A 57,381-nucleotide genomic window follows, 5' to 3' on the forward strand; every position below is an offset into this window, starting at 1 on the left:
AAAGTCAAGCGATTGTTTTCGCTTTTCTTTCGGCGCCGGCTTCACTAGGAAGCTTGCTCATCAGGTTGGCGTGTTCTGCCGTGCTGGTAGGGGCGCATTATAGGGGGCAGCGCTGGGATGACAAGAGGAAAACTGCAAAAAATGGCACTTTTTACAGTTTTTCGGTTCAACCGTTGTTTTATTAAACAAAAGCCCCGCGTCGGCGGGGCTGTTTCGGGCAAGAAACCCTGAATTTACATCACGCTGCTACCTTTTTGACCAAAATTCGCGGGCAAAGCTGCGCACCTTTTCCCAATCGGTAAATTCAATGTCCTTACTGGTGTCGGTACTACCACCGGTAATCTTCATGATCAGCTGGATGATGCGAGTCTGCCACCAGTTATAGCGGGAGTACTGCAGCGCGCCGGCAAACACCCCCAGAGTTTTCGGCTTCCAGGGGGAGAGGCGCAGGAACTTCTTCATATAGGCATTGGTTTGCGGCGTCTGCTTCTCTGGCTTGCGGGCCGTCAGGTTGACACAGAAGAAGGCCGCATTGGCCACCTCCAGCTGCTCCTGATGAGCATGAATAAAGCTGAACAGGCTGGGGTGGAAGTTGCCATAACGAATGGAGGCGCCGATCAAGACCTTGGCATACTTGCTGAGGTTGCACATCGGCAAGGTGTGCAGGTCGTGCATCACCACTTCGCATCCCGGCATCTGCTCCAGCATGACATCGACTATTTTGCGGGTTTGGCCATCCCGAGAGGAATAAAGCACCAGAATCTTGTCCATAACAACCTCAACTACGCCAGAATGCAGGAGTAAACAGTACCAGAAGCGTGAAAATTTCCAATCGGCCAAACAACATAGCCAACACCAGTACCCACTGGGCCGCTGGCGAGATATTGCCGAAGTTGGCTGATACCTCTCCCAGCCCCGGGCCTACGTTGGTGAAAGCCGCAGCCACAGCGGTGAATGCGGTCACTTCGTTCAGCCCCGTCATCAGCAACAGCAGCATGAACATAAAGAAGAGAATAATATAGGTGGCGAAGTAGCCCCACACCGCCTCGACGATGCGCTCGGGCACCGCCCTATTCCCCAGCTTCAAGGTATAGATGGCTCTGGGGTGAACCAACCGCTTCAACTCGCGCATCCCCTGCATGAACAGGATCATGAAACGCATCACCTTGATGCCGCCGCCAGTACTGCCCGCGCAACAGCCAATAAAGGCGGAGAACATCAGCAGCATGGGCAGGAACGAGGGCCAATCTGCATAGGTCGTGGTGCTATAGCCGGTGGTGGTACCCAGAGAGACCGCCTGGAAAAGACCGTGGTTGAACGCCTCTTGCCAGGTGGCGTAGTGTCCGTGGGTCAGCAAGGCGATAAAGCAGATCATCACCAGGGTCGCCTGAATGGCCAGGAACACCTTGAGTTCAGAATCGTAAAGGTAGCGCCCGAGCCGCACCGGGCGGTGAGAGAAAACGGTAAAGTGGAGCGCAAAGTTCACGCTGGCCAGCAGCAGGAACACCACGGTAATCAGGTTGATGACCGGACTGTTGAAGAATCCGATGCTGGCATCGTGAGTGGAGAAGCCACCGACCGACAGAGTCGAGAACGAATGGCACACCGCATCGAACAGCGTCATTCCGGCGAGCCAGTAGGCCAGCGCACAGAGTGCGGTGAGCAGCAGATAGATGAACCAGAGCGCCTTGGCCGTTTCGGCGATGCGCGGCGTCACCTTGGTATCCTTCACCGGCCCTGGGATCTCGGCGCGATAGAGCTGCATGCCCCCGATACCCAGCAGTGGCAGAATGGCCACCGCCAGTACGATGATCCCCATCCCCCCCAGCCACTGCAGCAACTGGCGATAGAACAGAAACGCCTTGGGCAGATTATCGAGCCCGGTCAGTACCGTTGCGCCTGTGGTGGTCAGGCCGGAAAAAGATTCGAAGAAGGCCTCCGAGACCGACATATCCGGCACGTCGCTCATGATGAAGGGCACAGCCCCCACACTGCCCAGCACGGTCCAGAACAGCACCACAATCAGAAAGCCCTCTTTCGAGCGCATCTCCTTCTTGTGGTAGCGATTGGGAAACCAGAGCACCACGCCGAGCAGCAGGGCGATCAGAAAAGAGCTGACGAACTCGGCACCACCACCATCCCGATAGCCAAAGGCCACCAGTGCAGGCAACAGCATGGTCGAGCTGAACAGCGCAACCAGCAGGCCAACAATGCGAATAATGCTCAGAATGTGCATTACAGCTCCCTTTCCCCAATTAAAGAGCGATGGATTCTAGCCATCTAAGGGACTGAGGGATACCCGCCCATGAGTCCGGTCGGTCAATTCACGGTCCACCTGAGCCCAAACCGAGGACTCCCACGCCACCTGCAAGGTGACCTGCTGACCGTAATCCGCCGCCAGCAATTCGCCATTATGGATACTGATCAGCGACTCGACCGTCCCCATGTCACCGTAATCGCAGTGAATGAGAGAGGGAGTGCGCGGCACCTTGAGCAGGGTGGGCAATTGCTTGAGAGCGGCACCAACACCGCCCCCATAGGCTTTGACCAGTCCACCGGTGCCAAGCTGGATGCCGCCGTAGTAACGCACTACCACGGCGCAGATTTCACCAAGCCCCGAGCCCATCAACTGGGCCAGGATCGGCTTGCCCGCAGTACCGGAAGGTTCGCCGTCATCGCTGAAGCCATAAACCTGGCTATCTTGCGGCGCGCCCGCCACAAAGGCCCAGCAGTGGTGGCGAGCGGCCGGATGTTGGCGCTTGATCTCGTTGACCCACCCCTTGGCCGCCTCGACGGTCGGGGTGTGGGCGATCAGGGTAATGAAGCGGCTCTTCTTTATCTCTTCGGTCAACTCCAGCGGGGCAGCCGGAATGGAGTACGCTGCCGCCATCAGAGCCCTGCTTGTCTGGTCATGTTCTCCACCCCGTTGGCGTGCAGCACCACGTTGTCTTCGATGCGGATGCCGCCGAACGGACGCAGCGCCTCCACCTTGTTCCAGTTGACCCGCTTGCCCTGTTCGCCCTGACGAAGCGGCTCCAGCAAACTGTCGATGAAGTAGAGACCCGGCTCGATGGTGAACACCTGATCCACCTCCATCACCCGGGTGCAGCGCAGATAGGGAAACAGCTCGGGCGCCGCCAGATGGGTGCCGCGCTCATCCTGCATGAAACCGCCCGCATCGTGTACCTGCAAACCGAGGAAGTGGCCGAGGCCGTGAGGGAAGAAGACGTTGGTCACCCCAGTGTTGATCATCTCGTCCACCGACATGTCCACCAGCTCGGTGGTCTGTAGCAGGCGCGCCAGCTTGTGATGCATCTGCAGGTGCAGCTCGCTGTAGCGGCGACCCGGTTTGATCTCCTTGATGATTTCCTGCTGCTGCTCGTCGAGGGCAGCAATCAGATCGGCAAACTCGCCGCGCCGCCACGCCCAGGTACGGGTGATGTCGGAGGCATAACCGTGAAAATCGACACCGGCATCGATCAGGAAAGAATGGCGCTCCGCATCGGGCACCCGCAAGGCGGACAAATGGGTGTAGTGAAGGATGGCCGCATTGCGGTTGATGGCGACGATATTGCCGTAGGGTGCCTCATTGGCCCCCTGCCCGACCGCTTTCATATAGGCCAGATTGATCTCGAACTCGCTCGCCCCCGCCATAAAGGAGTCCTTGGCGGCGATATGGCCGCGCACCCCGATCCGGTTCGCCTCGCGCAGACACTCCAGCTCGTAGGGTGTCTTGTAGGCACGGTGATAGTGCAGGTAGTTGAGCACCGCCTCCGGATTGGGCTGGGTCAGCCCCAGCAGTTCAGCCACTTCCAGATGACCGCCCAGATAGGCCCACTCCTGCTTGTTGGCAGGTAGATGGTCGGCCACCTGTTCCGGCCGGGTCAGGAAACGGATATCGAAGAACTCGACCCAGAAGGCATTGGGCAGATCCGCTACTTTGTGCCAGAAATCCACCGGGCGGTAGAACAGCAGGATTGGTTTGTTCACCCCATCCACCAGCAGCCAGCAGTGGGGATTGTCCAGCACTGGCAACCAAGCCTTGAAGTGGGGGTTTACCTTGAACGGGTAATCCTGATCATCGAGGAAGATGCGGTGAGTCTGGCCGGAGTGGATGGCCAGTCCGCTGAGCCCCTGTTGTTGCAGAATGTCGCGGGTACGCTGCTGCAAGGTATCGAGGTGCTGGGCAAAAAGTTGGCTGTAGCTGCTCATGGCGTCCTGCTCCGAGGTGAATGTGATTGCAGCATAACATCAAGCGCTTGGCGGCTCGACCCGTCAAGCTGCCGCTTCGTGAGGTAACGCATACGTTACAAACGTGTTTGTTATCAACAGAAAACCAATCATTAACAAATCAAAAACAATTCAATACACTGCCGGTAGATACATGAAGTCAGGGATTACTCATGGACAACCTCTGCCTGTGGCAACCGGATCCGCTCGGGATGCAGCAATCCAACCTCTACCGTTTTATGGCGGAGGTGAACCGTTTCCACGGCTTGCAGTTGCAGAACTACCCGCAGCTTTACCAATGGTCGGTGGAGAAGACCACCCGTTTCTGGCCGCTGGTATGGCAGCACTGTGGCGTCAAGGGAGAGCTCGGCAACATAGTGGCGGAAAACCGTCAGGATATGCAGCGCACCCGCTGGTTCCCCGACAGCCGCCTCAACTTCGCCGAAAACCTGCTGCGCCGCCAGGACGAGAGCCCGGCCATCATCTCCCGCATCGAAGGGAGCCCTAGCCGTACCCTGAGCTGGGGTGAACTGGGGGAACAGGTTGCCCGGCTGGCGCAGTGGCTGCGTCATCAGGGGATTGGTCGTGGCGATGTGGTCGCCGCCTATCTGCCCAATATTCCGGAAACCGTGGTTGCCATGCTGGCAACCACCAGCCTCGGGGCGATCTGGACCTCCACCAGCCCCGACTTCGGTGAAGCCAGCGTGGTGGAGCGCTTCGGCCAGACCCGACCACGAGTGCTGTTTGCGGTGGATGGCTATCGCTACAACGGCAAAGCTATCGACATTCAACAGAAGGTCGCCAGCGTGGTGAGCCAGATCGGCAGCATAGAGCAGACGGTGATGATCCCCCTGCTCGGCAACCCGCTGCAGCTTGGCCACGACTGGCAGCAACTGCTGGCAAGCCAGCCGGACGCCAGCCTCCAGTTCGAGTCCATGGCTTTCAACGACCCGCTCTATATCCTCTACTCCTCCGGCACCACCGGCAAACCCAAGTGCATAGTGCACGGTATCGGCGGTACCCTGCTGCAACACCTGAAAGAACACCAGCTGCACTGCGACATCAAGCCGGGGGAGCGGATCTTCTACTTCACCACCTGTGGCTGGATGATGTGGAACTGGCTGGTGAGCGCCCTCGCCTCCGGCGCCACTCTGGTGCTCTACGATGGCTCGCCGTTTTACCCAGATGGCAACGTGCTGTGGGATCTGGCCCGCGACGAGCAGGTCAGCTTGTTCGGTACCTCGGCCAAGTATCTCGACGCACTGCACAAGCAGGGTTACGCCCCCATCAAGAGCCACGATTTGCCGCACTTGCGGCTGATCTGCAGCACCGGATCCGTGCTGTCGCCGGAGGGATTTGACTACGTCTACCAGCAGATAAAGCAGGATGTGCAACTCAGCTCCATCTCAGGCGGCACCGATATCTGCTCCTGCTTCGTCATCGGCAACCCGCTCAGCCCTGTCTATCGCGGCGAGAGCCAGGGGCGTGGCCTCGGTCTCGCGGTGCAGGTATTCAACGAGGCGGGCCAGCCGGTGCAGGGGGAGAAGGGCGAGCTGGTCTGTACCAAGCCGTTCCCGGCCCAGCCCATTTACTTCTGGAGTGACGAAAATGGCGACAAGTACCACGCCGCCTACTTCGAGCGGTTCGACAACATCTGGTGCCACGGCGACTGGATTGAGCTGACCCCGACCGGTGGCATTCTGTTCTACGGCCGCTCCGACGCCACCCTCAACCCGGGCGGCGTGCGTATCGGCACCAGCGAGATCTACCGCTATGTCGAGCAGCTCGACGAGGTGGAGGAGAGCATCGTCATCGGCCAGCAGTGGCAGCAAGACGAGCGGGTGGTGCTGTTCGTCAAGCTCAAGGCGGGTTGCAAGCTGGATGAGCCGCTGCGCGAGCGGATCCGCCAGCAAATAAAGCAGCACTGCACCGCCCGCCACGTGCCCGCTCGGATCCTGCAGGTGGATGCCATCCCCCGCACCAAGTCCGGCAAGATCGTCGAACTGGCGGTGCGGGAAGTGGTACACAACAGACCCGTCAACAATACCCATGCCCTCGCCGATCCCGAGGTGCTGAACCAGTATCGCAACCGGCCGGAACTGGCCAGTTGATAACAAACTCACATCTATCCGAGGCGCCGCAAGGCGCCTCTCTTTTGCCCGTTTTGTGATGAAGAGCTTTTACTCGAGATCTGTTAAACAAATGTTTTAAATAGGTGTTGAAAATGTCTCCTTTTGGATCAATAGTGAGCCTCGCCCCCTGCTGGGGATTAAGGAGCACCACTCCCCACTGAGTGGGAACAAGGAGACACTCTCATGATCTACCAAGGCGAAACCCTGTCGGTCAGCTACCTCGAAAACGGCATCGCCGAGCTGAGGTTTGATGCCCCGGGTTCAGTCAACAAGCTGGATCGCGCTACCCTGCTCTCCCTGAGCGAAGCGATCGCCGCATTACAACAAGAACGTGAACTAAAAGGTCTGATCCTCACCTCCGGCAAAGACGCCTTTATCGTCGGTGCCGACATTACCGAATTCCTGGAACTGTTCGATCTGCCGCAAGAAGATCTGCTCGGCTGGCTGAAAAAGGCCAACGACATCTTCAATGCCATCGAAGATCTGCCGGTTCCGACCCTCTCCGCCATCAAGGGCCACGCTCTGGGCGGCGGCTGCGAGACCATTCTCTCCACCGACTTCCGTCTAGCTGACACCACAGCCAAAATCGGCCTGCCCGAGACCAAACTCGGCATCATGCCGGGCTTTGGCGGCACAGTCCGTCTGCCGCGAGTGATCGGCGCTGACAACGCACTGGAGTGGATCACCACCGGCAAGGATTACCGTGCCGATGACGCCCTCAAGGTGGGTGCCATCGATGCCGTGGTCGCCCCCGACGCGCTGCAGAGCGCTGCGCTGCAGATGATCAAAGACGCCATCGCGGGCAAGCTGGACTGGCAGAGCCGTCGCGCCGCCAAAAAAGCCCCGCTGCGCCTCTCCAAACTGGAAGCCATGATGAGCTTCACCACCGCCGCCGGCATGGTTGCCGCCGTGGCGGGCAAACACTATCCGGCGCCGATGACCGCGGTGAAAACCGTCGAAACCGCCGCTGGTATGGGCCGTGACGAGGCTCTGGTGGCCGAGGCACAGGGCTTTATCAAGCTGGCCAAGACCGATGTCGCCAAGGCGCTGGTCGGGATTTTCCTGAACGATCAGCACATCAAGGCGCTGGCCAAGAAGGCGGCCAAGCAGGCAAGCAAGGCCACTTGCCACGCCGCCGTACTGGGTGCCGGCATCATGGGTGGCGGCATCGCCTACCAGTCTGCCAGCAAGGGCATTCCGGCGGTGATGAAGGATATCAACGAGAAGGCGCTGGCACTTGGCATGGGCGAAGCCACCAAGCTGCTCAATGGCCAGCTCGAGAAGGGCCGCATCGATGGCATCAAGATGGGCCAGGTGCTCTCCGCCATCACTCCGACTCTCAGCTATGACAACGTCAAAGGCGTGGACGTCGTCGTCGAAGCTGTGGTTGAAAACCCGAAAGTGAAGGCCGCCGTACTGAGCGAAGTAGAAGGGATCATTGGCGAAGACGCCGTGCTCGCCAGCAACACATCCACCATCCCCATCTCCCTGCTGGCCAAGGGGCTGAAGCGCCCGCAGAACTTCTGCGGCATGCACTTCTTCAACCCGGTGCACCGCATGCCACTGGTGGAGATCATCCGCGGCGAGCAGACATCCGATGAAACCATCAACCGCGTGGTGGCCTACGCCGCCGCGATGGGCAAGTCCCCGGTGGTAGTCAACGACTGCCCGGGCTTCTTCGTCAACCGCGTGCTGTTCCCCTACTTCTTCGGCTTCAACAAGCTGGTCGCCGATGGCGCCGACTTTGCCGCCGTCGACAAGGTGATGGAGAAGGAGTTTGGCTGGCCGATGGGCCCCGCCTACCTGCTGGACGTGGTCGGTATCGACACCGGTCACCATGCCGGTGACGTGATGGCGCAGGGCTTCCCGGCGCGTATGAGCAAGGAAGGCCGTACCGCCATCGACGTGATGTACGAGGTAAGCCGCTTCGGTCAGAAGAACGGCAAGGGCTTCTACGCCTACGAGGCCGACAAGAAGGGTAAGCCGAAGAAGGTAGCCGACGCAGCAGCTTACGAGCTGCTGGCCCCCATTGCCAAGCCGAAACAGGATTTCGACAAGGACGCCATCATCGCTCGCATGATGATCCCGATGATCAACGAGGTGGTGCTCTGTCTGGAAGAGGGCATTGTCGCCACGCCAGCCGAAGCCGACATCGCACTGGTCTACGGTCTGGGCTTCCCTCCCTTCCGCGGCGGCGTGTTCCGCTATCTGGACACTATCGGTCTGGATCGCTACGTGGCCATGGCCGACCAGTATGCCGATTTGGGCCCGCTCTACCGCGTCAGCGACAAGCTGCGCGAGATGGCTGCCCAGGGCAAAACCTTCTACTGATTGCGGAAAGGAGATCCATTCATGAAAGACGTAGTCATTGTCGACTGTATCCGGACCCCGATGGGCCGGTCCAAGGGCGGCGCCTTCCGCAACGTGCGTGCAGAAGATCTGTCCGCGCACCTGATGAAATCCATCCTGCTGCGCAACCCCAACCTCGACCCGAACGAGATCGAGGATATCTACTGGGGCTGCGTGCAGCAGACCCTGGAGCAGGGCTTCAACATCGCCCGCAACGCTGCCTTGCTGGCCGGCATTCCGAAGCAGGTGGGGGCGGTTACCGTCAACCGCCTGTGTGGCTCCTCCATGCAGGCGCTGCATGACGCCTCTCGCGCCATTCAGGTAGGTGATGGGGATATCTTCATCATCGGCGGCGTAGAGCATATGGGTCACGTGCCGATGAGCCACGGCGTCGACTTCCACCCCGGCATGGCCAAGTCGGTGGCGAAAGCCTCCGGCATGATGGGGTTGACCGCCGAGATGCTCGGCAAGCTGCACGGCATCAGCCGCCAGCAGCAGGACGAGTTTGCCGCCCGCTCCCACCGCCGTGCTCACGCGGCCACCGTGGAAGGGCGTTTTGCCAAGGAGATCGTCGGGCTGGAAGGCCATGACGCCAGCGGCGCCCGCTTCTTCTACGACTACGACGAGGTGATCCGCCCGGAGACCACGGTCGAAACCCTGAGCCAACTGCGCCCGGTGTTTGATCCGGTCAACGGCACCGTCACCGCCGGCAGCTCCTCGGCCCTGTCCGATGGCGCCGCCGCCATGCTGGTGATGAGCGCGGATCGCGCCAAGGCCCTCGGCCTCACGCCGCGCGCCAAGGTACGTGCCATGGCCATCGCCGGCTGTGACGCCGCCATCATGGGTTACGGCCCGGTGCCGGCGACCCAGAAGGCGCTCAAGCGTGCCGGTCTGACCATAGGTGACATCGACCTGTTCGAACTGAACGAGGCCTTCGCCGCCCAGTCACTGCCCTGCGTGAAGGATTTGGGTCTGCAGGATCAGGTGGACGAGAAGGTGAACCTGAACGGCGGCGCCATTGCGCTGGGCCACCCGCTCGGCTGCTCCGGTGCGCGCATCTCCACCACCCTCATCAATCTGATGGAGGAGAAGGATGCCACTCTGGGGGTTGCCACCATGTGTATCGGTCTGGGCCAGGGCATCGCCACCGTGTTTGAACGGGTGTGATAACCAGCCGGATCGACGGGATGCACTACTGAGAGTTGTCCCTTTTCGGGGCCAGTCTGACTGGCCCCTTTTCAAGTCTGTGACGATCGCCACACGGGGTGCTCGTCAGTGGTCAGAAGCTGTCTGTTGGCCGTCCCGTTTGGGTCGGCCTTTTTTCGTTTTAATCTTATCAATAGGCTGTTATTGCCTTAAACCTCACATTAGATAGGGGGCTTGCTTGCTTTTTACTCCCCCGACAGGTTCAATCTGCACAAAAAAATGGGTGGATGCACATACATATGTCAATGAGCAAACAACTGCTGATCGTCGATGACGACCAAGAGATCCGCGAGCTGCTCAATGAGTACCTGACCCGGGCGGGCTTTCAGGTATTGACGGCGGCGGAGGGCAACGAGATGCGTCAGCAACTCGCCCAGCACAGCCCGGACCTGATTATTCTGGACATCATGATGCCCGGCGAGGACGGTTTTACCCTCTGCCAGCAGATCCGTCGTGACTCCCAGGTGCCCATCATCATGCTGACCGCCGCCTCCGACGAAGCGGATCGGGTGATCGGCCTCGAACTCGGTGCCGACGACTATATCGCCAAGCCGTTCAGCCCCCGTGAACTGCAGGCCCGCATCAAGGCGCTGCTGCGCCGCGCCGAATTCCGCCAGCCGGAAAAAGAGAAAGAGCCGAGCCGCCGCCTGCGTTTTGCCGAGTGGACCCTCGACACCCTGAGCCACCAGCTGACCCATGATGATGGCAGCCTGCTGGATCTCTCCGGCAGCGACGCCATGCTGCTCGGCATGTTCCTGCAACAGCCCGGCGTGGTGCTGGATCGGGACACCATCTCGGATGCCACCCGCGGCCGCGAAAGCCTGCCGATGGAGCGCGGCATCGACGTACAGATCAGCCGTCTGCGCCAGAAGCTGGGCGACAACGGCAAGAGCCCGCGCATCATCAAGACCATTCGCGGCAGTGGCTACATGCTGATTGCCGAGGTGCACGAGCTGCCATGAGCAACAAGTGGTCCTGGGGGGCGCTGGTGCCCCGCTCCCTGTTGTCACGGATGATCCTGCTGCTGTTGCTGGCCATCCTGCTCTCCCAGACCATTTTGACCGGCATCTGGATGCAGCAGATCCAGAAGCGGGAGCTGGAGGGGATGCTCAGCACCACCCGCAACCTCGCCATGTCTGCCGCCTCCACCGTCAACTTCTTCAAATCCCTGCCGCTGCAATATCGCCATATCGCGCTGGACCAGCTGCGCAACATGGGGGGCAGCCGCTTCTTCGTCTCGCTCAACGAGGAAGAGATCCACATCAACGCCATCCCCGACAGCGAACGCAAGACGCAGGTGCTGGAGGAGGTACAGGGCGTGCTGACCCGCAAGCTCTCCGATGCCATGGCGATCAAGGTGGACTTCTCCCGACCCGATGACCTCCACGTCTTCAACAACGACACCTTGCTGGCGGATCTCCCCTCCTCCTGGGCCCGCTACACCCTGTCGCTGGAGCCGCTCAATCCACCGGTACTGGTGACCCAGATCGAGATCGAAAAGGGGGAGTGGCTCTATCTGGCGGCCCTGCTGCCCGCCCCCTACATGACCCTCGACGATACCGTGATGCCGAGCAATCAGGTGCGCTTCATCGCCCTGATGACAGTGTTCCTCTGCTTCTTCACCTTTATGCTGGTGCGCTGGCAGACCCGTCCGCTGCGCCGTCTCGCCAAGGCGGCGGTGAATCTCGGCAAGGATATCGATCAGCCTTCGCTCAAAGAGGAAGGAGCATCGGAAATCGTGGCGGCGACCCGCGCCTTCAACATCATGCAGCACCGCATCCGCCGTTATATCGACGATAGAGAGCGGCTGTTCAGCTCAATTTCCCACGACCTCAAGACCCCCATCACCCGGCTGCGGCTGCGGGTCGAACTGCTCGATGACGAGGTACAGATCGCCAAGTTCAACAAGGATCTCGACGAGCTGGAGCTGATGGTGAAAGGGGCGTTGCAGACGGTCAAAGAGACCGACATTCACGAGAATATCGAGGAGATCGACATCAACGCCCTGCTTGAGCAGATGGCGGAGTCGATGAACCTGCACGACGAGCGGCTGACCATCGAAGGGCACTGCAAGTGGCCCTATCGCGGCAAGCTGCTGGCGCTCAAACGCTGTATCGGCAATCTGGTGGACAACGGCATCAAGTACGGCCAGAAGGTGCGCATCATCATCATGGATGACGAGGAGATGCTGATCCTCTTCATTATGGATGAGGGCCCCGGCCTGCCGGACGATCAGTTCGAGCGCATTTTCGAACCCTATTACCGGCTCAGCACGGATCAGGCTGGCACCGGCCTCGGCCTTGGCATCGCCCGCAACATTGCCCACGCCCACGGTGGCGATCTGGTGCTGGAAAATCGTCCGCAAGGTGGCCTGCAGGCCACGCTCTCCCTACCAAGGCAGTAACCTTATGAAGTGGTTGTCTTTTTCTGTCATCGCCCTGCTCTCTACTCCCGTTGCCGCCTCCCAGGTGGAGGTACTGCACTGGTGGACGTCAGGCGGCGAAGCGAAAGCGGTCGAAGTGCTCAAATCCGAGTGGACCAGACAGGGCAACCAGTGGAACGACTTTGCAGTGCAGGGCGGCGGCGGCAAGAGTGCCATGACGGTATTGAAGAGTCGGGCACTGGCCGCCAACCCGCCAGAAGCGGCCCACCTCAAGGGCTACGAGCTCAAGGAGTGGGCCGGGCTCGGCTTCCTGCGCGACCTCACCCCCATGGCCGAACACCTCGGCTGGTACGGTCAGATGCCGCCCATGGTACGTGCCACCCTCAGCCAGAATGGCGCCCTGATGGCGGTGCCCACCGGCATCCACCGGGTCAACTGGCTGTGGCTCAACCGCAAGATCTTCGAGCGCAACAAGCTGACTCAGCCCACCAGCTGGGCCCAGTTTGTCACCGTCGCCGACCAGCTTAAAACACGGGGCATCACCCCGCTCGCCATTGGCAACGAGCCCTGGCAGCTGGCGGTACTGTTTGAAACGGTGGCACTCGGTGAGGGCGGAAAAGAATTCTATCGCAAGGCGTTCCTCGAGCAGGACAGCGCCACCCTGACCGGCCCCGATATGGTGCGAGTGTTGACCCGCTTCCAGCAGCTGCGTGCCTACGTCCCGCAAAAATACGCCGGTCTGAAGTGGCATCAGGCCACCAACCTGCTGGAGAGCGGTGGCGCCGCCATGCAGGTGATGGGGGACTGGGTTAAAGGGGAGCTGAGCGCGGGCAACTACCGGCCGGGTGAGGATATCGCCTGTCTGCCGAGCCCGGGCAGCGCCGGACTGTTCAGCTACAACCTCGACTCCATCGCCATGTTCAAACAGCGGGATCCGGCCCAGTTGCAGGCGCAGGGGGATCTGGCCCAACTGCTGATGACGCCGAAATTCCAGGAAGAGTTCAATCGGGTGAAGGGGTCGATCCCGGCTCTGACCAATCCCGACATGAGCAAGTTCGACCGCTGCGCCGTCCGCTCCTATCAGGATTTCCTGCTGGCGGAAAAGCAGGACAACCTGCTGCCCAGCATGGCGGAAGGGATGGCGACACCGACCAATATGCGGCAGGCGATCCTCGATGTGCTGAGCAACTTCTTCAACGATCCCAAGGCCAACCCGGAGCAGACGGCGCTGCATCTGGAGCGGGCGATGCGCTCGACCCGCTGATCCGGGCACATTGCCAAACGGCAGAAATGACAAAGGCGGAATTGCTCCGCCTTTGTTGCTGAATCTTCATCCGATTCAGGATTGATCGTTCTCGTCCTCATCCTCGTCATAGTAATCGCTGAGCTCGATCCAGAGCCCCAACCCGACCATCACCATGGAGCCGAACCAGGTACCGGTATTCCCGATCGGGCTGCCCATCACTATCATGGCGAAGGACAAGAACCCCATGCCTGCATAGGCTTGTAATCTGCCGTAGGAGACCTGCATATTCACCTCCTTGTTGAATATGGTTCAATTTTTATATTACTCGTCCGGCGCAAGCTGGATAGGGCTGAATAACATTTCGGTTACATATGCTGGTTAATGGGTCGTTTGTTTGATTATTTTTTAGCCCTGAGTATCATTGGCAGCCGAATAGGTTGAAGGTTGATAATAGATGAGTGATTTATTCTGCGATGCGACCCACGAGTTGGACGCAATCGGGCTTCGTTGCCCGGAACCCGTTATGATGGTTCGCAAGAAAGTGCGACTGATGGCGGATGGCGAGACCCTGCTGGTCAGCGCCGACGATCCTTCAACCACCCGCGACATCCCCAGTTTCTGCCGCTTTATGGATCACACCCTGGTCGCCAGCGATACAGAGCAGGCCCCCTACCGCTATCTGATCCGCAAGGGTCAATAAGCCCCCGTACCGGAGCACTCCATGACAACCATTACCCGAATCGGCACCACCCAGCGTTGGTCTGACGTCGTCATCCACAATGGCACCCTCTACGTGGTGGAAGTGCCCGTCAGCGAAGAGGCCGACATCCACCAGCAGACCCGCGAAGTGCTTGAGAGCCTGCAACGCCTGCTGGAAGCCAACGGCTCCGGCGTCGACAAGATCCTGATGGCCAATATCTATCTGAAAGACATTCAGGACATCGCTGCCTTCAACGAGCAGTGGGATGCCTGGATCCCGGCTGGCACCGCGCCGGTTCGCGCCTGCGTACAAGCCCGCTTGGCCCATGAAGGCTACAAGGTGGAAGTGCAGCTGACTGCCGCTGTCTAAGAGGCGCTTATCCCCCTCATCCCCGCCCCTTCTCCCACGAGGGGAGAAGGGAGCAAACAACAAGGCGTCATTGCTCGCCACGGCGCCAATAGAAAGGCCCCGCCATCACTGGCGGGGCCTTTTCGTTACCGAAACCTGAGCGACTTAGGCGGTCGGGGTCAGGGTAATGGTCACGCGGCGGTTCTGGGCTTTGCCTGCGGCGGTGCTGTTGGTAGCAACCGGCTGATCCGGGCCCACGCCGGTGGTGGAGATGCGGCTGCCTGCTACGCCCTGACCAATCAGCTGGGCGGCAACGGCATCGGCACGATCGCGGGAGAGCTTCATGTTCAGGTCGCGGGAACCGGTACTGTCGGTGTGACCGACCACGTTCAGGCGGGTCTTGTCGAACTCGGCAACCACCATGGCCACGCCGGAGAGGGTGTTGGCTCCGGCCGCTTTCAGCTGGGAGCTGGAGCTGTCGAAGGTGACGTTGTTCGGCATGTTGAGGATCAGCTCATTGCCATTGCGGGTCACGCTGACGCCGGTGCCCTGCAGCTTCTCGCGCAGCTTGGCTTCCTGCACGTCCATGTAGTAGCCGATACCGCCACCCAGCGCCGCGCCAGCAGCAACGCCGGTCAGGATGCCCTTCTTGCGGTCACCCTTGCTGGAAGAGAGCGCACCTACGGCCGCACCGGCAGCGGCGCCAGCCAGCGCGCCCCAGGCACCTTTGGAGGTCTGGGATTCACCTGTGTAGGGGTTGGTGGTACAGCCGCTCAGGGCAACGGTCAGTGCCAGAGCAGGCACCAGGATCTTGGCTCGCATGAAAAAACCTCTGTGAAAACAATCCGGCACCATGCCGGGGGCCGGATTGTAACGCGCTGGCACGCCATTGTCTGACGCAAGCCTGAACAGATGGCGAGAGTGGTGTTTTTTTGGGCAATTGGCGGGCTGTCAGCGCGGTAACTGACACTCGGCGTGGCAAGGACAGCTGACCAGATGATCGTTCACCATCCCCACCGCCTGCATAAAGGCGTAACAGATGGTGCTGCCGACGAAGTTGAAGCCGAGCTTCTTGAGCGCTTTCGACATAGCATCCGACTCCGGCGAGGTTGCCGGAATATCGCCGTTGCCCTGCCGCTGGTTAACGATGGGGGCGCCGCCAACAAAGCCCCACAGGTAGTCGGCGAAGTCGAGCCCCTGCTCCTGCAACGCCAGATAAGCGCGGGCATTTCTGATGATCGACTGCACCTTGAGCCGGTTGCGGATGATGCCGCTGTCCTGCATCAACCGCTCCACATCCTGCTCGTCGAAGCGGGCAATCTGCACCGGATCAAAGTCGGCATAGGCGCGGTAATAGCTCTCGGTGCGCTTGAGGATGGTGATCCACGACAGTCCCGCCTGCTGGCCGTCGAGGCAGAGCTTGGCAAACAGCTCGCGGGCGTCATAGACCGGCCTGCCCCACTGTTTGTCATGGTATTCAATGTATTCCGGGTCTTTGGTCACCCAGGCGCAGCGCAGTTCCATTTCCTCTCCCTCGTTATTTCAGCGGTTTGCCCGACCCTGCCCACTCTGCAGGCGGCACTGCTCACATCATATACCGGACATCCCGCCCGACCAGCCACAGCGCAGCACCATCCCGCGAATCCGCTGCAATTTCGCCTATTATCCGACCATGCCAGACGGTATACTCCCTCGGTTCACATTCAGCAAATCTTGCTCTGATTTTCACTTCGCGCGAAAAAAATTATGCAAAAATTCGATGTCAAAACCTTTCAGGGCCTGATCCTGCAGTTGCAGGACTATTGGTCCCGCCAGGGCTGTACCATCATTCAGCCGCTGGATATGGAAGTGGGTGCCGGTACTTCCCACCCCATGACCTGTCTGCGTGCCCTGGGCCCGGAGCCCATCGCCTGCGCTTACGTTCAACCGTCCCGCCGTCCGACTGACGGCCGCTACGGTGAAAACCCGAACCGCCTGCAGCACTACTACCAGTTCCAGGTGATCATCAAGCCTTCCCCCGACAACATTCAGGAACTCTATCTGGGCTCCCTGAAAGAGCTGGGTATGGATCCTGAAATCCATGACATCCGCTTCGTGGAAGACAACTGGGAAAACCCGACTCTGGGTGCCTGGGGTCTGGGTTGGGAAGTGTGGCTGAACGGCATGGAAGTGACCCAGTTCACCTACTTCCAGCAGGTTGGCGGCCTCGAGTGCAAGCCGGTCACCGGCGAGATCACCTACGGTCTCGAGCGTCTGGCCATGTACATTCAGGGCGTGGACAGCGTCTACGATCTGGTCTGGTCTGACGGCCCGCTGGGCAAGACCACCTACGGCGACGTGTTCCACCAGAACGAAGTGGAGCAATCCACCTACAACTTCGAGCACGCCGATGTGGAGTTCCTGTTCCACTGCTTCGAGCAGTACGAGAAGGAAGCCCAGAACCTGCTGGCACTGGAAAAACCGCTGCCGCTGCCTGCCTACGAGCGCATCCTCAAAGCCGCTCACTCCTTCAACTTGCTGGATGCCCGCAAGGCCATCTCGGTCACCGAGCGTCAGCGCTACATCCTGCGCATTCGCACCCTGACCAAGGCCGTGGCAGAGGCATACTACGCCTCCCGCGAAGCGCTGGGCTTCCCGATGTGCCAACGTGGCAGCAACGAGAACAAGCAAGGTTAAGGAACGGACATGGCACAACATACATTTCTGGTAGAGATCGGTACTGCTGAGCTGCCGCCCAAAGCCCTGCGCTCCCTGGCCGAAGCCTTTGCCGACAACTTCAAAGCCGAACTGACCAAGGCCGATCTGGCTTTCGGCGACGTCGAGTGGTTTGCCTCACCGCGCCGTCTGGCGCTGAAGGTGAGCGAGCTGGCTGGCGAACAGCCGAGCAAGAGCGTCGAGAAACGCGGCCCGGCCGTGGCTCAAGCGTTCGATGCTGAAGGCAAGCCGACCAAGGCTGCCGAAGGCTGGGCCCGTGGCAACGGCATCACCGTTGAGCAGGCCGAGCGTCTGGTCACCGACAAGGGCGAGTGGCTGGTTCACACCGCCAAGGTCGAAGGCCGTCCGGCCAAAGATCTGCTGGGCGAGCTGGTCGCCTCCGCACTGGCCAAGCTGCCGATCCCGAAAATGATGCGCTGGGGCGACAAGACCATCCAGTTCGTGCGTCCGGTCTTCACCGTGACCCTGCTGCTGGATGGCGAGCTGGTTCCCGCTCACATTCTGGGTATCGACTCTGCCCGCACCATCCGCGGTCACCGCTTTATGGGCGAGAGCGAATTCACCATTGACAACGCCAGCCAGTACCCGCAGATCCTGCAGGAGCGCGGCATGGTGATTGCCGACTTCATGGCGCGCAAGGCCAAGATCAAGGCTGACGTCGAAGCGGCCGCAGCCGCCTTCGGTGGCGTGGCCGATCTGGACGACGCCCTGCTGGAAGAAGTGACCGCACTGGTCGAGTGGCCGGTGGTGCTGACCGCCAACTTCGAAGAGAAGTTCCTGGCCGTTCCGGCTGAAGCGCTGGTGCACACCATGAAGGGTGACCAGAAGTACTTCCCGGTCTACGACAAGAACGGCAAGCTGCTGCCGAAGTTCATCTTCGTCACCAACATCGAGTCGAAAGACCCGAGCCAGATCATCAGCGGCAACGAGAAGGTGGTTCGCCCCCGTCTCTCAGACGCCGAGTTCTTCTTCAAGACCGACCTCAAGCAGACTCTGGCCTCCCGCCTGCCGCGCCTTGAAACCGTGCTGTTCCAGCAGCAGCTGGGCACCGTCAAGGCCAAGGTCGAGCGCATCGAGACCGTCGCCGGCTTTATCGCCGAGCGTATCGGCGCCGACGTGGCTCAGGCCAAGCGTGCCGGTCTGCTCTCCAAGTGTGATCTGATGACCAACATGGTCGGCGAGTTCACCGACACCCAGGGTGTCATGGGGATGCACTACGCCCGTCACGATGGCGAAGACGAAGCGGTGGCCGTGGCCCTCAACGAGCAGTACATGCCGCGCTTTGCCGGTGATGCCCTGCCGTCCGGTCTGGTTGCCTGCGCCGTCGCGCTGGCCGACAAGTTCGACACCCTGGCCGGTATTTTCGGCATCGGCATGCTGCCGAAGGGTGACAAGGACCCGTTCGCCCTGCGTCGTGCCGCCATCGGTGCCCTGCGCATCATGACCGAGAAGCAGCTGGATCTGGATCTGGTTGAACTGGTTGAAGAAGCGGTACGCGTCTACGGCGACAAGCTGACCAACAAAACCGTCGTTACCGACGTGGTCGACTTCATGCTGGGTCGCTTCCGCGCCGCCTATCAGGACGAAGGTATCGGTGCCGACGTGGTGCTGGCCGTACTGGCCCGCCGCCCGACCCGTCCGCTCGACTTCGATCGCCGCGTCAAGGCCGTCAGCCACTTCCGCACCCTGGATGCCGCACTGGCACTGGCTGCCGCCAACAAGCGCGTGAGCAACATTCTAGCCAAGGTCGAAGGCGAACTGCCGACTGCCGTCAAACCGGAACTGCTGGTCGATGCCGCCGAGAAGGCGCTGGCCACCCAGGTTGCCGAACTGCAAGCCGAACTGGCCCCGCTGTTCGCTGCCGGTGACTATCAGGCTGCCCTCACCCGTCTGGCCGCCCTGCGCGAGCCGGTCGATACCTTCTTCAATGAAGTAATGGTGATGGCCGACGATGAAGCCCTCAAGGCCAACCGTCTGGCGCTGCTGAACAACCTGCGCAACCTGTTCCTGCAAGTCGCGGATATCTCCCTGCTGCAGTGATGTTGGTTGGGTAGGTGATATTAAAAACGGCGCCGCGAGGTGCCGTTTTTATTTTTGACGTATGTCATACATATAGAACTACATTATTGACACTTCAAACACCTAATGTTTATTTAAAAATCACCATGATTTTAGGGGTATGTTCACGTGTCCAAAATAAAAGCTCAAGAAAAATTCTATGAATTTTTAAAGGAGAAGCAAAAAGCCAACCTTTATTTTTCTAAGGAAGATGTAATATCTGCTACTGGTTGGAAATCTTCAACATTTAAATCATATTTAGGAAAGGGGTGGATAAGCAGTTTTATTGTTCAAGTAGAAAAGGATTTATTTGAAGCGCAGAATACATTAAATATAAACTTCACCGAATTTAGAAAAAAGCAGTCTCAAAGTAAAAATTATAGGGAACTGGGTCATAATTGTAAAAACAATCTTGCGAGAGCATTACTGAAAAAATCTCGAGACAATATGATGCTAGCCCTAGAGTTATACAACAGGCCTTCACTAGAAAATAAATTAGATGGTTTTGTAATGCTTTTTTCAACTGCTTGGGAACAATTACTAAAAGCTATCATCATCGAACGTCAAGGTGAAAAAGGAATTTATACCACGGTGAGTAAAAAAGGGATTAAGCAAACTATATCTCTGCGCCAATCATTAGATAAAATATTTCCTAGCACCGAAAATAAAACTAGGAAAAATATCGAAAGAATTTCTGATTGGCGTGACAATGCTGTTCACCTTTTAATGCCAGAAATTCAAGGCTTAGCATCGAGAGTTTTTCAGGCTGGCGTTATTAATTACTCAACTCAGTTCGAAGAATTTTCTGAGGTTCCCTTTCTATCTTATCAGCATGCTGGAATGCTATCTCTTGTTGGAGACTTCAATATTCCTCCTATATCTATCCTCAGAGATCAATATGGTGACTCTTGTGATGAAATTTTATCACTAGCAAGAACATTACAAGATGAGATTGAGGAAAATAATGATATTGATTTTGCGATACCAATAAATGTTTCCCTCGTCTATGCAAAAAAAGATAGCACAGGCCTTAAGATACTTGCTAACGCAAATGGTAGTAAAGAGGATTTAGAGAATTTAAGAAATGCATTAATTGTAGAAAAGGCTGTAGACCCAGAGAAAACACATCCATATCCTCAAGGCATAGCAATCAAAGAAATAAACAAAATATTGCAAGAAAGCTACTCTACAGAAAAGCTGTTTGCTTGTTTACCTGCACGAGATAAGAATGATAAACCAACACTAAATAATCACTGCTTTTTATCATTGGTAGAAAAAACAGGATGGAAGAAAAACAATAACGACTTCCACCATTACCAAGCTATTTCGAATAGACATTTATACTCTGATTTATGTATACAAGAATCAGTGAAAAAAATAACTGAAAACGATTCTTTCCTAAAAAATGCAAAAAAAGAAAAAGGGAAATAACCTAGTTCTCTAATCTCAAGTGCGTAGGCTATATTAGCCGCCTGCATAAACAGACATACGTGTAAATTAATTCTCCCGCCATAACGGCCAGTCGAATATCCCCTCCGGCTGGCCGCCCCTGCGTCACGGCAACAACCGCAACCTCTCGTTCGTCCGATTACGCTGCGCTAATCGAACCTACAGGGGGGGTGATCAGCTGTTATCATTTGAGACAGTGCCCAGCGCCGCCACGCCCAAGAGGAAAGTCATGGATATACCTGCCGCCCCGTCCCCCGCCATCTGCCAGCTGTGTCAGGAGAAAGCAGATCTCGATTTCGACTTCACCATGGCTTTTCAGCCCATCGTCGATTGCAGCCAGCGCACCATCTTCGGCTACGAGGCGCTGGTGCGGGGGCTCAACAACGAACCGGCGCAGAGCGTGATTGCCCAGGTCAACGATGGCAATCGCTACCGCTTCGACCAGCTGTGCCGCATCAAGGCCATCGCGCTGGCCGCCCGGCTCGATATGCGGGGCATGCTGAGCATCAACTTTCTGCCCAATGCGGTCTACCTCCCGGAGCGCTGCATCCGCACCACCCTGCAGGCGGCCCGCGAGCACCTCTTCCCCATCGAGCAGATCATGTTCGAGCTGACCGAGGTGGAGCAGGTGCAGGATAGCCAGCATCTTCGCGACATCGTCGATCACTATCAGGCCCTCGGCTTCAAAACGGCGATCGATGACTTTGGCGCCGGTTACTCGGGCCTCAACCTGCTGGCTGATTTTCACCCCAACATCGTCAAGCTCGATATGCACCTGCTGCGCGGCATCGACCATGACCCGACCCGGCAAGCCATCGTGCGCCACTGTCTGGCGCTGTTTGCCGAGTTGCAGATCACCCCGCTGGCAGAGGGGATAGAGACCCGCGAAGAGATGGCCTGCCTGCGGGAGATGGGCGTCAGCCTGATGCAGGGCTATCTGTTTGCCCGCCCCGGCTTCGAAACCCTGCCGGAAGTGGATTTCGCCAGCTTGTAAGCAAATCGGTCTGCACTGACCCCCTCAGCCCACTCCCGCCCGAATAAAGAAAACGGACACCCGAGGGTGTCCGTTTTTATGTCATATCACCTTGCCCCGAGGGGCTGTGTGCTGACGGTTTACAGATAGCTCTCATCGACGCCGATATGGGCCAGCGCAGCCAGTTCGAGCGGTGTCAGTTGGCTGGCGGAGTCGATCATGGTCGGCTCGCCACGGGCGGACCCGGGCAGTTGCAGCCGCTCCTTGAGCGCATCGGTCAGGCTGCCCACCAGATTGCCCATGCGGGTCAGGCGGGAGACCAGCACGGCCTCAGGGCTGCTTTCGCTATCGGCAAAGCCGGAGACCTGAGCCACCGCGAAGTCGCAGATAGCCCTGGCCCGATCACCAAAAGCCCCTTCCAGCTGTTGCAGCACCTGCCGTGCCTCGCTGTCGCCGAGACGCCCCAGCTCCGCCTGCATCTGGCCGGTGTCAAAGCGCAGTCGCGCCCCGGCATCTAGCCGTTCCTCTCGCGGCTTGAGCGCGGTATGGTCCACCCACGCCTGCTCGGTCTGACCGGCAAACTGCATCAGGCCGCCCAGCACCAACCGCTGGTTAGGACGCGCCGAGGCGAGACTGTCGAGGGCATGACCAAGAGAAGAGCCCTTGGCGTCGCTGCCACTGGCCAGCGAGAGCGCCAGAGTACGCAGGGTTTGCAGATCGCCACGGGTCTGCAACTTGGCCATGTGGGAACTGTTGATGGAGCCATCGGCAATGTGTTGATGCAGGGCATTGAGATCGCTGCTGCTCAGGGTCACCTCGGTCGAGGTTTGATCCCGCAGCAGGTAGCTGGCCTGATAGCTGATAAGATCCAGCGCCAGCTTGTAGCCGGTGGCCGGGGTCTGCCGCGCCATGACGACCTGTTCGCGAGCAGCCCCTTTGCTCTCACCGCGTTGGACGGGTGCCGCATCCGCTTTCGTGGTCGCACTTTGCGCCGGTTCACCAGCAACTTCGGCCTTTACGGCGCGCTGCAGGTCGGCTACTTCACCCATCGCGGTGTGCAGCTGGCTCATCGCCTCCTGCAGCAGTTCGGAGGTGGCGCTGGCGAGCAGGTCGGTCACCTTGCCCCCGACAGTGCCCCACTGCTGGAGCGGGATACCGGCGATGGGGCGGGCCAGCAGCCCGGCAGCCAACTCCCGGAGTTCCGGCTGCTGGGAGCCGACGACAACGGCCTGCAACGCGGTGCAAAGAGAGCGCAATGGGCCGTTGCCGGTCGCCAGAGTGGCGTGCTCCTTGCCCAGTTGTTCGGCGGCGATGTTGTTCAATACGTCCGCCTTGGCAAAGCCACCCAGCGAGCTGCTAAATGCAGCCTGCTTCATCAGACGCTGAAGATCCTCGGGGGAAGTGGCGGTTTGCGCCTTCGGCGCTGCGGCACTCTTGCCGCTCCCAAGCAGGTTGCCGACCCACTCCTTGATAGCCGCAAGCACTCGCGCTGGCCGGGACTCCGAACGCGAAAGCTGCCCCTGCCCTTTTTGCGGTTCGCTGCGGTTGCCCAGCAAGATCGCATCTTGTCCGGTGGCGACCTGACGCGCCTCCAGCTGGCCTATCCGGCCAACCCCTGTGGTTGCATCACTGTGGTGAGCGACGGCCTGTGTGCCGACGGTGTTTGCTTGAATCTGCATGATGATTGTCTTCTTGTGATGTTTCGCCGCCAGTCTAGGAGAGGCCATCAACAGGGACTATCGGGATTGGTCGCGATTTTTGTACTGAGCGCGGCGTGCTATCTCGCTGACCGAAAAGCTAAAAAAAGAGAGCCACCATTAACAGTGCCGCTGGCGGTGACCTGCTCTAATGGCGCCATCATCAATCTGGAGCCATCAATGAACTCTCTTTATCACGCCGCCATCCACCAGCTGTTTCTCTCCCTCTCCCTGCCTGCGCCGCAACAGGAGGAGAGCGTCACCAGCCTGCAGATCGGCGAACTGACCTGTCACTTGACCGAACACCCGGCCGACTATCTGCTGATGTTTACCCGCCTCGACGCGGCCACCAGCGCTCAGGCCGCCGCCCAAAACCTGTTCAGCCAGGACCCGTGCAAACCGGTACTGGGTTTCGATACCGAGAGCCTGACACCGGTGCTGTGGAGTCGTCAGCCCTTGCAGCAACTGGATCGCACCCAGATCCACCACCAGCTGGAACAACTGGTACACGCCGCCAGCGAGATCAACAAAGGGCAGGACGGCACTATCCGGCCTTGAGCCATTGGCGTGACCACACCCCACGTCACCATAGATGGATAACGACACCTCTGGCCTGAGCAAACTGGGCAGCGGGCCCCCGGACTGGTATGGTTTTGCCATCAATTCATCAACGACCGAGATATCATGAAACGCAAAACCATGGCCCTGCTGCTGGGCACCCATCTGCTGGTCGCGGCGGCAGGCTTTGCCGCCGGTGTCTACACCCTGCCGATCCTGATCGCGCCACCCGCACCTGATACCGAGCTGGTCGCGGCCAGCCAGCAGCAAGCGAGATTCCACGGCACCTTTCGCCGGGATCTGAAAGACAGCGATCGTCTGCACTGGGGGGAGGGCAAGGTGAGCATAGGGCCGGATGCCGTCAGTCTGATGGGCAAGCTGGCCCCCGGGCCGGACTACCAGCTCTATCTCTCCCCCGAGTTTGTCGAGACCGAAGCCGATTTTGCCCGCCTCAAGGATCAGATGGTGCGAGTCGGGCCGGTGAAGACCTTCGACAACTTTATCGTGCCGCTGCCCGCCACGATCGATCCGACCCGCTACAGCAGCGTGATCGTCTGGTGTGAAACCTTCGGCCAGTTCATCACCGCCGCCCGTTATCAGGATCTGCGTCCGGAGCAGTAACCTCGCTCCTGACCCGCACCATGAAAAGGGCTGACATCGCTGTCAGCCCTTTGGCTATCCGGCCCGCTCGTCATTAACGCTCCGGCTTGGTCATCTCCCGCAGCAGCTGATCTATGCAGCCCACTACCTGCTCTGAGTTCTGCTCTATCTCGCGGTAGAGCGCCTCTGCCTCTTCATGCTTGTGCTGATTTTTCAGCTCGATAACCTGCTGGATCACCTGATGCAGTCTGGCGTGGGGGGCGGCGATCGCCCTGAAGGCCGGTTGATCGCCGCAGCATGCCTGCCCTTCGCTGAAGTACCAGTGGCCAAGGCGGCACTCCTTGTCACTGACCGCCTCGCTGCGCGACAGCCCCTCCTGCCCATCCAGATAGGCACGCACCCGAGTCTTCCAGCCCATGTGAGCGGCGCGGGCGCGACTCAGCACCATCCGCACGTTGGAACCATCCTGGAACTGCCCGGCCAGATCCCCCAGCTTGTCCACCAGGGTCGCCACATGGCTGGCGATATGGGCGGTATCCCGCGCCACCAGCGTGGTGGCCTGGGAGATCTCGTGGACGCTGACGATATTGCGGGTGATCTCGTCGCTCACCGAGGACTGCTCCTCCGAGGCAGCGGCGATCTGGGTGTTCATGTCGCGAATGCTGTTGACCGCCCCCTTGATCCGGCCGAGGGCTTCTCCCGCCTGATTGGCCCGCTCCACCGACTCTCCCGCCCGCGAGACGCTGTGTTCGATCATTGTCACCGTGGTGCCCACCGCCCGTTGCAACTGCTCGATGGTACCGCGGATCTCGGCGGTGGAGTGCTGGGTGCGCCCGGCCAGCGAGCGCACCTCGTCGGCCACCACAGCAAAACCGCGCCCCTGTTCACCAGCCCGGGCCGCCTCGATGGCAGCGTTGAGAGCCAGCAGGTTGGTCTGCTCGGCGATGGACTGGATCACCGCCAGCACCGAGCCAATCTGCTCGCTGGCCTTGGCAACCTCTTTCACCGTGTTGCCCGCACTGGCAATCTCCTCCGCCAGCTGTTCGATCATGTTGACGCTCTGCTGCACCACCTCATCACCGGTGACCGCCTGATTGTCCGCTTCGTTGGCCGCTTCGGCCGCCTGTGCCGTGTTGTTGGCCACCTCGTGTACCGTGCTGGTCATCTCGGTCATGGCGGTGGCGAGCTGGGTGGTCTGTTCCTGCTGGCGCGTCATGCTGCCAAGGTTGCCTGCCGCACTGCGCGACAACCGCTCACTCTCGCCAGCCAGTTCGCCCAGAGTGGCGGTGAGCTGGCTGATGGTGTCGCGGATCTTGGCAACAAAGCCATTGAACGCCGACCCGAGCCGGCGGATCTCCTCCGGCCCCGCCACCGGCAGCTTGCTGCCAAGATCGCCGGAGCCATTGGCCAGCGCCTCCAGCGCCTTGACGCTGTCGAGCAGCGGACGGCTAAGACGCGCCAGCAGCAGCACCAGCGCCACCGCAATCAGAGCGGTGCCAAGTAGCGCGATCATTACCATCTGCCAGCTCTGGCGTACCAGCGCGGCTGCAACCTCACTGTGATCACGCGCCAACTCGATCACCCCGACCGCCTTGCCGGAGAAGTCGCGCAACGGTGCAGCCATCACCAGAAAATCGCTCCCCTGCTGCTTGATGGTGGTGAAGCGGCTCTCTCCCGCCAATACCTCCTGATACCAGTCCACCGACTCACCAAGCATGGAGGTACCAGTCAGCATAACGGGTTTACCCTGCTCAAACAGATAGATGGCAAAGCGACTGTCCTTGCCCAGCAGATCGGCAAACAGTGAGGTGTCGAGGGCGCGGCCAAACTCCACCGAGCCGACCGACTGGCCATTGAAAGTGACCGGCACTACGCCGCGGATCCCGGTGCCACCCTGACCGGTCTCCAACCCGCCGACCGGTTGATGATTGCGGTTCACCTCGACCACAGCCAACCGTGTAGTAGAGAGGTCGTCGCCATGATTTGCGGGCTTGTGTACCCGATAAAGGGAAATAGCCGGGGGAATGTGAAAGTGAAACTGCTGGATCCCCTGCGCCTTGAGGGCGGGCCAGAGCGGATCAAACAGATTGGCGAGGGTCTGCCAATCCTTGTCGGCCACAGCCCTGGCTGCATCCGGCCGCTGGGCGATCAGGGTTGCCGCCAGCACGGTTTCATGGCTGGTGTTTTTGATCACCGCTTCCACATTCTGGAGCTGGCTCCGCAGTGCAGCCTGCTCGGCCGCGAGCGCCCGCTGGCGATTTTCAAACAGGTTAAAGGTAAGCAGCACCACAGCGAGCAATACGATGCCGCCGATTGCCAGCAGCGTGATCTGGTGACCCAGCTTGCGAGGGGGGAACATAAGACACCATCCTTGACAGTCATACCCAACCTACAGGATGGAACGGTTAAGTCGGGAGTCCATCAGAACTTAACCCTTTGTTGATATTGATCAAACGATTAACAGGCAAAATGCGAGGTGGGTCAAATAGGGGGAATGTTTATCATATGGGCTGGAATTGGGTCTTGGTGGATAAAACTGACAGTTTTCAGTCCAACACAACGATCACACTGCATAATTTGGAGATCCCCCTTCAATCCCCCACCTTGGTTAGCAAGCACAACAAGGAGTTTTATTAAGGCTTCCAGCTGAAACGGTTCCGTTGGGAGCTTCGTTGGTATACGATACAGGCCCCACAAAAAACATTAATAATCATAAACTTAATAAGGCTGTCATGACAAAGTATCACATTGTTGCTGTGACTATCGCAGCAAGCTTGACACTTGCGGGTTGTGCAAGCGAATCCTCCCGAACACTTGAAGTTGCCAAAGTGACCTCTTACCAAACCCAATACCAAGGCACTCGCAGCCCCATTTCTGTGGGCAAGTTTGATAATCGCTCAAGCTACATGCGCGGTATATTCTCCGATGGTAACGACCGCCTGGGTAGCCAGGCCAAGACAATCCTGATCACCCACCTGCAACAAACTGGCCGTTTCAGTGTTCTGGACAGAGCCAACATGGAAGAGTTGCAAGCGGAAGCAGGGCTCAAGAAAGAGACTCAGACGCTGAAAGGCGCCGATTACGTCATCACAGGCGATGTCACTGAATTTGGTCGAAAAGCGGTGGGAGATCATCAGCTGTTTGGCATTCTCGGCAGGGGCAAATCACAGATCGCCTATGCCAAAGTCAACCTCAACATCGTCGATGTCAAAACGTCAGAAGTTGTTTTCTCGTCACAAGGGGCAGGCGAATTCGAGCTCTCCAACCGCGAAGTCATCGGTTTTGGTGGCACGGCCGATTATGACTCCACACTCAATGGCAAGGTGCTCGACCTGGCGATTCGTGAAGCCGTAAACAATCTGGTCTCTGGCATCCAGAACGGTGCCTGGCAACCGGCTCGCTAAGGGGAAATCAATGAACAAAATGCATCAAGGACTTTGTCTGGCTTTTGCCCTCTTCAGCTACGGTTGTGCGACCCCACCCAAGCCCCTGTACAACTGGGGTGAATATCAGGATTCGGTCTACCAGAACCTTGAAGAAAAAGATAACGGTGAACAGATCGATCGGCTTGAGAAAAACCTGCAAGAAGCCAATGGCAAAGGGGAAAAGGTGCCGCCCGGTTTCCATGCTCATCTGGCCATGCTTTATGCCCAGCATGGGCGTGACAACCTCGCACTGGAACACTTCGAGAAAGAGAAGCAACTCTTCCCAGAATCAACCACTTTCATTAATTTTCTGCTCACCCAGAAGCAAGGAGCAGCCAAATGAAAAAGTTACTGATTTCCATCATGGGCTCACTGCTACTGGCTGGTTGCGCATCCCAACAAGCTGCGTATGACTACACAGCATTTCGGGAAAGTCACCCTACATCTATTCTGGTTTTGCCTCCCGTAAACCACAGTCCAGATGTTAAAGCCGGCAATAGCCTGCTCTCCCAGAGCACCATGCCACTGGCCGAGTCTGGCTATTATGTTTTCCCGGTCTCACTGACCAACGAAACCTTCCGTCAGAACGGCATGACTGTTGCGGAAGATATCCACTCTTTGCCCATCAGCAAACTGCATCAGATTTTTGGTGCTGATACCGCGCTCTATCTGGACATCACCGAATATGGCACCAGCTATATGGTGGTCTCGAGTGAAACAGCCGTGACAGCGAAAGCAAAATTGGTGGACCTGCGTAACGGCAAAACCATATGGGAAGGTACAGCCCGCGCTTCCAGCGCAGAGCAAAAGTCCAATGGTGGTGGTAGCCTGGTTGGCATGCTGGTCGTCGCCGTCGTTGACCAGATCACCAACACTGTGATGGACAAGGGCCATGATATCGCAGGGATAACCAGTTTCAGACTGCTAAGCGCAGGTATGCCTAATGGCATCCTGTATGGCCCCTACTCACCGAAATACAACACACAAAAATAACCATTCCTGCTTCTGACAGAAGTGAGGATAAGCAGAGTTGCTTAGGGAAAATCCTCTTGTACTCCAGCCTGCGAAAACAAAAACCCCCTCGTGACAGAGGGGGTTTTTCGTGTTGGCAACGGGTGCGGATTAACGCAACGGTTTGACCGAGCGACGGACAATCAGCTCGGGCTGTACCGTCATCGATTCCACTTCCAGCTCCTTGTTGCGGATCCGGCTGACCAGATGCTTCACCGCCAGCTGGCCCAATTCGGCCTTCGGGTGACGGATGGTGGTCAGCGGCGGGCTGGAGAAGCGCGCCATCTCCACATCGTCGTAGCCGATGATGGAGATATCGTCCGGCACCTTGACTCCCGCTTCCCAGGCAGCGCAAATCGCGCCGATCGCCATGGGATCGTCGAAGGCAAAGACCGCGGTCGGACGAGGCTGCAGGGCCAGGATGCGCTGCATGGCATCGAAGCCGCTCTGGCTCTCGTAGTCCCCTTCAAAGACCTGTTCATCTTTAAGGGTCAGACCGTGCTCGCCCAGCGCATCACGCACCCCGTCCAGTCGCTGCTGGGTGGTCGGCTTGGAGAGCTGGCCAGTGATACAGACGATGTCACGGTGCCCCAGCTCCAGCAGATGGCGTACGGCCATGCGGGCGCCGATGCGGGCGTTGTCGTTGATGACGTTGGCGAAATCGCACTCCGTGCCCCAATCCAGTACCACCTGCGGCACGTTCTTGTGGATGCGCAGCATGTCGCGCAACGGGGTGTCGATATCGGTACCCAATACCAGCAGGCCATCCACCCGTTTTTCCATCAGCATTCTCAGGTAATGCTGTTGGCGAGGCGGCTGGTTTTCGGTGTTGCAGAGGATCAGGCTGTAGCCCTGTTCGAAGCAGTACGCTTCAACCCCTTGCACCACTTCTGCGAAGAAGGGGTTTACGCTGGTGGTCACCAGCATACCAATGGTCTTGGTCGAATTTATTTTAAGACTGCGCGCTACCGAGTTGGGCGCGTAGTTGAGTTCTGCCACCGCCTCAATCACTTTCTGGGTCGCGTCTTCGCTGACCCGCCGAGTGTGGTTGAGCACATGTGAGACGGTGGAGATGGATACGCCTGCGCGCGAGGCGACATCCTTGATAGTGGCCATCTCTGTCTCCTGACTGTCAAAGGCGGAACATTAGCAGATTTCCCGAATAAAGGCTTGGTTTTAACGAGCTCTGCCACGGAATTGTCAATGCCGGCTAATTTAGGCGCTCATTTCTGTTTGCGCAAATGGATTCTGGTCAAAATGGGAGCGTTGTCAGAGTAAAATATCGCCAGATTAATCCTCTGGTGTTTGTCAGAATCGCCTCTCGTTACCAAGATGTTAAGTCAACAAATCAAAATTAAGCTCTGATTAACCGAAAATAACAGGTCATTTATTTCAAAATCCACCCATCTAACCCCCTCTGGTTAGTATCTTTAACAGCTTGTTATTGCCCCGTGAGGAATGATAGAACCATACCTATAGCCGGATGCACGGGATGTAGATCCGGAATGGCACACGGAAATGAAACAATCCACTGATTAAGGGACGAATCAATGCATAAGTTGAGCAAAATCACAGTTGGCGCAGCGGTTTCTTTGGCTCTGTTTGGATCGATCTCCATCGCCCACGCGGCAGACACCATCAAGATCGGTATCGCAGGCCCGGTCACCGGTCCGGTAGCCCAGTACGGGGACATGCAGTTCACCGGCGGCAAGATGGCGGTCGAGCAGATCAACAAGGCTGGCGGCATCAATGGCAAGCAGATCGAAGCGGTCGTCTATGACGATGCCTGCGATCCCAAACAGGCGGTGGCCGTCGCGAACAAGGTGGTGAATGACGGCGTCAAGTTCGTGGTCGGCCACCTCTGCTCCGACAACACCCTGCCCGCCTCCGATATCTATGAAGACGAGGGGATCCTGATGGTCACCCCCGCCTCTACCAACCCCAAGATCACCGAGCGCGGTTACCAGCTGACCCTGCGCACCATCGGCCTGGATAGCGATCAGGGCCCGACTGCCGCCAAATACATCATCGAGCAGGTCAAACCCCAGCGCGTGGCCGTTATCCACGACAAGAAGCAGTATGGTGAAGGGATCGCCTCCAGCGTCAAAGCGGCGCTCGACAAGGCTGGCGTGAAAGTGGTGGCCTTTGAAGGGATCACCGCCGGTGACAAGGACTTCTCCGCCCTGATCGCCAAGCTGCAGAAAGAGAACGTCGATTTCGTCTACTACGGCGGCTATCACCCTGAGCTGGGTCTGATCCTGCGTCAGGCTGGCGAGAAGGGGCTGAAAGCCAAGTTCATGGGCCCGGAAGGGGTGGGTAACAAGGATATCTCCGCCATCGGTGGCCCGGCTTCCGAAGGCCTGCTGGTGACCCTGCCGAACAAATACGATCTGGTTCCTGCCAACGCCCCGCTGGTGGCGGCGTTCAAGGCCAAGGGTCAGGACTCCTCCGGCCCGTTCGTCTGGACTACCTATGCCGCGGTGCAAACCCTGGCAGCCGGTATCGCCAAGGCGGGTGAAGATGACCCGGCTGCCGTTGCCGCCGCCATCAAGGCTGCGCCGATCGATACCGTGATGGGCCCCCTGACCTGGGCACCGAACGGTGACCTGAAAGGCTTCGAATTCGGTGTGTTCCAGTGGCACGCTGACGGTACTTCCAGCCAAGTCAAATAATCTGCCGATCGGGGGTGAGTACGCTCACCCCCTCCTCTCTTTGCGGGCAAGTACAGGGAACGCAGTATGTCCGAACACCTCCTTTATCTCGTTCAGCAACTGCTGAACGGATTAACCATAGGCAGCACCTATGCGTTGATCGCCATCGGCTACACCATGGTCTATGGCATCATCGGCATGATCAACTTCGCCCACGGCGAGGTGTACATGATCGGCTCCTATGTCGCTTTTATGGTGATGGCGGGGCTCATGATGATGGGCATCGACAGCACCTTTCTACTGCTGGGAGGCGCCTTCCTGGTCAGTATCATCATCACCGGCACCTATGGCTGGAGCATCGAGCGGGTCGCCTACCGGCCACTGCGTGGTGGCAACCGGCTGATCCCCCTCATCTCCGCCATCGGCATGTCGATCTTCCTGCAGAACATGATGCGCATGGCTCAGGGCTCACGGGATATCGCCATGCCCAGCCTAATCTCCGGTGGCTGGACCCTGGGGGGTGAAGATGGTTTTCAGGCCAGCCTCTCCTATATGCAGCTGATTATCTTCGTGGTGACTTTCATCACCATGCTGGCGCTGACCCAGTTCATCGGCCGCTCCCGCATGGGCCGCGCCTGCCGCGCCTGTTCGGAAGATATCAAGATGGCCAACCTACTGGGCATCGACACCCACGTAGTCATCTCCATCACCTTCGTGCTGGGGGCCGCGCTGGCTGCCGTCGCCGGGGTGCTGCTCGGCATGTATTACGGCGTTATCAACCCCTACCTCGGCTTTATGGCCGGTCTGAAGGCCTTCACTGCCGCTGTATTGGGCGGTATCGGCAGCATTCCGGGTGCCGTACTGGGTGGCCTGCTGCTCGGCGTGGTTGAAGCGCTCACCGCCGGTTATCTCAGCACCGAGTACAAGGATGTGATGGCGTTCGCCCTGCTCATTTTTGTGCTGCTCTTTATGCCGACCGGCATCCTGGGTCGTCCGGAAGTGGAGAAAGTGTGATGAAACATCAATTTATCCACGCCTGTATCGCCAGCCTGGTGCTGCTGGTGCTCTCTTTCTGGCTGCTCGGCTTCAAGCTGGAGACCGATGGCTCCAGCCTGCAGGTAGTGAGCCGCCTCGATGTGTCGCTGGCCTGGCTACTGGGGGGCGCCACCCTCGTTTTCTGGTTCCAGATGCTGCGCGGCCAGATCGCCAAGCTGTTTCAGGCCTCCATCAGCGGCTTCTCGGTCGGCTTCACCAAGCTGGTGCTGCCGAGCCCGGAAGAGGCGCCCAAGCTCTATAACCTCACCGCCGTGCTGGTGCTGCTGTTCGCAGTGAGCTGGCCCTTTATGGCTTCTCGCGGCGCCATCGATCTCGCCACCCTCACCCTGATTTACATCATGCTGGGGCTGGGGCTGAACGTGGTGGTCGGCCTCGCCGGTCTACTCGATCTCGGCTATGTCGGCTTCTACGCGGTCGGCGCCTACAGCTATGCCCTGCTCAACACCTACTTCGGACTGAGCTTCTGGGAGTGCCTGCCCATCGCCGGGCTGATGGCCGCTACCTTCGGCTTCCTGCTCGGTTTCCCGGTGCTGCGGCTGCGGGGGGACTATCTGGCCATCGTCACCCTGGGTTTTGGCGAGATCATCCGCATCCTGCTCAACAATATGACCACCCTGACCGGCGGCCCGAACGGGATCTCCGGCATTCCCAAGCCGACGCTGGGGGGGCTGGAGTTCAACCGCACCGTCAAGGATGGGGGCTTTGATACCTTCCACAACTTCTTCGGCATTACCTACAACGCCAACCACAAGGTGATCTTCCTCTACCTGATGGCGCTGATGCTGGTGGTGGTGACCCTGTTCGTCATCAACCGCCTGCTGCGCATGCCCCTTGGCCGCGCCTGGGAAGCGCTGCGGGAAGACGAAATCGCCTGCAAATCGCTGGGGCTCAACCCCACCATCATCAAGCTAACCGCCTTCACCATAGGCGCTACCTTCGCCGGCTTTGCGGGTAGTTTCTTTGCCTCGCGGCAGGGCTTTATCAGCCCGGAATCCTTCGTCTTTATCGAATCGGCCATTGTGCTGGCGATTGTGGTGCTGGGTGGCATGGGCTCCCAGATCGGGGTGGTGCTGGCAGCCATCGTGATGACGGTGCTGCCGGAGCTGGCCCGCGAATTCAACGAGTACCGCATGCTGATGTTCGGCCTCTTGATGGTGTTCATGATGATCTGGCGGCCACAGGGATTGCTGCCGATGACCCGTCCGCATCTGGAGTTGAAGAAATGAGTACTCATCAGAAGTTAATGGAAGTCTCTGATCTGTCGATGCGCTTCGGGGGCCTGCTGGCCGTCAACGGGGTCAAGCTGGATATCGACAAGGGCGAGGTGATCTCCATCATCGGCCCCAACGGCGCGGGCAAGACCACCATCTTCAACTGCCTGACCGGTTTCTACTGTCCGAGCGGCGGCACCATCCGCTACAAGGGTGAGGAGATCCAGGGGCTGCCCGGCCACCTCATCGCCCGCAAGGGGATTGTGCGTACCTTCCAGCACGTGCGGCTGTTCAAGGAGATGACGGCGGTGGAGAACCTGCTGGTTGCCCAGCACCAGCACCTCAACACCAGTTTTATCGCCGGTCTGTTCAAGACCCCGGCCTTCCGCCGGGCGGAGCAGGAAGGGCTGGAGCGGGCCGCCTTCTGGCTGGATAAAGTGGGGCTCAAGGATCTCGCCAACCGCGCCGCCGGTAATCTGGCCTACGGTCAGCAGCGCCGCCTCGAGATCGCCCGCTGCATGGCGACCCGTCCCGAGCTGCTGATGCTGGATGAACCGGCCGCCGGCCTCAACCCGAAGGAGACCGACGAGCTGGATGAGCTGATCATGAGCCTGCGGGACGAATTCGGGGTCTCGGTGCTGCTGATCGAACACGATATGAAGCTGGTGATGGGCATCTCCAACCGCATCTTCGTGGTCAGCCAGGGCACCCCACTGGCCCACGGCAAGCCGGATGAAATCCGCAACAATCCGGCAGTGATCAAGGCCTATCTGGGCGAGTCGTAAGGAAAACAAGATGTTAGAACTTCGCAACGTATCGACCCACTACGGCAAAATTCAGGCACTGCACGATGTCAGCGTCGAGGTGAAAGAGGGGGAAATCGTCACCCTGATCGGCGCCAACGGCGCAGGCAAGACCACCCTGCTGATGACCCTCTGCGGCGAACCCAAGCCCAGCAGCGGCTCCATCTGGTTTGAGGGGGAACAGATCAGCTCCCTCACCACAGCCCGCATCATGCGCAAGGATATCGCCGTGGTGCCGGAGGGGCGTCGCATCTTCGCCCGCCTGACGGTGGAGGAGAACCTGCTGATGGGCGCCTTCTTCGTCGACAAGGCCGAGCAGCATGGCCTGCTGGATCAGGTGTTTACCCTGTTCCCGCGCCTGCACGAGCGCCTGCAACAACGGGCGGGCACCATGTCCGGCGGCGAGCAGCAGATGCTGGCCATCGGCCGTGCCCTGATGAGCAAACCGCGCCTGCTGCTGCTGGATGAACCCTCGCTGGGGCTGGCCCCCATCGTCATCCAGCAGATCTTCGACACCATAGAACAGTTGCGCCAGAAGGGGATGACCATCTTTCTGGTGGAGCAGAACGCCAACCAGGCGCTCAAGCTGGCCGACCGCGGTTATGTGCTGGAGAACGGCCACGTGGTGCTGCAAGACACGGGCGCCGCCCTGCTGGCCAACCCGGCGGTGCGGCAGGCCTATCTGGGCGGTTAACCCACTGAGCCGCATGCCATATCAACAAGGGAGCCGCTGGCTCCCTTATCTTTTGTGGGGTTAGTTTGCGCCCAAGCTTGCGGTACACTGGCCCGTAATCAACCTATTCGCAGGACATCCCGATGGACCAGTTTGCCCATATCAATGCCCATGATGCCCACCAGAAACTGAGCGCGGGTGAAGCCCGTCTGGTGGATATTCGCGACCCGCAATCCTTTGAAGCGGCCCACGCGGTCGGCGCCTTCCACCTCACCAACGGCACGCTGGTGCGCTTTATGAATGAAGTGGATTTCGATACCCCGGTCATCGTGATGTGCTACCACGGCAACAGCAGTCAAGGAGCGGCCCAATACCTGCTGCAACAGGGTTATGACGAGGTCTACAGTCTGGATGGCGGTTTCGAGGCGTGGCGCCGGGAGTTTCCCATCGAGGCAGGCGAGGCATGATCCAGCTGCTGGTGCTCGACAACGCCCGCATGGCACAGGCGCTGGTGGACTATCTGGCTACCCTGGGCATCTCCTGCGAGCTGACCCAGTCCGAGCTGGGGGTCACCATCTGGCTGGCGGACGAGCTACGCCTTGCCCAGGCCCAGCTGGAGGTGAAGCGCTTTCTGGCCGAGCCGGGCCACCCGCGCTATATGGAAGCCTCCTGGCAATCCGGCCGCGCCGATGCCCGCATCGACTACAGCAAGGGGATGACGGACCCCATCACCGACTTCCTCCATCAAGCGGGGCCACTGACGCTGGTGGTCATCATCGCCTGTCTCGCCATCTACGGGATCGAGGCCATCGGCCTGCCCATCTACGATGAACTGGCATTCCACCCGACGCTGGCCCAGTTCACCGACTGGCAGGCGTGGCGTTATTTCACCCCCGCCCTGATCCACTTCTCGGTGCTCCATCTGGTATTCAACTTGCTCTGGTGGTGGTATCTCGGCGGCCAGATCGAACAGCGCCTCGGCAGCGGCAAGTTGCTGATCCTGCTGCTGGTGGGCGCCGCCCTGCCCAATATCGCCGAGTTCTTCGCCAGCGGCCCGCTGTTTGGCGGCCTCTCTGGCGTGGTCTATGCCCTGCTCGGCTACTGCTGGCTGCGCAGCAAGCTGCAACCGGCCTGCGGCCTGACTCTGCCACCGGCACTGATGGGCTTTATGCTGTTCTGGATGGCGCTCGGCTTCTTCGACATGCTCGGCACCAGCACGGCCAATATCGCCCACCTGACCGGCCTGCTGGTCGGCCTGCTGCAAGGCTGGCTGGATCGCAACCACCAGCCGACCTGATTTTTCAGCAGCCGCAGAAACAACAACGCCGCCCCGAGGGGCGGCGTTTTATTACGCGATAGGCAGTTACTGCTTGATCAGGGTGTCGTCAGTTACCTTGACCGCCGCACCGCCACTCATAAAGAAGCTGGCGAACTGGGTCTGGATCTCGGTGGTGACCGCACCAGCCTGATCGAAGTTCTCGTCAGGGGCCAGCAGCGAGCTATGACCCCCTTTCAGGAAGCGCGCAGCATGGTGACCCGCCGGGAGCACGCCGGACCCTTTCAGCTCTTGCAAACCCAGCACCCGGAACAGCGGCTCGGTGCCACCCAGCGGCGCAGAGGCGATGCTGTTGGGGATCACTTGATCCGGCAGATTGAGGGCGCCATCACCCACGATCTCGGTGGCGAACAGCGGGAAGCTCTTGGCGACGCCACTGCCCAGATTGATCGGGTCCGCAGAGTCCAGCACTGACTGGGCGGCAAAGATATAGCTCTGCAAGGTGCTCGCCGCACCCGCCTGCGTGGCCGCATCCAGACTGGGCAGGAACTCGTTGACGAAGCAAGTGGCGGCAGCCGTTTTGCAATTCGGTGCATAGGCGGTAAAGCCCGCTTTCAGCGCCGGACTGCCCGAGGTAAGCACGCTCATCTTGATGGTCGGCCCGAAGCTAGGCGAGTTGAGCAACAACGGCGCGATGCCGCCACCCGGCATCGCCAGACCACCGGTATCGAACTTGAACAGGGCATCTGCCTGAGCACTGCCGGTGGTCTGGTTGGCGACAGCCAACAGATTGGCCCCGGTAATGGCACCGAGTGAGTGACCGAGGAAGTGAACTTTCAGACCGGCACCACCCAATTGGCCACCCAATCCCTGGGTGTTGGCCAGACCGACAGCCAGTCGCAGTCCCAGCAGATCGGCCACGCTCTGTTTCAGATTGTCCCGCGCCACCGTCAGATAGTTGAGGTTCAGATAGGGGAGCGGGTTCTCCGATGTGGTCACCGTCGCCATGCTGTTGCTCAGGGCATAACCACGCTCGCCGTGCAGCGGATGATCGATCACTACCACAGCGACATTTTTGGCTGTTGGTGTGACTTGCAGACCAGCACCGATCTGGCCCAGCGCCAGCGCATAGGCGTTCTCCTTGATGGAGGTAACCCCGTGCTGATAGATGATCACATCGGTAATTGTATTGAGCGGTGCGGCGGCGAAGATCCGCAGCGGTACCGATTGTACTTCGGTCAGGGTCGGCAACGGGTTGAAACGGCCGATATTGCGCTCGGCATCCAGCGGCTTGCCACCGGAGGTGAGGGTCACCCCGATCAGCTTGCTTGCCTCGGTCAGCAGTTCACTCTGACGGCTCGGGTCGGCGATCAGCTCACCCAGTAGCTCCGGATTCACTCCGGCGCCTACCAGCCCACCGATTACCTCGCTATCACCCGCTTTCAGCGCGTTGGCGATGGCATAGAGGCTGGGAATGGCGCCGTGCCAGGATTGGGTCTTGGCCTTGTCCCAGGAGCCGGCTATCGCTGGAGTAGAGAGGAAGTAAGGGAGCTTGACGGTGCCGGTATACACCTTGGTCACCGCTGCGACCCCGTTTAGGATGCCATTAGCCGCCACAGCGGCAGCAATTGCATCACGATCTTTCTGAGGCAAAAATGGCTCGTTCGCCAACTGGGTCAGGAAGGGTACACCGTTGTTGAGGCCATTAATCGTATAGGTCCCCGGCAAGCTGGTATTGCCCCTGGCATCCTGTTTCCACAGCGCCGCGGCGTCCAGGCTCGGGCTCTTCAGCACCGAAGCAGCGGCACTCTTCACTGCCAGCAGCACATCGGCACCAGATTGGGTGGCAAACCAGTCGGAGAAGATCACCCGATCGCTGGTGATCCCGGTGGCCGCTTTGAACAGACCTTCCTGCAGCGAGATCAGGCTGTTGATGGTCTGATCCTGAGTAGTTGCGCCAGCTGTCGATTTGAAGCTGCTGTAATCGCCTCCCGCCTTGAGCGGTGTGCCGCGACTGTCCTTGAGGGCATCGGTCGCCACGATCATGTAGTAAGAAGAGGGATTGAGCGGCTTGAGTGGAACCAGATTGAGCTTGCCGTCCCCGCCAGTGACCACAAAGTCGGTCCCATAAACCAGTGGCTTGCCGCCCTTGACTCCGTTGGGTTGCAGAGTGACCGGATCCAGCGTGAGCTCGAGCAGGTAGAGGGGCGCAACGGCAGAGGCATACTCGCTGGCCGCCGGTGCCGGCACAGAGACACCGGTCACGGTCGCCGGTACCAGCTGGACGGGTTGGGTGGTTGACCAGCCATCCAGGGTGGAGAGGGCAGATACCGGGTTCGACAGATCAGCAGTTTCTGTCGAAAACTTCAGGGTACCGTCGCTGGCACGGGGGGCCAGCACGCTCGGGCGCACCCCGTTGGCACCACTCAGGACGTAGTCGAGAGAGCTGGTGGTGTCTCCCTTGTTGTCATCTCCACCACATCCGGCCAGCAGGGCGCTGACAACAGCTGCATAAATTAGCTTCTTCTTCATTTTTTATTCTCTTTTTATAGGGTTGTTATCCATCACAAGCCAACGGGGTCATCACGACCTCGACTGCAAAACGTTAACATAAAACCAACACCAAATAAGACTCATACCGGGCAGCTCTGGCTCAGCTTTGTGGTGCATGTCATGGTTTCAGGTTAACAAAGGGGCGCAAGGGTAGCAGTTGTGGCCCCATCACCAGACCCGACCAGCCAGCGGGCACCATCACGACTAAAAAGCCGCCGCGATCTCGGCAAAGTGAGGGAATTGTCGGTAGAATGTCCGCCAACGCTTAAGGAGGACATCATGATCGACCCGAAGAAACTGGAAGAGATCGCCAAGCAGGTGCATAACTCCCTGCCGCCCGGCATTCGCAGCATGGGTGAAGAGGCCGAGAAGAAGATGCGTCAGGTACTGCAAGCCCAGCTGGGCAAGCTGGATCTGGTCAGCCGCGAAGAGTTCGACGTGCAGACCAAGGTGCTGCTGCGTACCCGTGAAAAACTGGCCGCCCTCGAAAGCAAGCTGGCTCAGCTCGAGCAGCAGCTCGGCGCCAAAGGCGAATAACGAAAACCCCAGCTCGGCTGGGGTTTTTGCTTTGTATTGAACCTGTAAAAAACATCACACCTGAAGCAGATACCAGGCCCGCTTGCCGCGTGCCTTGGCCTCATACATGGCACGGTCGGCCACCTCCAATGCCTGCCGGAAGCTCAATGGCTCCTCCTCCCACAGGGCGATGCCGATACTCAGCCCCACCCGTTGCGGGCAACCGGGTTTGGGCACATAGCCGTGCATCCGGCTGATCAGGGCGTCAGCCAGTTGCGCCAGGCCATGGCTCGACACATCCCGGTGCAGATGCACCACAAACTCGTCGCCGCCGTAACGGCCACATAGCGCCGAGCCAGGCATAATAAGGCGCAGCCAATCCGCCATCTGCTGCAACACCAAATCGCCGCAGGCGTGCCCCAGCTGGTCGTTGATCCCCTTGAAATCATCCAGATCGATAAAGAGCAGCGCCCCCGCACCTTGCGGCTGCAGCTGGGCAAACGCCTTGCCAAACCCCTGCCGGTTGAGCAAGCCGGTCAGTGCGTCGCTGTTGGCTCGCTCAGCCAGTCGCTGCTCATAGGCCTTGCGCTGGGTGATATCGATATGGGAGCCCATGATCCGCAGCGGCTTGCCATCGCCATCCCGATCGACGACCCGTCCCCTATCCCACAGCCAGGTGACCTCGCCTTGCGGATTGATGGTGCGGTATTCGGCTTCGTAGAAGGGAGTTTTGCCCTCAAGGTGGGCAAAGTAGCTGCCCATGGCATGGGCGCGATCGTCGGGATGGAGCTTGGCGCTCCACTGATCGAAATGAGGGGCCATGTCACCGGCCTGAAAGTTCTGCAGGTTGAAGACGCGCAGCTCGCCAGTGGGAATGGTGCCCTGCCAGAGACAGATGCCGGTGCCATCGAGGGCGGCATTGAGCTTCTCCTGCAACAGGCCGTTTTCATGCTTCAAAGCGGCGATCTCTGCCTGCAAACGGGCCATTTCACCGCCATGAGGGGACGGGATCAGCGTTGCGACCCGCTCGACAAAGCCGGTCTCACCCCTGTCATCCTCCGCAGATGCCCTGCCCTCTTCACTCAACACTGCGCCTCCTTGTGCTTGCTCTATGGATGCTCTTGTCAATCCCCCACAAAGATGCCATCAGCTACGTTTGATTAGTAGCTATTCATAGTCAAAATATTGAAAAATAATGGGATAACGCCGCGATAATCCAACCATTCAGGGCGATCCGGTACTGCGGCAGCCACAAAAAAAAGCCCCCGGCAAAACCGGGGGCTGCGTCATCCAAGCGGGGATCCCGTCAGATAAATTCGTAGGCGTCACCAAAGATGCGCTCCGGCTCGGCGCCGAGGATCTTGAACTCCTCACGCGCGGCCCCCGCCATCTCGAAACGGCCGGCGACATAGATGTCGTAGTCGTGGAGGCTGACGAAGTCATCCATGATCGCCTTGTGCACCAGCCCGCTCTTGCCGGTCCAGTCAGCCTCAGGCTCCTGCACCACCGGAATGAAGGTGAGCGGTGCATAGTCACGCTCCCACTGCTGCATCTGCTCCAGCTCATAGAGCCAGTGAGCCTGACGCACACCCCAGTAGAAGAACACCGGACGCTTGCTGCCCGTGTCGATCAGGTACTCCAGAATGGAGCGGGCGTAAGAGAAACCGGTGCCGCCCGCCATCAGGATCAGCGGACGGGGAGACTCATCGCGCAGGAACGCCTTGCCAGCCGGCAATTCGACCTCGATCTCCCCCTGCTCGCGCATGCGGGCCAGCACCTGACCGGCATAGGCGTTCTCGGGAGTAGCACCGATTTGCAGCTCCAGCACGCCCGGGCGGGTCGGCGAGTTGGCGATGGAGAAGGGGCGCTTGTCCGAATCGCTCATCACCACCAGCAGATACTGGCCCGGCTTGAAGCTGATCGCTTGCTGCGGCGTCAGGGCCACATGCCAGATGGTGTCGACATATTCGCGCAGTTCCTCTACGCGGCATTTGATACGTTGCATTCTTGTCCTTGTGGCGGGCTCGCTCGGCCCGCTTCGCTCATTGTTTCACTATGGAGTGACGACCAGCAGCCCTGGCCCCGTCAGTCGAGAATACTCAAATCAGTGCGGATCGCATCACTTTTTGCAGCAAAGCTGTCATGTTTGCCTCATCCGAGGATATTGAGCTCATCCCAGATGGCATCGACCTTCTGCTTCACCGCCTCATCCTGAACTATGGGCTGACCCCACTCCCGATTGGTCTCGCCCGGCCACTTGTTGGTGGCATCCAGCCCCATCTTGGAGCCGAGGCCGGAGACCGGCGAGGCGAAGTCCAGATAGTCGATCGGGGTATGCTCGATCAAGGTGGTGTCCCGTGCCGGGTCCATCCGGGTGGTAATGGCCCAGATCACATCCTTCCAGTCGCGGGCGTTGACGTCGTCGTCACACACCACCACGAACTTGGTGTACATGAACTGGCGCAGGAAGGACCAGACCCCCAGCATCACCCGCTTGGCGTGGCCCGGGTAACGCTTCTTGATGGTCACCACCGCCATCCGGTAGGAGCACCCCTCCGGCGGAAGATAGAAGTCCACAATCTCGGGGAACTGCTTCTGCAGCAGCGGCACGAACACCTCGTTCAGCGCCAGACCCAGCACCGCCGGTTCATCGGGCGGACGGCCGGTGTAGGTGCTGTGATAGATAGCATCGCGCCGCTTGGTGATGTGGGTGATGGTGAAGACCGGGAACTCGTCCACCTCGTTGTAGTAGCCGGTGTGGTCGCCATAAGGGCCTTCCGGCGCCATCTCGCCCGGCTCAAGATAGCCTTCCAGCACAATCTCGGCGCTGGCGGGCACCTCCAGATCGCAGCTGATGGCCTTGATCACCTCGGTACGGCTGCCACGCAGCAGACCGGCAAAGGCATATTCGGAGAGAGTATCCGGCACAGGCGTCACCGCGCCGAGAATGGTCGCCGGATCGGCACCGAGTGCCACCACCACCGGGAAGCGCTCACCGGGATGGGCCTCCTGCCACTCGCGAAAATCGATAGCACCGCCACGGTGATCCAGCCAGCGCATGATCAGCTTGTTTTTGGCGATCTTCTGCTGGCGATAGATACCGAGGTTCTGGCGTTTCTTGTAGGGGCCACGGGTGATGGTGAGGCCCCAGGTGACCAGCGGCGCCACATCGCCGGGCCAGCAGTGCTGGATCGGGATCTGGTCGAGATCGACCGCATCGCCCTCCTGCACCACCTGCTGGCAGGGGGCGGAAGATAGGCGCTTGGTCGGCATGTTGAGCACCTGCTTGAAGATCGGCAGCTTCTCCATCAGCTCCTTGAATCCCTTGGGCGGCTCGGGCTCCTTGAGATAGGAGAGCCAGACCCCGACCTGACGCAGGGCACCCACATCGGGCTGCCCCATGCCCATGGCAACCCGATCAGGTGTACCGAACAGGTTGGTCAGCACCGGCATGGTGTAGCCTTTGGGATTTTCGAACAGCAGAGCCGGGCCACCCGCACGCAGGGTACGGTCGCTGATCTCGGTCATCTCCAGATAGGGATCTATCTCGCGGGTGATGCGCTTGAGTTGTCCGTTTTGTTCCAGCTGCGCGATGAAATCACGCAAATCCTTGTATTTCATGCAAGTTCCCAACCGGGTTCAGGAGGTCACGCATTATAACCCTGGCTGCCCATCGGGTGTACCCGAATCGGGCAGCAGACTCGGTGCAATGGGTGGCATGTCACGCTGGCCGAGGCGTCTGGCCAGTGCAGAGAGCAGTTGGGGCTCGTCCACCTCCATCAACAGACCGGCCACCAGCGCCCCGTATTGACGGTTGGAGAGTTCCGCCAGCAGGTATTTCTGGGCTTGCGGCGGCAAGGGGGAGAGTGCGCTCAGTTGGCGCAGGGCGGCTCCCTTCAATCCCTCATTGCCACTGGCGGCAATCAGCAGATCGCTGGCAGCACTGCCGTGATGAAAGCGGTTAATGGTAGAGAGTGCACGCAGCGCATCCTGATCTGCCGGCCGCCGCCACAGCATGCCATAGAGCGCCGGTTCCCCGGTGCGCTGCAACAGATGGAACAACAGGTGATTGTCGGGCAGATAGATATTCTGGCTGGCCAGCGCTTGCGCCTCCCGCATCCAGATCGGTTGCGGCAAGGTGTCGAGGGCCAGCAACAGGGCTTGCTGCTGCATGGCGAGATCGGGGTTACTGCTGTAGTAGATGGACTTTAGCTGGAAGCTGCCCTGAGCAAGCTGCTGTCGATAGCGCTGCATCAGTGATTGCAGCTGCCACGCCCCCAGCAACTGACGGGCCTGCGCGGCAAAATCATAGACAGGTTGCTGCACCAGAAAACCGTCGACCTGCTGCTCCATGAGCCACTCGGGGGCCTTGTCGGCCTGAGCCTCGACCCACTGTTGCAACGCAGGGGATGCAGGGGGGGTCGCGGGAATATCCCGCAGCAGCTGCAACAGCAGGAACTCCCGCCGCTCGCGACTCAGGGTCGCCAGCAGAGAGTCGATGGCTGCAAATTGCCCCTCCTGCAGACGGCCCGCCAGATAGCGCTGGTGCGTCTGCAACGTCTCGGCGGTCACCGCGACCGGAGCACTCTGCGCGCAGGCGGGCATTGCACTCAGCAACCCCAGCAATAACCAGAAAACAGGCTTCATGACGTCTCCATCCATGTGACATCGGGATCTCATACTACTAGGGCGACCGGAAAACAGATAAACAAAAACCGCGACCAGGGCCGCGGTTTCGTCATTTTCTGACCGGACTTACTTCTGCTGGCGCCGCATGGCGTCGAAGAACTCGTCGTTGGTCTTGGTCATCGCCAGCTTGTCGATGAGGAACTCGATACCGTCGATCTCGCCCATCGGGTGGACAATCTTGCGCAGGATCCACATCTTCTGCAGCTCGTCACCTGAGGTGAGCAGCTCTTCTTTACGGGTGCCTGAGCGGGTGATGTCGATGGCCGGGTAGACACGCTTCTCGGCAATCTTGCGCGAGAGGTGCAGTTCCATGTTGCCGGTACCCTTGAACTCTTCGTAGATAACCTCGTCCATTTTGGAACCGGTATCGATCAGCGCGGTGGCGATGATGGTCAGGCTACCGCCCTCTTCAACATTACGCGCGGCGCCGAAGAAGCGCTTGGGACGGTGCAGGGCGTTGGCATCCACACCACCGGTCAGTACCTTGCCGGATGACGGGATAACGGTGTTGTAGGCGCGAGCCAGACGGGTGATGGAGTCCAGCAGGATCACCACATCTTTCTTGTGTTCGACCAGGCGTTTGGCCTTCTCGATCACCATTTCGGCAACCTGAACGTGACGGGAAGCAGGTTCGTCAAAGGTGGAAGCGATCACTTCACCTTTCACCATCCGCTGCATCTCGGTCACCTCTTCCGGACGCTCGTCGATCAGCAGAACGATCAGTTCACAGTCCGGGTGGTTGTAGGCGATGCTCTGGGCGATGTTCTGCAGCAGCATGGTCTTACCGGCCTTGGGCGGCGCCACGATCAGGCCACGCTGGCCTTTACCGATGGGGGAAGCCAGATCCAGTACACGGGCGGTGATATCTTCGGTAGAGCCGTTACCCCGTTCCATACGCAGACGTTCGTTGGCATGCAGGGGGGTAAGGTTTTCAAACAGGATCTTGTTGCGGGAGTTTTCCGGACGGTCGTAGTTGACCTCATTGACCTTGAGCAGTGCGAAGTAGCGTTCGCCCTCTTTCGGTGGCCGGATCTTGCCGGAGATGGTATCGCCGGTACGCAGGTTGAAGCGGCGGATCTGGCTCGGGGAGACGTAGATATCGTCAGGGCCCGCCAGATAGGAGCCGTCTGCACTGCGCAGGAAGCCGAAACCATCGGTCAGGATTTCCAGCACACCGTCGCCAAAGATATCTTCACCACCCTTGGCGTGCGCCTTGAGGATGGCAAAAATAATATCTTTCTTGTGCGCCCGAGCCAGATTTTCCAACCCCATGGATTCGCCAAGCTTGACCAGCTCGGACACAGGAGTGTTCTTTAATTCAGTCAGATTCATAGTGGTGAAAGTCTGTAAGCAAGGATTGAAATGAGGAGACAGTCTGCTGGATTGATGCTGATCGGATTTGATTGCCAGGCTGTGGTTAGCAAAGAGTCAGGCAAAAAGGTTAGCAAACGAGCGATAAACTAGCACCAATCGGGATGAGCGTCTAGGTGATAAAACACAAGGAGCGCATTATTGCAATGCGCTCCTCTTTAATTATTACAGGTTGCCGTCCAGGAACTCTTTCAGCTGAGTCTTGGACAGTGCACCGACCTTGGTCGCTGCCACTTCGCCATTCTTGAACAGCAAGAGGGTCGGGATACCACGAATGCCGTACTTGGGCGGAGTATCAGAGTTATGGTCGATGTTCAGTTTGGCTACGGTCACGCGACCTTCGTACTCTTGGGCAACTTCTTCCAGGATCGGGGCAATCATCTTGCACGGACCACACCACTCGGCCCAGAAGTCGACCAGAACGGCGCCATCGGCTTTGATTACATCTGCCTCGAAGCTGGCATCGCTCAGCTGAACAATCTTGTCACTCATCTCCAACTCCAGTCAGTAATTAAGGCTTTATTGACATATCAACAAAGGCAATAGTTGCCCTATTTGAAATGATCCTGTTTATTATTGCAAGCCTAACCTGATAACCTACCGCCATGAGCAAAACACACTTAACGACCGACAAATTCGCCCAAATGGGCCTCGAACCCGAAGTTCTGGCTGGTCTGGAATCAAAGGGATTTCACTATTGCACGCCCATCCAGGCACTGTCTCTGCCACTGCTGGTAGAAGGTCATGACCTCGCCGGTCAGGCCCAGACAGGAACCGGCAAGACCATTGCCTTCCTGGCCGCGACATTCAACTATTTGCTGACTCACCCGCTGACCAAGCCCCGTCTGGTTAACCAACCCAGAGCCATCATCATGGCACCCACCCGGGAACTGGCAGTACAGATCTATAACGATGCCGACAGCATCGCCGCTTCTACCGGCCTGAAACTCGGCCTCGCCTACGGTGGCGAAGGTTACGACAAGCAGCTGGCCGTGCTGGAGCAGGGCGTCGACATCCTGATCGGCACCACCGGCCGCATCATCGACTACTTCAAGTCCAAGGTGATCGATCTGAGCAACATTCAGGTCGTGGTACTGGACGAAGCGGATCGCATGTTCGATCTGGGCTTCATCAAGGACATCCGCTTCCTGTTCCGCCGCATGCCGCCCGCGACCGAGCGTCTGAGCATGCTGTTTTCCGCCACCCTCTCCCTGCGTGTGCAGGAGCTGGCCTACGAACACATGAACCACCCGGAACATGTGCAGGTAGAGCCGGAGCAGATGACCGGCGTGCGGATCAAGGAGGAGCTGTTCTACCCCTCCAATGAAGACAAGATGTTGCTGCTGCTCTCCCTGATGGAAGAGGAGTGGCCGGAAAAAGCGATCGTCTTCGCCAACACCAAGCATGTCTGTGAAGACGTCCATGCCTGGCTGGAGAATGACGGCCACCGCGTCGGTCTGCTGACCGGTGATGTGCCGCAGAAGAAACGGATGAAGATCCTCGAGGACTTCACCAAGGGTGCGCTCGATATTCTGGTCGCCACCGACGTGGCCGCCCGTGGTCTACACATCCCTGACGTGACCCACGTATTCAACTATGACCTGCCCGACGACGCCGAAGACTATGTACACCGTATCGGTCGTACCGGTCGTGCCGGCAAGAGCGGTCACTCCATCAGCCTGGCCTGTGAAGACTATGCCTTCAACCTGCCGGCCATCGAGGAGTACATCCACCACGCCATTCCGGTCAGCAAATATGATCGCGAAGCACTGCTGGATGATGTGACCCCGCCGAAACGGGTGTTCCGCAACCGTCAGCCGGTGAACCGCAACATGCGGGATCGCCAGGGCGGTGGCAACAGCAACAACCGTCGTCGTCCGCCGCGCAAGAGCTAAGGACAGGCCCGTTGCACAACTCGCCTCTCTATGCCGCTATCGACCTCGGCTCCAACAGCTTTCATATGCTGGTGGTGCGCGAGGTCGCCGGTGCCCTGCGCACCGTCGCCAAGGTCAAGCGCAAGGTTCGCCTCGCAGCCGGGCTCGATCCGGAATTTCGTCTCAGCCGTGCCGCCATGGAGCGGGGCTGGGACTGTTTGCGTCTCTTCTCCGAACAGTTGCAGGACATTCCGGCCGACAACATCCGGGTGGTGGGCACCGCAACCTTGCGGCTTGCCACCAACGTCGACGAGTTCCTCAGCGAAGCGGAACGGGTACTCAACCACAGCATCGAGATCATCTCGGGCGAGGAAGAGGCCAAGACCATCTATGAAGGGGTCTCCTGGACCTCCGCCGGGGAAGGCAACCGGCTGGTGATCGACATCGGCGGTGCCAGCACCGAACTGGTGATCGGCGAACATAGCGAAGCAAAACTGCTCAACAGCCTGCACATGGGCTGCGTCACCTGGCTCAACAATCACTTTGGTGATGGTGAGCTCTCCGAAGCTCGTTTCGAGCAGGCGATTGCCGCCGCCAAGGCGGTGCTGGAGAAGGTGGCGGAAGATTACCGCGCCCTCGGCTGGCGCACCTGCGTCGGCGCCTCCGGCACGGTACAGGCGCTGCAAGAGATCATGCTGGCGCAAGGGAAGAGCGAGCGGGTCACCCTGCCGAAACTGCAGGAACTGATGGGTCAGGCCATCGCCTGCGGCAAGCTCGACCGGCTGCAACTGGAAGGGCTGGCGGCCGAGCGGCTGACCGTGTTCCCCTCCGGCCTTGCCATCCTGATCGCCATTTTCGAAACCCTCGATATCGAGAGCATGACCCTCGCGGGTGGCGCCCTGCGTGAAGGACTGATCTACGGTCTGCTTGGCAACAATCACGACTGTGATGCCCGGGATCGCACCGCCGACAGCCTGATCAGCCGCTATCAGCTGGATAAAGAGCACGCCGAACGGGTGCGCGATACCGCTGTCGAGGCGTTCAACCAGCTGCAACCGGCCTGGCGACTCTCCAAACGCTACGGTCGTCCGATCTTGCGTTATGCCGCCCTGCTGCACGAGATCGGCCTCTGTATCGAATACAAGAAGGCGCCGCAACACGCCGCCTACATCATCGACAACATCGACATGCCGGGCTTTACCCCTGCGCAAAAGAAGCTGTTGTCGGCCCTGCTGTTCAACCAGCGGGACGAATTCAAGCTGGAACCGCTGGAAAAACAGGGTGCCGTCACCGGTCGTCAGGCGATCCGGCTGGCCCGTATCCTGCGCATCGCCCTGATCCTCTGCATGCGCCGCACCCAGGGCACAGTGCCCAGCTTCACCCTGCAGGCAGAAGAGGAGTCACTGACCCTGACCCTGCCCAAGGGCTGGATGGATGAACACTACCTGCGCGCCAGCGAGCTGCGCTTTGAAGTGGAACGCCAGCAGAAGATGGGCTGGCCGACCCGCGTACAGGAAGCCTGACTCAGCAACCTGCCTGTTTTGGAGCCGATCATGCCGGATTATCAACCCATCAGCTGCGATCTCTACGACTGGCTCGAAATTGCTGCCAGCTGGCAACTGCCGGTGACCCTCACCAGCCGCGATGATCGCCAATGGGATGACAAGATCCGCACTATCGAAGCCAGCGAAGGGGTCGAGTATCTGCTGCTGCACAGTGGCGAGCAGCTCAGTCTGGCAGAACTGGCGACCTTGCGCCTGAACTGGCAAGGGGAAGAGAAGCTGATCCGCTTCGCGCCAACCAACTGAATCTAATAAGAAAAAGGAGGGCCAACATGACGTTGGCCCTCCTTTTTTGCATCCGTAACTCGCACCGACCGTTAACTCGCCGCCAGCGCCGCCATCACATAGACATCGAAGCGATTGCTCTTGGTCTCGATAGCCATGCTGGGCTTCTGTTCGTTGAGCCAGCCGGCGTAGTCCGGCCGCTTCACCACCACCCGCTTGTTCGCCATCTTGAGGGCAGCCGGCAACAAGGCATCCGCATCGAGATCCGGCCCCACCAGCGACTGGAACACCCGCATCTCTTTTTTCACCAGCGCCGACTTCTGCTTGTGAGGGAACATGGGGTCGAGGTAGATCACCTCGGGCCGCTCCGGCAGCGCCAGCAAGTTGTCCACCGCCGGGCCGTGCAGCAACTGCATCCGCTCACGCACCCAGGGGCCAATCTCCGGGTCTTCGGCGGCTCGAGCCAGACCATCCTGCAGCAGAGCAGCCACCACAGGACTGCGTTCGATCAGGGTCACCTTGCAACCGAGGGAGGCGAGCACGAAGGCGTCGCGCCCCAGACCGGCAGTGGCATCCACCACGGTCGGTGTGGCACCGGCCTTGAGCCCCACCGCCTTGGCGATGGACTGGCCCCGACCGCCGCCAAACTTGCGGCGATGTGCCACCGCCCCTTCCACGAAGTCCACATAGACGGCACCCAGCTTGGGCTCATCCAGCTTGCGCAGCTCCAGTCTCTCTTCAGTCAGTACCAGCGCAAACGGAGCCGGAAACTCCACGTCGGCAAGGCGTAAACGCAGGGTGTCGAGCTCGCCATCACGGGCGGGGACTTCACTGAAAACCTGAATATGGGGCATAGGAGACAGACTCATGGCACGTACAGAAGCGGCCATGATAACAGAAGCAGTGGATCAGCTCACGACAGTGAGGTTCATCCCCTGACGGTTGAGAGCGAGGTAATCAATGAGATCGTCATAGGCCAGCGGGCGGCTGAGCAGATAACCTTGGGTGAAGGCACACCCCTTCTGGCAGAGGAAGTTGAGCTGCTCGCGGGTCTCTACCCCCTCGATCACCACCTGCATGCCGAGGTTGTGCACTATGTTGATGATGCCGTCGAGCAGCATCCGATCCTGCTCATTGAAGGGGATATGGCGCACGAAGGAGCGGTCGATCTTGACCAGATCGACCGGGAAGGTGCGCAGATAGTTGAGGGCCGAGTAGCCGGTACCGAAATCGTCGATGGCCAGCTTGCAGCCCGCCTCGCGCAGGGCATCGATCCGCACCCTGTGCTGATCGCTGCTCTCCATCAGCAAAGATTCGGTGATTTCGATGACGATGTCGGCAGGATCGAGCCCAAAGTGCTGGATCACCTTGAGCCACTCACTCGCCTCGGGGTCGATGGTCTGGAACTCCATGGTGGAGCGGTTGATCGACATCTGCAGATCAGGGAAGCCGGATTGCTGCAACCGCGCCAGATCCCTGCACGATTGCCACAATACCAGCGCACCCAGCCCCTGAATCAATCCCGCCTCTTCCGCCAGCGGAATAAACTCGGCAGGAGATACCTGCCCCCAGTGGGGGTGATACCAGCGCACCAGCGCCTCCAGCTTGGCGACCCGTCCGCTGCGATTGTCCCAGATCGGCTGGTAGGCCATGGTCAGCTGCTCCAGCTTGATCGCTTCGGCCAGATCCTGCTGCATCTGGTGGCGCTGGCGCACCTCTTCCCGCATGGATGAGCAGTAGGCTCCGAGCAACCGTCCCTGCCGCTTGGCCGCAAACAGCGCCTGTTCGGCATTTCGCAGCAGCTCGTCGCTCTCGCTGCCATCGACCGGACAGAGAGTCATGCCGATGGTCGCGGTCACATAGAGGTGCTGGTTGGCCAGCATAAAGGGGCGGGCGAAACTGCCGATCACCTGCTTGGCAAACACCTCGGCCTGACGGCGGGTGACGATGCCGGGCACCAGGAACGCGAACTCGTCGCCACCGATGCGGGCCACCAGATCTTCGGTGCGCACCCGGCTCACCAGTCGATCCGAGACCTCCCGCAGCAGGGCATCGCCAGCATGGTGATCCATGCTGTTGTTGACCGCCTTGAAGTTGTTGAGGTCGAGCACCATGAGCGCGAAGCGCTCGCCCCGCTCGCAGAAGCGGGTGAGGCAGCGGCCAAACAACCAGCGGTTGGGCAGGCTGGTGAGGTTGTCGTAGTTGGCCTGGGTCGCGATCTTCTGCTCGGCCACTTTGGTCTGGGAAAGATCGCTGAAAATGGCGATATATTGCTGAATTTTGCCGGCTTCGCGCAGGGTGCTGATCATCAGCTGCTGCGGATAGAGCTTGCCGTTCTTGCGCTTGTTCCACACCTCGCCACGCCACACCCCCACCCGCTCCAGCGCATGGTACATGTCGGCATAGAAGGTCTGATCGTGCAGCCCGGACTTGAGCATGCTGGGACGCTGGCCCCGCACCTCGTCGCTGCTGTAGCCGGTGATCTGCTCGAAGGCCGGGTTGACCGAGATGATGCGGCTGTCGGCATCGCACACCAGAATCGCTTCGGAGAGGTTGTCGTAGACCCGGTGAGAAAGCTTGAGCTGCTCCGCATGGCGCTTGAGGGGATCGATATTCTCCAGCAGCACCATCAGGTAGTCCGGCTGCTGCTGCTCGTCGCGGATCAGGGTGACAGTCACCCGCCCCCACAGGATCTCGCCCCCCTTGCAGAAGTAGCGCTTCTCCTGGGTGAAACTGCTGCGCTCGCCGCGCCGGATCTCTTCGTAGCACTCAAGGCTGCGCTGCCAATCCTCCGGGTGATTGATGTCGGAGATGGAGCGATGAAGCAGCTCGTCGAGGGGATAACCCAGCATCTTCTCGATGGCCGGGTTGGCCCAGAGAATGCGGCCGGTGAGATCGAGCTTGCCGATCCCCACCGGGGCCTGAAACAGCATGCTCTGCAGCACATGAGGGGTATCAGGCAAGAGTTGCGGCAGCTGGCGTTGCAGCATCAGCGCCAGTTCACGACCGGCCAGCGGCCCCAGCAACCGGAGCAGCCCCATCACCTTGGTCATATTGGCCTGCGGCTGACGATAGAGCAGGCAGCAGATACCTATGGTCCCGCCATCCGCATCCTTGAGGGCGATCCCGGCGTAGGCCTGGGCTTGCCACGCATCGGCAAGCGGCATCGCGGGGAACAGCTGCAACAGACGATCGCTGAACCAGGCTTCCCCCTCCTGCCAGGTAATGGCATCGGGAGAGTCAGTGATTGGCAGCGTCAAGGTATCGGGGTCAAGAGAGGAGGGATGGGCAGCCTGAACCGTAAGATGGGAAGCATTTGATTCCCTGCTGGCGATCAGGACGACATCAGCCATCACAGCAGCGGCGATTTCACTCACAAAGGTATCGAAATATCCCTGGCCGCTCGAATGAGCCAGACTTGAGATGATTTGATAGACGGAATCGAGTGCTCGCCTCATGGCAAGTGGCTTTCTCTCCTTGAAGGTTAGAACACGACTCTACTGAAGAGCTGTGAGCAGTGCAAATATGCAATCAGCAAGATATTAAAAAGCCTTGAAAAAAGGGACCAAAAGGTCCCTTTTTGTCGCAGAAATCACGACTCGATCCCACTATGCCGCAAAATAGTGTACCTGGTTGAAGCTCACACAGGCGGCGGGTCAGGAATCTCAGGCAGCGATCCCGCTGTGTCGCAACAGCGCATCCACCTTGGGCTCACGACCACGGAAGGCTCGGAACAGCTCCATCGGCTCCTTCGAGCCTCCCTTCTCCAGAATATTCTTCAGGAAGGATTGGCCGGTCGCCGGGTTGAAGATCCCCTCCTCCTCGAAGCGGGAGAAGGCATCGGCAGAGAGCACCTCAGCCCACTTGTAGCTGTAGTAGCCCGCCGCATAGCCGCCCGCGAAGATGTGGGAGAAGCTGTGCTGGAAGCGGTTGAACGCTGGCGGCGTCATCACAGCTACCTGACTGCGCACCTCATCCAGCAGCGCCGGAAGCTGTGCCGGATTGGCCGGATCAAACTCCTGATGGAGACGGAAGTCGAACAGGGCGAACTCCAGCTGGCGCAGCATCTGCATCGCCGCCTGGAAGTTGCGGGCGGTCAGCATCTTCTCCAGCAGATCGGCAGGCAACGGCTCGCCGGTCTCGTAGTGGCCGGAGATAAAGGCCAGCGCCTCGGACTCCCAGCACCAGTTCTCCAGGAACTGGCTCGGCAGCTCTACCGCATCCCAGGCCACGCCGTTGATACCGGCGACACCGGCCACATCGATGCGGGTCAGCATGTGGTGGATGCCGTGGCCAAACTCATGGAACAGGGTGACCACTTCGTTGTGGGTAAACAGCGCCGGTTTGCCATCCACCGGGCCGTTGAAGTTGCAGGTCAGGTAGGCCACCGGCTTTTGCAGCGAGCCATCCTGACGGTAGCGACGACCCAGACAGACATCCATCCAGGCCCCGCCCTGCTTGTGCTCGCGGGCGTAGAGGTCGAGATAGAAGCTGCCGCGCAGCTCGTCGTCGGCATCGAAGATGTCGTAGAAGCGCACGTCCGGGTGCCAGGTGTCGATGCCGAGGCGCTCGCGCACCTTCATGCCGAACACCCGCTTCACCACTTCGAACAACCCCTTCACCACCTTGCTGGCGGGGAAGTAGGGGCGCAGCTGCTCATCGGAGATGGAGAACTTGTGCTGCTTGAGCTTCTCGGCGTAGTAGGCGAGATCCCAGGCGGCCAGCTCGCTCTGACCGTGCTGCTCGGCGGCGAAGGCGCGGATCTCCTCCAGCTCGGCCTTGCCTTGCGGCAGGGATTTGGCCGCCAGATCGGTGAGGAAGCTCACCACCTGTTCGGTCTTGTCCGCCATCTTGGTGGCCAGGGAGAGCTCGGCATAGTTGGCGAACCCCAGCAACTGAGCCAGTTCGCGGCGCAGGGTGAGCAGCTCGCTCATGATGGCGGAGTTGTCCCACTTGCCCGCATTGGGGCCCTGATCGGAGGCGCGGGTGGTGAAGGCTTCGTACATCTCGGCGCGCAGCTCGCGGTTGTCGGCATACATCATCACCGGCAGATAAGAAGGGATATCCAGAGTGAACAGCCACCCCTCTTTGCCTTTAAGTTCAGCCATCTGGCGGGCAGCGGCACGCACACTGTCGGGTAGACCGGTCAGCTCGGCTTCATCGGCCACCAGCTTGTGCCAGCCCTGGGTCGCATCCAGCACGTTGTTGCTGAAGCGGGAAGCCAGCTCGGAGAGGCGGGCCTGAATTTCGCCGTAACGCTGCTGCGCCTCGGCAGGCAGACCGATGCCGGAGAGGCGGAAGTCACGCAGGGTATTCTGGATCTCCTTGCGCTGGGCGCCGCTCAGCAGCGGGAAATCATCGCTCTGGGAGAGGGCCAGATAGGCCTGATAGAGCCCTTCATGCTGACCGACATAGGTCTGGAATTCGGAGAGCAGCGGCAGGCAGGCGTCATGGGCCTCGCGCAGTGCTTCGCTGTTGAGTACGGAGTTGAGGTGGCTGACCGGTGACCAGATCCGTGACAGGCGGTCATTTACCTCTTCCAGCGGGGCAATCAGGCTATCCCAGGTATGGGGATCACGCTGGGCCAGCACATCGCTGATCTTCTGCTTGCAGTCAGCAATCGCCTGAATCACGGCAGGCTGAACCTGCTCCGGCTTGATCTGGCTGAAAGGGGGCAGCGAATCCATTGTCAGCAAAGGGTTATTCATCCCGGTTACCTCTTGTTTGGTCTTGAACAGACCGCTTTAGCAGCTCTGTATGGCTTTCTAACATGTGGCCAAGCCACGCAATAATCAAGCGGGAATCCGCCGCAACCCTGTACTTTTCCAGCCATTGCGACCCGGATCTCTGCCGTTGCTGCAGTTTTGCCATCAACAGCCAGTAACAGGATGAATCTGTGGGCCTTTTTTGGCTCTTATCGCTACTTTCAAGGGGCAAAAAGCCGCCATTTACCGGCGCCACAGCTGCCTGCCAAGTACCGTCATGCTCAATCATGGAAACGGACAAAATGTGGTGACTGTAACAAATTATCAATATTTTTCAGTTAATTAGAATCAAAACCAACTATTGATTAATTTATTTTCAAGCATCTATCATAGGCAACCTGCCATGCAGGTCACTTGATTCTCTGTGCTGCACAGAAATCGGGTGAAAAAGGCAAAGTGACCCGAAAGGGCGCGACGCAAAGCCACCGGTCTAAGGGAAAACACCTATGACAGCGGGGCTGCCCCCGGGGACGTCCGGTCACAACCGACGCCCCATTTGCACCGTACGGAGAGACGATGAACAAACTCAAATTATCCCTGCTTGGCTGCCTGCTCGGCATGGGCGCCCCCATGGCATATGCCGCCATTGCCGGTCAGGCGATGGTCAACCCCCAGTCCGGCGTAGTGGTCGGCTATTGGCACAACTGGTGTGACGGCTCGGGCTACAAGGGCGGTATCGCCCCCTGCGTCAAGCTCGATCAGGTCAACCCGCAATACAACGTGGTCGATGTCTCCTTCATGAAGGTCTATGGCAGCGATCCCATCCCCACCTTCAAGCTCGACCCGGCCATCGGCATGAGCGAAAGCCAGTTTATCGAGCAGATCGCCGAGCTGAACCGTCAGGGCCGTGCCGTGCTGCTGGCGCTGGGCGGTGCCGATGCGCACATCGAGCTGCGCAAGGGTCAGGAGCAGGCCTTTGCCGACGAGATCATCCGTCTGGTGGAGACCTATGGCTTCGACGGGCTGGATATCGATCTGGAGCAGGCCGCCATCACCGCCGCCGACAACCAGACCGTGATCCCGGCGGCCCTGCGTCTGGTCAAGGATCACTACCGCGCCCAGGGGAAAAACTTCCTCATCACCATGGCGCCGGAGTTCCCCTATCTGACCCAGACTGGCGCCTACATCCCCTATATCCGCAATCTGGAAGGGTACTACGACTGGATCAACCCCCAGTTCTACAACCAGGGTGGCGACGGTATCTACATCGATGGCATCGGCTGGATTGCCCAGAACAACGATGCCCTGAAAGAAGAGTTCATCTACTACATGGCGGATTCGCTGAGCAACGGTACCCGCGGCTTCTACAAGATCCCCCATGACAAGCTGGTGTTCGGCATTCCGACCAACATCGACGCCGCCGCCACCGGCTATGTGCAGGATCCGCAAAAGCTCTACAACGCCTTCAACCGCCTGAAGAGCGAGGGGCAACCGCTGCGTGGCGTGATGACCTGGTCCATCAACTGGGACATGGGCCGCAACGCCGCCGGTCAGTCCTACAACGAATCCTTCATCAAGAGCTACGGCCCCTTCATCCACGATCAGGAGATCACGCCTCCGGTCGACAACGGCAAGCCGGTGTTCAGCGGCCTGAGCGATACCCGCATCAAGCAGGGCACCGCCTTTGATCCGCTGGCCGGTGTCAGCGCCAACGACAAGGAAGATGGCGACCTGACTGGCCAGATCCAGGTGGAAGGTTCGGTAGACAGCCAGCGTATCGGCCTCTACCCCCTCACCTACAAGGTGAGCGATCGCGACAACAACGTCACCGAGCAGATACGTACCATCGAGGTCTACAGCATGAAGCCGGTGTTCAGCGGCGTCACCGACACCACGCTGGAACTGGGTACCGCTTTCGATCCGATGACCGGCGTCAGCGCCCATGATGAAGAAGATGGCGACCTGACCGCCCAAATCAAGGTCAGCGGCAACGTCGACAGCAGCAAGGTCGGCCGCTACACCCTCACCTATCAGGTGAGCGACAGCGGCGGTCAGCAAGTAACCCAGCTGCGCAACGTGACCGTCAGGGAGCAGGGCGCCGTCTGTGAAAACAGCTGGGATGCCAAGAAGGTCTAT

50 protein-coding genes and 1 riboswitch (1 of these 51 only partly in view) are annotated in these 57,381 nt (G+C 59.2%); of the genes, 30 read left to right on the top strand and 20 right to left on the bottom strand.

The annotated features are described in order from the left end of the window. The coding region (locus AACR14_RS11515; protein WP_041201951.1) for a hypothetical protein at window positions 1–185 on the top strand (185 nt) is incomplete at its 5' end. Between the two features lie 61 nt (window positions 186–246). Here AACR14_RS11515 and hemG read toward each other — a convergent pair. The 4 genes from hemG to pepQ are packed head-to-tail and all read right to left on the bottom strand — an operon-like array spanning window position 247 to window position 4,212. Then, a complete protein-coding gene (gene hemG / locus AACR14_RS11520) occupies window positions 247–771 on the bottom strand; it encodes a menaquinone-dependent protoporphyrinogen IX dehydrogenase (protein WP_005339483.1) in 525 nt (174 codons plus the stop codon). 7 nt (window positions 772–778) lie between these two features. Beyond that, complete coding sequence (locus AACR14_RS11525) at window positions 779–2,236, bottom strand: TrkH family potassium uptake protein (protein ID WP_019446292.1); 1,458 nt, start codon at window positions 2,234–2,236, stop codon at window positions 779–781. A 36-nt stretch (window positions 2,237–2,272) separates the two neighbouring features. After that, entirely contained in the window at window positions 2,273–2,890 is a 618-nt protein-coding gene (locus tag AACR14_RS11530) for a YigZ family protein (RefSeq protein WP_019446293.1), read from the bottom strand. Continuing rightward, window positions 2,890–4,212: a Xaa-Pro dipeptidase gene (gene pepQ / locus AACR14_RS11535; protein WP_019446294.1), complete on the bottom strand. Its 1,323-nt coding sequence runs from the start codon at window positions 4,210–4,212 to the stop codon at window positions 2,890–2,892. The genes AACR14_RS11530 and pepQ overlap by 1 nt, the downstream gene beginning before the upstream one ends. Before the next feature lie 191 nt (window positions 4,213–4,403). On the opposite strand from pepQ, the gene AACR14_RS11540 reads away from it, so the two are divergent. The 6 genes from AACR14_RS11540 to AACR14_RS11565 all read left to right on the top strand — a co-directional run bounded on the left by AACR14_RS11540 (window position 4,404) and on the right by AACR14_RS11565 (window position 13,564). Beyond that, entirely contained in the window at window positions 4,404–6,341 is a 1,938-nt protein-coding gene (locus AACR14_RS11540) for an acetoacetate--CoA ligase (protein WP_019446295.1), read from the top strand. Window positions 6,342–6,545: 204 nt separating this feature from the next. Continuing rightward, window positions 6,546–8,693 (top strand): fatty acid oxidation complex subunit alpha FadB, encoded by a 2,148-nt coding sequence (gene fadB, locus AACR14_RS11545; RefSeq protein WP_019446296.1) that lies wholly within the window; start codon window positions 6,546–6,548, stop codon window positions 8,691–8,693. Window positions 8,694–8,714: 21 nt separating this feature from the next. Beyond that, complete coding sequence (gene fadA, locus AACR14_RS11550) at window positions 8,715–9,878, top strand: acetyl-CoA C-acyltransferase FadA (protein WP_019446297.1); 1,164 nt, start codon at window positions 8,715–8,717, stop codon at window positions 9,876–9,878. Window positions 9,879–10,156: 278 nt separating this feature from the next. Then, window positions 10,157–10,879, top strand: a complete 723-nt coding sequence (locus tag AACR14_RS11555) for a response regulator (RefSeq protein ID WP_005339475.1) — start codon at window positions 10,157–10,159, stop codon at window positions 10,877–10,879. Beyond that, window positions 10,876–12,321 (top strand): ATP-binding protein, encoded by a 1,446-nt coding sequence (locus AACR14_RS11560; RefSeq protein ID WP_005357365.1) that lies wholly within the window; start codon window positions 10,876–10,878, stop codon window positions 12,319–12,321. The genes AACR14_RS11555 and AACR14_RS11560 overlap by 4 nt, the downstream gene beginning before the upstream one ends. Window positions 12,322–12,325: 4 nt before the next feature. Beyond that, the gene (locus AACR14_RS11565; protein ID WP_019446298.1) at window positions 12,326–13,564 is read left to right on the top strand and encodes an ABC transporter substrate-binding protein; all 1,239 of its coding nucleotides are present in this window, start codon (window positions 12,326–12,328) and stop codon (window positions 13,562–13,564) included. Window positions 13,565–13,639: 75 nt separating this feature from the next. On the opposite strand, the gene AACR14_RS11570 is transcribed toward AACR14_RS11565, so the two are convergent. Then, entirely contained in the window at window positions 13,640–13,831 is a 192-nt protein-coding gene (locus AACR14_RS11570) for a hypothetical protein (RefSeq protein WP_005339471.1), read from the bottom strand. A gap of 169 nt (window positions 13,832–14,000) precedes the next feature. Between AACR14_RS11570 and tusA the strand changes: the two genes are divergently transcribed. After that, window positions 14,001–14,246 (top strand): sulfurtransferase TusA, encoded by a 246-nt coding sequence (gene tusA, locus AACR14_RS11575; RefSeq protein ID WP_026035054.1) that lies wholly within the window; start codon window positions 14,001–14,003, stop codon window positions 14,244–14,246. 21 nt (window positions 14,247–14,267) lie between these two features. Next, a complete protein-coding gene (locus AACR14_RS11580; RefSeq protein WP_019446300.1) occupies window positions 14,268–14,615 on the top strand; it encodes a RidA family protein in 348 nt (115 codons plus the stop codon). Window positions 14,616–14,759: 144 nt separating this feature from the next. On the opposite strand, the gene AACR14_RS11585 is transcribed toward AACR14_RS11580, so the two are convergent. Together AACR14_RS11585 and AACR14_RS11590 are read right to left on the bottom strand one after the other, a co-directional pair. Beyond that, on the bottom strand, window positions 14,760–15,416 hold the full coding sequence (locus AACR14_RS11585; protein WP_005339468.1) for an OmpA family lipoprotein: 657 nt from the start codon (window positions 15,414–15,416) through the stop codon (window positions 14,760–14,762). Between the two features lie 129 nt (window positions 15,417–15,545). Beyond that, window positions 15,546–16,118: a DNA-3-methyladenine glycosylase I gene (locus tag AACR14_RS11590; protein WP_019446301.1), complete on the bottom strand. Its 573-nt coding sequence runs from the start codon at window positions 16,116–16,118 to the stop codon at window positions 15,546–15,548. A 222-nt stretch (window positions 16,119–16,340) separates the two neighbouring features. On the opposite strand from AACR14_RS11590, the gene glyQ reads away from it, so the two are divergent. From glyQ to AACR14_RS11610, 4 genes are all read left to right on the top strand, one after another. Then, window positions 16,341–17,270, top strand: a complete 930-nt coding sequence (glyQ, locus tag AACR14_RS11595; RefSeq protein ID WP_010672400.1) for a glycine--tRNA ligase subunit alpha — start codon at window positions 16,341–16,343, stop codon at window positions 17,268–17,270. Between the two features lie 9 nt (window positions 17,271–17,279). Then, a complete protein-coding gene (glyS, locus tag AACR14_RS11600) occupies window positions 17,280–19,349 on the top strand; it encodes a glycine--tRNA ligase subunit beta (RefSeq protein WP_019446302.1) in 2,070 nt (689 codons plus the stop codon). 147 nt (window positions 19,350–19,496) lie between these two features. After that, a complete protein-coding gene (locus tag AACR14_RS11605) occupies window positions 19,497–20,798 on the top strand; it encodes a DUF3644 domain-containing protein (protein ID WP_083851956.1) in 1,302 nt (433 codons plus the stop codon). 247 nt (window positions 20,799–21,045) lie between these two features. Then, window positions 21,046–21,810, top strand: a complete 765-nt coding sequence (locus AACR14_RS11610) for an EAL domain-containing protein (RefSeq protein ID WP_019446303.1) — start codon at window positions 21,046–21,048, stop codon at window positions 21,808–21,810. Window positions 21,811–21,929: 119 nt separating this feature from the next. Here AACR14_RS11610 and AACR14_RS11615 read toward each other — a convergent pair whose 3' ends face one another. Beyond that, on the bottom strand, window positions 21,930–23,468 hold the full coding sequence (locus AACR14_RS11615; RefSeq protein WP_019446304.1) for an ADP-ribosyltransferase: 1,539 nt from the start codon (window positions 23,466–23,468) through the stop codon (window positions 21,930–21,932). 198 nt (window positions 23,469–23,666) lie between these two features. Here AACR14_RS11615 and AACR14_RS11620 point away from each other — a divergent pair, with 198 nt between their 5' ends. Together AACR14_RS11620 and AACR14_RS11625 are read left to right on the top strand one after the other, a co-directional pair. Next, window positions 23,667–24,044, top strand: coding sequence for a CesT family type III secretion system chaperone (locus AACR14_RS11620; protein ID WP_019446305.1), 378 nt, complete (start codon window positions 23,667–23,669; stop codon window positions 24,042–24,044). 126 nt (window positions 24,045–24,170) lie between these two features. Further along, entirely contained in the window at window positions 24,171–24,665 is a 495-nt protein-coding gene (locus AACR14_RS11625) for a DM13 domain-containing protein (RefSeq protein WP_019446306.1), read from the top strand. Between the two features lie 73 nt (window positions 24,666–24,738). On the opposite strand, the gene AACR14_RS11630 is transcribed toward AACR14_RS11625, so the two are convergent. After that, on the bottom strand, window positions 24,739–27,003 hold the full coding sequence (locus tag AACR14_RS11630) for a methyl-accepting chemotaxis protein (protein ID WP_019446307.1): 2,265 nt from the start codon (window positions 27,001–27,003) through the stop codon (window positions 24,739–24,741). A 373-nt stretch (window positions 27,004–27,376) separates the two neighbouring features. On the opposite strand from AACR14_RS11630, the gene AACR14_RS11635 reads away from it, so the two are divergent. The 3 genes from AACR14_RS11635 to AACR14_RS11645 are packed head-to-tail and all read left to right on the top strand — an operon-like array spanning window position 27,377 to window position 29,062. Next, complete coding sequence (locus tag AACR14_RS11635) at window positions 27,377–28,048, top strand: CsgG/HfaB family protein (RefSeq protein ID WP_026035055.1); 672 nt, start codon at window positions 27,377–27,379, stop codon at window positions 28,046–28,048. Window positions 28,049–28,058: 10 nt separating this feature from the next. Then, window positions 28,059–28,412 carry a DUF4810 domain-containing protein gene (locus AACR14_RS11640; RefSeq protein WP_019446310.1) on the top strand — a complete coding sequence of 118 codons (354 nt, stop codon included), beginning with the start codon at window positions 28,059–28,061 and terminating at the stop codon, window positions 28,410–28,412. Beyond that, a complete protein-coding gene (locus AACR14_RS11645) occupies window positions 28,409–29,062 on the top strand; it encodes a DUF799 domain-containing protein (protein WP_019446311.1) in 654 nt (217 codons plus the stop codon). Before AACR14_RS11640 ends, AACR14_RS11645 begins: the two co-directional genes overlap by 4 nt. A gap of 129 nt (window positions 29,063–29,191) precedes the next feature. On the opposite strand, the gene AACR14_RS11650 is transcribed toward AACR14_RS11645, so the two are convergent. Then, the gene (locus AACR14_RS11650; protein ID WP_005355925.1) at window positions 29,192–30,196 is read right to left on the bottom strand and encodes a substrate-binding domain-containing protein; all 1,005 of its coding nucleotides are present in this window, start codon (window positions 30,194–30,196) and stop codon (window positions 29,192–29,194) included. Window positions 30,197–30,630: 434 nt separating this feature from the next. On the opposite strand from AACR14_RS11650, the gene AACR14_RS11655 reads away from it, so the two are divergent. The 7 genes from AACR14_RS11655 (at window position 30,631) to glpG (ending at window position 36,771) form a co-directional block, all read left to right on the top strand. Continuing rightward, window positions 30,631–31,752 (top strand): branched-chain amino acid ABC transporter substrate-binding protein, encoded by a 1,122-nt coding sequence (locus AACR14_RS11655; protein ID WP_005339442.1) that lies wholly within the window; start codon window positions 30,631–30,633, stop codon window positions 31,750–31,752. A 66-nt stretch (window positions 31,753–31,818) separates the two neighbouring features. Continuing rightward, the gene (gene livH / locus AACR14_RS11660; RefSeq protein WP_005339439.1) at window positions 31,819–32,745 is read left to right on the top strand and encodes a high-affinity branched-chain amino acid ABC transporter permease LivH; all 927 of its coding nucleotides are present in this window, start codon (window positions 31,819–31,821) and stop codon (window positions 32,743–32,745) included. Further along, the gene (locus tag AACR14_RS11665; protein WP_019446312.1) at window positions 32,745–34,013 is read left to right on the top strand and encodes a high-affinity branched-chain amino acid ABC transporter permease LivM; all 1,269 of its coding nucleotides are present in this window, start codon (window positions 32,745–32,747) and stop codon (window positions 34,011–34,013) included. The genes livH and AACR14_RS11665 overlap by 1 nt, the downstream gene beginning before the upstream one ends. Beyond that, the gene (gene livG, locus AACR14_RS11670) at window positions 34,010–34,783 is read left to right on the top strand and encodes a high-affinity branched-chain amino acid ABC transporter ATP-binding protein LivG (protein WP_005339435.1); all 774 of its coding nucleotides are present in this window, start codon (window positions 34,010–34,012) and stop codon (window positions 34,781–34,783) included. Before AACR14_RS11665 ends, livG begins: the two co-directional genes overlap by 4 nt. 10 nt (window positions 34,784–34,793) lie before the next feature. After that, a complete protein-coding gene (locus AACR14_RS11675) occupies window positions 34,794–35,495 on the top strand; it encodes an ABC transporter ATP-binding protein (protein ID WP_005342433.1) in 702 nt (233 codons plus the stop codon). A gap of 122 nt (window positions 35,496–35,617) precedes the next feature. Further along, window positions 35,618–35,941, top strand: coding sequence for a thiosulfate sulfurtransferase GlpE (gene glpE / locus AACR14_RS11680; protein ID WP_005355913.1), 324 nt, complete (start codon window positions 35,618–35,620; stop codon window positions 35,939–35,941). After that, on the top strand, window positions 35,938–36,771 hold the full coding sequence (gene glpG, locus AACR14_RS11685; RefSeq protein WP_019446313.1) for a rhomboid family intramembrane serine protease GlpG: 834 nt from the start codon (window positions 35,938–35,940) through the stop codon (window positions 36,769–36,771). Before glpE ends, glpG begins: the two co-directional genes overlap by 4 nt. 66 nt (window positions 36,772–36,837) lie before the next feature. Here the strand turns inward: glpG and AACR14_RS11690 are convergent, their stop codons facing one another. Then, window positions 36,838–39,282: a VolA/Pla-1 family phospholipase gene (locus AACR14_RS11690; protein WP_019446314.1), complete on the bottom strand. Its 2,445-nt coding sequence runs from the start codon at window positions 39,280–39,282 to the stop codon at window positions 36,838–36,840. A gap of 300 nt (window positions 39,283–39,582) precedes the next feature. On the opposite strand from AACR14_RS11690, the gene ubiK reads away from it, so the two are divergent. Beyond that, window positions 39,583–39,840 (top strand): ubiquinone biosynthesis accessory factor UbiK, encoded by a 258-nt coding sequence (gene ubiK, locus AACR14_RS11695; protein ID WP_005339429.1) that lies wholly within the window; start codon window positions 39,583–39,585, stop codon window positions 39,838–39,840. A 54-nt stretch (window positions 39,841–39,894) separates the two neighbouring features. Here ubiK and AACR14_RS11700 read toward each other — a convergent pair whose 3' ends face one another. From AACR14_RS11700 to trxA, 6 genes are all read right to left on the bottom strand, one after another. Then, the gene (locus AACR14_RS11700; RefSeq protein WP_019446315.1) at window positions 39,895–40,908 is read right to left on the bottom strand and encodes a GGDEF domain-containing protein; all 1,014 of its coding nucleotides are present in this window, start codon (window positions 40,906–40,908) and stop codon (window positions 39,895–39,897) included. A gap of 217 nt (window positions 40,909–41,125) precedes the next feature. Continuing rightward, window positions 41,126–41,824: an NAD(P)H-flavin reductase gene (gene fre / locus AACR14_RS11705; RefSeq protein ID WP_005339423.1), complete on the bottom strand. Its 699-nt coding sequence runs from the start codon at window positions 41,822–41,824 to the stop codon at window positions 41,126–41,128. A 146-nt stretch (window positions 41,825–41,970) separates the two neighbouring features. After that, on the bottom strand, window positions 41,971–43,440 hold the full coding sequence (ubiD, locus tag AACR14_RS11710) for a 4-hydroxy-3-polyprenylbenzoate decarboxylase (protein WP_005339421.1): 1,470 nt from the start codon (window positions 43,438–43,440) through the stop codon (window positions 41,971–41,973). 33 nt (window positions 43,441–43,473) lie between these two features. Next, on the bottom strand, window positions 43,474–44,466 hold the full coding sequence (locus AACR14_RS11715) for a hypothetical protein (protein ID WP_019446316.1): 993 nt from the start codon (window positions 44,464–44,466) through the stop codon (window positions 43,474–43,476). Window positions 44,467–44,574: 108 nt separating this feature from the next. Beyond that, entirely contained in the window at window positions 44,575–45,840 is a 1,266-nt protein-coding gene (gene rho, locus AACR14_RS11720; RefSeq protein WP_005339417.1) for a transcription termination factor Rho, read from the bottom strand. Window positions 45,841–46,044: 204 nt separating this feature from the next. Then, window positions 46,045–46,371, bottom strand: coding sequence for a thioredoxin TrxA (gene trxA, locus AACR14_RS11725; RefSeq protein ID WP_005339416.1), 327 nt, complete (start codon window positions 46,369–46,371; stop codon window positions 46,045–46,047). A gap of 113 nt (window positions 46,372–46,484) precedes the next feature. Here trxA and rhlB point away from each other — a divergent pair, with 113 nt between their 5' ends. The 3 genes from rhlB to AACR14_RS11740 are packed head-to-tail and all read left to right on the top strand — an operon-like array spanning window position 46,485 to window position 49,561. Beyond that, window positions 46,485–47,774, top strand: coding sequence for an ATP-dependent RNA helicase RhlB (gene rhlB / locus AACR14_RS11730; protein ID WP_005339414.1), 1,290 nt, complete (start codon window positions 46,485–46,487; stop codon window positions 47,772–47,774). Between the two features lie 11 nt (window positions 47,775–47,785). Next, window positions 47,786–49,276 carry a guanosine-5'-triphosphate,3'-diphosphate diphosphatase gene (gppA, locus tag AACR14_RS11735; protein WP_005355894.1) on the top strand — a complete coding sequence of 497 codons (1,491 nt, stop codon included), beginning with the start codon at window positions 47,786–47,788 and terminating at the stop codon, window positions 49,274–49,276. Between the two features lie 30 nt (window positions 49,277–49,306). Continuing rightward, the gene (locus AACR14_RS11740) at window positions 49,307–49,561 is read left to right on the top strand and encodes a Rho-binding antiterminator (protein ID WP_026035056.1); all 255 of its coding nucleotides are present in this window, start codon (window positions 49,307–49,309) and stop codon (window positions 49,559–49,561) included. A gap of 71 nt (window positions 49,562–49,632) precedes the next feature. Here the strand turns inward: AACR14_RS11740 and AACR14_RS11745 are convergent, their stop codons facing one another. The 3 genes from AACR14_RS11745 to prlC form a co-directional block, all read right to left on the bottom strand. After that, window positions 49,633–50,394 (bottom strand): class I SAM-dependent methyltransferase, encoded by a 762-nt coding sequence (locus tag AACR14_RS11745; RefSeq protein ID WP_019446318.1) that lies wholly within the window; start codon window positions 50,392–50,394, stop codon window positions 49,633–49,635. Between the two features lie 54 nt (window positions 50,395–50,448). Continuing rightward, complete coding sequence (locus AACR14_RS11750; RefSeq protein ID WP_019446319.1) at window positions 50,449–52,998, bottom strand: putative bifunctional diguanylate cyclase/phosphodiesterase; 2,550 nt, start codon at window positions 52,996–52,998, stop codon at window positions 50,449–50,451. Window positions 52,999–53,205: 207 nt separating this feature from the next. Beyond that, entirely contained in the window at window positions 53,206–55,248 is a 2,043-nt protein-coding gene (gene prlC / locus AACR14_RS11755) for an oligopeptidase A (RefSeq protein WP_019446320.1), read from the bottom strand. 437 nt (window positions 55,249–55,685) lie between these two features. Next, a riboswitch (cyclic di-GMP riboswitch) is annotated at window positions 55,686–55,771 on the top strand. A 50-nt stretch (window positions 55,772–55,821) separates the two neighbouring features. Between prlC and AACR14_RS11760 the strand changes: the two genes are divergently transcribed. Further along, window positions 55,822–57,381, top strand: part of the annotated coding region (locus tag AACR14_RS11760; RefSeq protein WP_019446322.1) for an immunoglobulin-like domain-containing protein (this coding region is incomplete at its 3' end). The annotated region continues 583 nt past the right edge of the window; 1,560 of its 2,143 annotated nt are in view.

Source organism: Aeromonas sp. 159 (genome assembly GCF_963862045.1).
Lineage (GTDB): Bacteria > Pseudomonadota > Gammaproteobacteria > Enterobacterales > Aeromonadaceae > Aeromonas > Aeromonas veronii.

What these genes read in the sequence shown, in the direction of transcription:
- ubiK (WP_005339429.1), top strand. Translation starts at nt 39,583, where the DNA reads ATGATCGACCCGAAGAAACTGGAAGAGATCGCCAAGCAGGTGCATAAC.
- AACR14_RS11635 (WP_026035055.1), top strand. Translation starts at nt 27,377, where the DNA reads ATGACAAAGTATCACATTGTTGCTGTGACTATCGCAGCAAGCTTGACA.
- fadB (WP_019446296.1), top strand. Translation starts at nt 6,546, where the DNA reads ATGATCTACCAAGGCGAAACCCTGTCGGTCAGCTACCTCGAAAACGGC.
- AACR14_RS11580 (WP_019446300.1), top strand. Translation starts at nt 14,268, where the DNA reads ATGACAACCATTACCCGAATCGGCACCACCCAGCGTTGGTCTGACGTC.
- fadA (WP_019446297.1), top strand. Translation starts at nt 8,715, where the DNA reads ATGAAAGACGTAGTCATTGTCGACTGTATCCGGACCCCGATGGGCCGG.
- livH (WP_005339439.1), top strand. Translation starts at nt 31,819, where the DNA reads ATGTCCGAACACCTCCTTTATCTCGTTCAGCAACTGCTGAACGGATTA.
- AACR14_RS11740 (WP_026035056.1), top strand. Translation starts at nt 49,307, where the DNA reads ATGCCGGATTATCAACCCATCAGCTGCGATCTCTACGACTGGCTCGAA.
- AACR14_RS11565 (WP_019446298.1), top strand. Translation starts at nt 12,326, where the DNA reads ATGAAGTGGTTGTCTTTTTCTGTCATCGCCCTGCTCTCTACTCCCGTT.
- AACR14_RS11665 (WP_019446312.1), top strand. Translation starts at nt 32,745, where the DNA reads ATGAAACATCAATTTATCCACGCCTGTATCGCCAGCCTGGTGCTGCTG.
- AACR14_RS11625 (WP_019446306.1), top strand. Translation starts at nt 24,171, where the DNA reads ATGAAACGCAAAACCATGGCCCTGCTGCTGGGCACCCATCTGCTGGTC.
- hemG (WP_005339483.1), bottom strand. Translation starts at nt 771, where the DNA reads ATGGACAAGATTCTGGTGCTTTATTCCTCTCGGGATGGCCAAACCCGC.
- AACR14_RS11585 (WP_005339468.1), bottom strand. Translation starts at nt 15,416, where the DNA reads ATGCGAGCCAAGATCCTGGTGCCTGCTCTGGCACTGACCGTTGCCCTG.
- glyQ (WP_010672400.1), top strand. Translation starts at nt 16,341, where the DNA reads ATGCAAAAATTCGATGTCAAAACCTTTCAGGGCCTGATCCTGCAGTTG.
- AACR14_RS11690 (WP_019446314.1), bottom strand. Translation starts at nt 39,282, where the DNA reads ATGAAGAAGAAGCTAATTTATGCAGCTGTTGTCAGCGCCCTGCTGGCC.
- pepQ (WP_019446294.1), bottom strand. Translation starts at nt 4,212, where the DNA reads ATGAGCAGCTACAGCCAACTTTTTGCCCAGCACCTCGATACCTTGCAG.
- AACR14_RS11745 (WP_019446318.1), bottom strand. Translation starts at nt 50,394, where the DNA reads ATGCCCCATATTCAGGTTTTCAGTGAAGTCCCCGCCCGTGATGGCGAG.
- AACR14_RS11610 (WP_019446303.1), top strand. Translation starts at nt 21,046, where the DNA reads ATGGATATACCTGCCGCCCCGTCCCCCGCCATCTGCCAGCTGTGTCAG.
- AACR14_RS11620 (WP_019446305.1), top strand. Translation starts at nt 23,667, where the DNA reads ATGAACTCTCTTTATCACGCCGCCATCCACCAGCTGTTTCTCTCCCTC.
- rho (WP_005339417.1), bottom strand. Translation starts at nt 45,840, where the DNA reads ATGAATCTGACTGAATTAAAGAACACTCCTGTGTCCGAGCTGGTCAAG.
- rhlB (WP_005339414.1), top strand. Translation starts at nt 46,485, where the DNA reads ATGAGCAAAACACACTTAACGACCGACAAATTCGCCCAAATGGGCCTC.
- AACR14_RS11590 (WP_019446301.1), bottom strand. Translation starts at nt 16,118, where the DNA reads ATGGAACTGCGCTGCGCCTGGGTGACCAAAGACCCGGAATACATTGAA.
- AACR14_RS11750 (WP_019446319.1), bottom strand. Translation starts at nt 52,998, where the DNA reads ATGAGGCGAGCACTCGATTCCGTCTATCAAATCATCTCAAGTCTGGCT.
- AACR14_RS11715 (WP_019446316.1), bottom strand. Translation starts at nt 44,466, where the DNA reads ATGAAGCCTGTTTTCTGGTTATTGCTGGGGTTGCTGAGTGCAATGCCC.
- ubiD (WP_005339421.1), bottom strand. Translation starts at nt 43,440, where the DNA reads ATGAAATACAAGGATTTGCGTGATTTCATCGCGCAGCTGGAACAAAAC.
- AACR14_RS11645 (WP_019446311.1), top strand. Translation starts at nt 28,409, where the DNA reads ATGAAAAAGTTACTGATTTCCATCATGGGCTCACTGCTACTGGCTGGT.
- AACR14_RS11555 (WP_005339475.1), top strand. Translation starts at nt 10,157, where the DNA reads ATGTCAATGAGCAAACAACTGCTGATCGTCGATGACGACCAAGAGATC.
- glpG (WP_019446313.1), top strand. Translation starts at nt 35,938, where the DNA reads ATGATCCAGCTGCTGGTGCTCGACAACGCCCGCATGGCACAGGCGCTG.
- glpE (WP_005355913.1), top strand. Translation starts at nt 35,618, where the DNA reads ATGGACCAGTTTGCCCATATCAATGCCCATGATGCCCACCAGAAACTG.
- prlC (WP_019446320.1), bottom strand. Translation starts at nt 55,248, where the DNA reads ATGAATAACCCTTTGCTGACAATGGATTCGCTGCCCCCTTTCAGCCAG.
- AACR14_RS11560 (WP_005357365.1), top strand. Translation starts at nt 10,876, where the DNA reads ATGAGCAACAAGTGGTCCTGGGGGGCGCTGGTGCCCCGCTCCCTGTTG.
- trxA (WP_005339416.1), bottom strand. Translation starts at nt 46,371, where the DNA reads ATGAGTGACAAGATTGTTCAGCTGAGCGATGCCAGCTTCGAGGCAGAT.
- AACR14_RS11650 (WP_005355925.1), bottom strand. Translation starts at nt 30,196, where the DNA reads ATGGCCACTATCAAGGATGTCGCCTCGCGCGCAGGCGTATCCATCTCC.
- AACR14_RS11655 (WP_005339442.1), top strand. Translation starts at nt 30,631, where the DNA reads ATGCATAAGTTGAGCAAAATCACAGTTGGCGCAGCGGTTTCTTTGGCT.
- livG (WP_005339435.1), top strand. Translation starts at nt 34,010, where the DNA reads ATGAGTACTCATCAGAAGTTAATGGAAGTCTCTGATCTGTCGATGCGC.
- AACR14_RS11630 (WP_019446307.1), bottom strand. Translation starts at nt 27,003, where the DNA reads ATGTTCCCCCCTCGCAAGCTGGGTCACCAGATCACGCTGCTGGCAATC.
- AACR14_RS11675 (WP_005342433.1), top strand. Translation starts at nt 34,794, where the DNA reads ATGTTAGAACTTCGCAACGTATCGACCCACTACGGCAAAATTCAGGCA.
- AACR14_RS11540 (WP_019446295.1), top strand. Translation starts at nt 4,404, where the DNA reads ATGGACAACCTCTGCCTGTGGCAACCGGATCCGCTCGGGATGCAGCAA.
- fre (WP_005339423.1), bottom strand. Translation starts at nt 41,824, where the DNA reads ATGCAACGTATCAAATGCCGCGTAGAGGAACTGCGCGAATATGTCGAC.
- glyS (WP_019446302.1), top strand. Translation starts at nt 17,280, where the DNA reads ATGGCACAACATACATTTCTGGTAGAGATCGGTACTGCTGAGCTGCCG.
- tusA (WP_026035054.1), top strand. Translation starts at nt 14,001, where the DNA reads ATGAGTGATTTATTCTGCGATGCGACCCACGAGTTGGACGCAATCGGG.
- AACR14_RS11530 (WP_019446293.1), bottom strand. Translation starts at nt 2,890, where the DNA reads ATGGCGGCAGCGTACTCCATTCCGGCTGCCCCGCTGGAGTTGACCGAA.
- AACR14_RS11570 (WP_005339471.1), bottom strand. Translation starts at nt 13,831, where the DNA reads ATGCAGGTCTCCTACGGCAGATTACAAGCCTATGCAGGCATGGGGTTC.
- AACR14_RS11615 (WP_019446304.1), bottom strand. Translation starts at nt 23,468, where the DNA reads ATGCAGATTCAAGCAAACACCGTCGGCACACAGGCCGTCGCTCACCAC.
- AACR14_RS11640 (WP_019446310.1), top strand. Translation starts at nt 28,059, where the DNA reads ATGAACAAAATGCATCAAGGACTTTGTCTGGCTTTTGCCCTCTTCAGC.
- AACR14_RS11525 (WP_019446292.1), bottom strand. Translation starts at nt 2,236, where the DNA reads ATGCACATTCTGAGCATTATTCGCATTGTTGGCCTGCTGGTTGCGCTG.